At 69.1% G+C, this 56,019-nt stretch carries 51 protein-coding genes and 2 tRNA genes (2 of these 53 cut by a window edge); 22 read left to right on the top strand and 31 right to left on the bottom strand.

All coding sequences use genetic code 11. The annotated features are described in order from the left end of the window. Positions 1 to 1,481: the 5' portion of a type IV secretory system conjugative DNA transfer family protein gene (locus tag H9645_RS13530; RefSeq protein WP_191730209.1), read on the bottom strand. 208 nt of this gene lie to the left of the window's left edge; the window shows 1,481 of its 1,689 coding nt (coding positions 1–1,481); its start codon is at positions 1,479 to 1,481; the stop codon falls past the left edge of the window. Positions 1,482 to 1,671: 190 nt separating this feature from the next. On the opposite strand from H9645_RS13530, the gene H9645_RS13525 reads away from it, so the two are divergent. Continuing rightward, positions 1,672 to 2,091 (top strand): hypothetical protein, encoded by a 420-nt coding sequence (locus H9645_RS13525; protein ID WP_191730208.1) that lies wholly within the window; start codon positions 1,672 to 1,674, stop codon positions 2,089 to 2,091. Positions 2,092 to 2,126: 35 nt separating this feature from the next. Here H9645_RS13525 and H9645_RS13520 read toward each other — a convergent pair whose 3' ends face one another. Beyond that, positions 2,127 to 2,984: a PA4780 family RIO1-like protein kinase gene (locus H9645_RS13520; RefSeq protein ID WP_189498951.1), complete on the bottom strand. Its 858-nt coding sequence runs from the start codon at positions 2,982 to 2,984 to the stop codon at positions 2,127 to 2,129. Between the two features lie 127 nt (positions 2,985 to 3,111). Here H9645_RS13520 and H9645_RS13515 point away from each other — a divergent pair, with 127 nt between their 5' ends. After that, entirely contained in the window at positions 3,112 to 5,178 is a 2,067-nt protein-coding gene (locus H9645_RS13515) for an esterase/lipase family protein (RefSeq protein ID WP_225218264.1), read from the top strand. Next, positions 5,175 to 5,822: a DNA-3-methyladenine glycosylase gene (locus H9645_RS13510; protein ID WP_191730207.1), complete on the top strand. Its 648-nt coding sequence runs from the start codon at positions 5,175 to 5,177 to the stop codon at positions 5,820 to 5,822. Before H9645_RS13515 ends, H9645_RS13510 begins: the two co-directional genes overlap by 4 nt. 47 nt (positions 5,823 to 5,869) lie before the next feature. Here H9645_RS13510 and H9645_RS13505 read toward each other — a convergent pair. Together H9645_RS13505 and uvrB are read right to left on the bottom strand one after the other, a co-directional pair. Further along, a tRNA-Val gene (locus tag H9645_RS13505) sits at positions 5,870 to 5,944 on the bottom strand. 43 nt (positions 5,945 to 5,987) lie between these two features. Next, positions 5,988 to 8,024, bottom strand: coding sequence for an excinuclease ABC subunit UvrB (gene uvrB, locus H9645_RS13500; RefSeq protein WP_191730206.1), 2,037 nt, complete (start codon positions 8,022 to 8,024; stop codon positions 5,988 to 5,990). A gap of 176 nt (positions 8,025 to 8,200) precedes the next feature. On the opposite strand from uvrB, the gene H9645_RS13495 reads away from it, so the two are divergent. From H9645_RS13495 to H9645_RS13475, 5 genes are all read left to right on the top strand, one after another. Further along, on the top strand, positions 8,201 to 8,740 hold the full coding sequence (locus tag H9645_RS13495) for a GspH/FimT family pseudopilin (protein ID WP_191730226.1): 540 nt from the start codon (positions 8,201 to 8,203) through the stop codon (positions 8,738 to 8,740). Positions 8,741 to 8,800: 60 nt separating this feature from the next. Next, positions 8,801 to 8,877: transfer RNA gene (locus H9645_RS13490), tRNA-Asn, on the top strand. 118 nt (positions 8,878 to 8,995) lie between these two features. Further along, positions 8,996 to 10,381: an alpha,alpha-trehalose-phosphate synthase (UDP-forming) gene (locus tag H9645_RS13485; protein WP_191730205.1), complete on the top strand. Its 1,386-nt coding sequence runs from the start codon at positions 8,996 to 8,998 to the stop codon at positions 10,379 to 10,381. A gap of 39 nt (positions 10,382 to 10,420) precedes the next feature. Further along, positions 10,421 to 10,693 carry a hypothetical protein gene (locus H9645_RS13480; protein WP_191730204.1) on the top strand — a complete coding sequence of 91 codons (273 nt, stop codon included), beginning with the start codon at positions 10,421 to 10,423 and terminating at the stop codon, positions 10,691 to 10,693. A 12-nt stretch (positions 10,694 to 10,705) separates the two neighbouring features. Continuing rightward, the gene (locus H9645_RS13475) at positions 10,706 to 10,963 is read left to right on the top strand and encodes a P-loop NTPase family protein (protein WP_191730203.1); all 258 of its coding nucleotides are present in this window, start codon (positions 10,706 to 10,708) and stop codon (positions 10,961 to 10,963) included. Between the two features lie 121 nt (positions 10,964 to 11,084). Here the strand turns inward: H9645_RS13475 and H9645_RS13470 are convergent, their stop codons facing one another. Beyond that, positions 11,085 to 11,648, bottom strand: coding sequence for a COG4315 family predicted lipoprotein (locus tag H9645_RS13470; protein WP_191730202.1), 564 nt, complete (start codon positions 11,646 to 11,648; stop codon positions 11,085 to 11,087). A 130-nt stretch (positions 11,649 to 11,778) separates the two neighbouring features. Between H9645_RS13470 and H9645_RS13465 the strand changes: the two genes are divergently transcribed. Then, positions 11,779 to 13,470 carry an ABC1 kinase family protein gene (locus H9645_RS13465; protein WP_191730201.1) on the top strand — a complete coding sequence of 564 codons (1,692 nt, stop codon included), beginning with the start codon at positions 11,779 to 11,781 and terminating at the stop codon, positions 13,468 to 13,470. A 52-nt stretch (positions 13,471 to 13,522) separates the two neighbouring features. Here H9645_RS13465 and H9645_RS13460 read toward each other — a convergent pair whose 3' ends face one another. The 11 genes from H9645_RS13460 to grxD all read right to left on the bottom strand — a co-directional run bounded on the left by H9645_RS13460 (position 13,523) and on the right by grxD (position 28,768). Then, positions 13,523 to 13,984, bottom strand: a complete 462-nt coding sequence (locus H9645_RS13460) for a type IV pilin protein (protein ID WP_191730200.1) — start codon at positions 13,982 to 13,984, stop codon at positions 13,523 to 13,525. Between the two features lie 20 nt (positions 13,985 to 14,004). Further along, positions 14,005 to 19,254 carry a pilus assembly protein gene (locus H9645_RS13455; RefSeq protein ID WP_191730199.1) on the bottom strand — a complete coding sequence of 1,750 codons (5,250 nt, stop codon included), beginning with the start codon at positions 19,252 to 19,254 and terminating at the stop codon, positions 14,005 to 14,007. Positions 19,255 to 19,274: 20 nt separating this feature from the next. After that, positions 19,275 to 19,733, bottom strand: coding sequence for a pilus assembly PilX family protein (locus H9645_RS13450; RefSeq protein ID WP_225218263.1), 459 nt, complete (start codon positions 19,731 to 19,733; stop codon positions 19,275 to 19,277). Between the two features lie 11 nt (positions 19,734 to 19,744). Further along, positions 19,745 to 20,974 carry a PilW family protein gene (locus H9645_RS13445; protein WP_191730197.1) on the bottom strand — a complete coding sequence of 410 codons (1,230 nt, stop codon included), beginning with the start codon at positions 20,972 to 20,974 and terminating at the stop codon, positions 19,745 to 19,747. Next, positions 20,971 to 21,444: a type IV pilus modification protein PilV gene (gene pilV / locus H9645_RS13440; protein WP_191730196.1), complete on the bottom strand. Its 474-nt coding sequence runs from the start codon at positions 21,442 to 21,444 to the stop codon at positions 20,971 to 20,973. The genes H9645_RS13445 and pilV overlap by 4 nt, the downstream gene beginning before the upstream one ends. Further along, positions 21,441 to 21,995, bottom strand: coding sequence for a GspH/FimT family pseudopilin (locus H9645_RS13435; RefSeq protein ID WP_191730195.1), 555 nt, complete (start codon positions 21,993 to 21,995; stop codon positions 21,441 to 21,443). Before H9645_RS13435 ends, pilV begins: the two co-directional genes overlap by 4 nt. Before the next feature lie 215 nt (positions 21,996 to 22,210). Beyond that, positions 22,211 to 23,599: a nucleotide 5'-monophosphate nucleosidase PpnN gene (ppnN, locus tag H9645_RS13430; RefSeq protein ID WP_191730194.1), complete on the bottom strand. Its 1,389-nt coding sequence runs from the start codon at positions 23,597 to 23,599 to the stop codon at positions 22,211 to 22,213. A gap of 122 nt (positions 23,600 to 23,721) precedes the next feature. Beyond that, positions 23,722 to 26,943 carry a TonB-dependent receptor gene (locus H9645_RS13425; protein WP_191730193.1) on the bottom strand — a complete coding sequence of 1,074 codons (3,222 nt, stop codon included), beginning with the start codon at positions 26,941 to 26,943 and terminating at the stop codon, positions 23,722 to 23,724. A gap of 156 nt (positions 26,944 to 27,099) precedes the next feature. Further along, positions 27,100 to 27,699 carry a YhgN family NAAT transporter gene (locus H9645_RS13420; protein ID WP_191730192.1) on the bottom strand — a complete coding sequence of 200 codons (600 nt, stop codon included), beginning with the start codon at positions 27,697 to 27,699 and terminating at the stop codon, positions 27,100 to 27,102. Continuing rightward, on the bottom strand, positions 27,696 to 28,445 hold the full coding sequence (locus tag H9645_RS13415; protein ID WP_191730191.1) for an SDR family NAD(P)-dependent oxidoreductase: 750 nt from the start codon (positions 28,443 to 28,445) through the stop codon (positions 27,696 to 27,698). Before H9645_RS13415 ends, H9645_RS13420 begins: the two co-directional genes overlap by 4 nt. Next, a complete protein-coding gene (gene grxD, locus H9645_RS13410; protein WP_191730190.1) occupies positions 28,442 to 28,768 on the bottom strand; it encodes a Grx4 family monothiol glutaredoxin in 327 nt (108 codons plus the stop codon). Before grxD ends, H9645_RS13415 begins: the two co-directional genes overlap by 4 nt. Positions 28,769 to 28,844: 76 nt before the next feature. On the opposite strand from grxD, the gene H9645_RS13405 reads away from it, so the two are divergent. Then, entirely contained in the window at positions 28,845 to 29,432 is a 588-nt protein-coding gene (locus H9645_RS13405) for a superoxide dismutase (RefSeq protein WP_191730189.1), read from the top strand. A gap of 66 nt (positions 29,433 to 29,498) precedes the next feature. Here the strand turns inward: H9645_RS13405 and H9645_RS13400 are convergent, their stop codons facing one another. Together H9645_RS13400 and purE are read right to left on the bottom strand one after the other, a co-directional pair. After that, a complete protein-coding gene (locus H9645_RS13400; RefSeq protein ID WP_191730188.1) occupies positions 29,499 to 30,638 on the bottom strand; it encodes a 5-(carboxyamino)imidazole ribonucleotide synthase in 1,140 nt (379 codons plus the stop codon). Then, positions 30,635 to 31,141 (bottom strand): 5-(carboxyamino)imidazole ribonucleotide mutase, encoded by a 507-nt coding sequence (purE, locus tag H9645_RS13395; protein ID WP_191730187.1) that lies wholly within the window; start codon positions 31,139 to 31,141, stop codon positions 30,635 to 30,637. The genes H9645_RS13400 and purE overlap by 4 nt, the downstream gene beginning before the upstream one ends. A 58-nt stretch (positions 31,142 to 31,199) precedes the next feature. Between purE and H9645_RS13390 the strand changes: the two genes are divergently transcribed. Together H9645_RS13390 and nadC are read left to right on the top strand one after the other, a co-directional pair. Beyond that, complete coding sequence (locus H9645_RS13390; RefSeq protein WP_191730186.1) at positions 31,200 to 31,469, top strand: Trm112 family protein; 270 nt, start codon at positions 31,200 to 31,202, stop codon at positions 31,467 to 31,469. Further along, the gene (gene nadC, locus H9645_RS13385; RefSeq protein ID WP_191730185.1) at positions 31,466 to 32,332 is read left to right on the top strand and encodes a carboxylating nicotinate-nucleotide diphosphorylase; all 867 of its coding nucleotides are present in this window, start codon (positions 31,466 to 31,468) and stop codon (positions 32,330 to 32,332) included. The genes H9645_RS13390 and nadC overlap by 4 nt, the downstream gene beginning before the upstream one ends. On the opposite strand, the gene H9645_RS13380 is transcribed toward nadC, so the two are convergent. Continuing rightward, complete coding sequence (locus H9645_RS13380) at positions 32,329 to 32,838, bottom strand: FHA domain-containing protein (RefSeq protein ID WP_191730184.1); 510 nt, start codon at positions 32,836 to 32,838, stop codon at positions 32,329 to 32,331. The two genes, nadC and H9645_RS13380, sit on opposite strands and share 4 nt — an antisense overlap. An 81-nt stretch (positions 32,839 to 32,919) precedes the next feature. Here H9645_RS13380 and H9645_RS13375 point away from each other — a divergent pair, with 81 nt between their 5' ends. After that, a complete protein-coding gene (locus H9645_RS13375; RefSeq protein ID WP_191730183.1) occupies positions 32,920 to 33,252 on the top strand; it encodes a DUF3301 domain-containing protein in 333 nt (110 codons plus the stop codon). Positions 33,253 to 33,258: 6 nt separating this feature from the next. Here the strand turns inward: H9645_RS13375 and H9645_RS13370 are convergent, their stop codons facing one another. The 6 genes from H9645_RS13370 to H9645_RS13345 form a co-directional block, all read right to left on the bottom strand. Continuing rightward, on the bottom strand, positions 33,259 to 33,798 hold the full coding sequence (locus H9645_RS13370) for a ClpXP protease specificity-enhancing factor (RefSeq protein WP_191730182.1): 540 nt from the start codon (positions 33,796 to 33,798) through the stop codon (positions 33,259 to 33,261). A gap of 28 nt (positions 33,799 to 33,826) precedes the next feature. Beyond that, entirely contained in the window at positions 33,827 to 34,462 is a 636-nt protein-coding gene (locus tag H9645_RS13365) for a glutathione S-transferase N-terminal domain-containing protein (protein WP_191730225.1), read from the bottom strand. 91 nt (positions 34,463 to 34,553) lie between these two features. After that, on the bottom strand, positions 34,554 to 35,306 hold the full coding sequence (locus H9645_RS13360; protein ID WP_191730181.1) for a cytochrome c1: 753 nt from the start codon (positions 35,304 to 35,306) through the stop codon (positions 34,554 to 34,556). Further along, positions 35,299 to 36,558 carry a cytochrome b gene (locus tag H9645_RS13355; RefSeq protein ID WP_191730180.1) on the bottom strand — a complete coding sequence of 420 codons (1,260 nt, stop codon included), beginning with the start codon at positions 36,556 to 36,558 and terminating at the stop codon, positions 35,299 to 35,301. Before H9645_RS13355 ends, H9645_RS13360 begins: the two co-directional genes overlap by 8 nt. A 3-nt stretch (positions 36,559 to 36,561) precedes the next feature. After that, the gene (petA, locus tag H9645_RS13350; protein WP_191730179.1) at positions 36,562 to 37,197 is read right to left on the bottom strand and encodes a ubiquinol-cytochrome c reductase iron-sulfur subunit; all 636 of its coding nucleotides are present in this window, start codon (positions 37,195 to 37,197) and stop codon (positions 36,562 to 36,564) included. 142 nt (positions 37,198 to 37,339) lie between these two features. Next, on the bottom strand, positions 37,340 to 38,296 hold the full coding sequence (locus H9645_RS13345; RefSeq protein WP_425490251.1) for a transglycosylase SLT domain-containing protein: 957 nt from the start codon (positions 38,294 to 38,296) through the stop codon (positions 37,340 to 37,342). 181 nt (positions 38,297 to 38,477) lie between these two features. Between H9645_RS13345 and miaB the strand changes: the two genes are divergently transcribed. The 4 genes from miaB (at position 38,478) to ybeY (ending at position 41,748) form a co-directional block, all read left to right on the top strand. Then, positions 38,478 to 39,899: a tRNA (N6-isopentenyl adenosine(37)-C2)-methylthiotransferase MiaB gene (gene miaB / locus H9645_RS13340; protein WP_191730178.1), complete on the top strand. Its 1,422-nt coding sequence runs from the start codon at positions 38,478 to 38,480 to the stop codon at positions 39,897 to 39,899. A gap of 12 nt (positions 39,900 to 39,911) precedes the next feature. Continuing rightward, positions 39,912 to 40,154: a hypothetical protein gene (locus H9645_RS13335; protein WP_191730177.1), complete on the top strand. Its 243-nt coding sequence runs from the start codon at positions 39,912 to 39,914 to the stop codon at positions 40,152 to 40,154. 75 nt (positions 40,155 to 40,229) lie between these two features. Further along, positions 40,230 to 41,255 (top strand): PhoH family protein, encoded by a 1,026-nt coding sequence (locus H9645_RS13330; RefSeq protein WP_191730176.1) that lies wholly within the window; start codon positions 40,230 to 40,232, stop codon positions 41,253 to 41,255. A 10-nt stretch (positions 41,256 to 41,265) separates the two neighbouring features. Further along, positions 41,266 to 41,748, top strand: a complete 483-nt coding sequence (ybeY, locus tag H9645_RS13325; protein WP_191730175.1) for an rRNA maturation RNase YbeY — start codon at positions 41,266 to 41,268, stop codon at positions 41,746 to 41,748. Positions 41,749 to 41,779: 31 nt separating this feature from the next. Here ybeY and H9645_RS13320 read toward each other — a convergent pair whose 3' ends face one another. After that, positions 41,780 to 42,280, bottom strand: coding sequence for a hypothetical protein (locus H9645_RS13320; protein WP_191730174.1), 501 nt, complete (start codon positions 42,278 to 42,280; stop codon positions 41,780 to 41,782). A gap of 263 nt (positions 42,281 to 42,543) precedes the next feature. Between H9645_RS13320 and H9645_RS13315 the strand changes: the two genes are divergently transcribed. The 5 genes from H9645_RS13315 (at position 42,544) to H9645_RS13295 (ending at position 48,065) form a co-directional block, all read left to right on the top strand. Further along, positions 42,544 to 43,410: a CorC family transporter gene (locus H9645_RS13315; protein WP_191730223.1), complete on the top strand. Its 867-nt coding sequence runs from the start codon at positions 42,544 to 42,546 to the stop codon at positions 43,408 to 43,410. 15 nt (positions 43,411 to 43,425) lie between these two features. Further along, on the top strand, positions 43,426 to 44,640 hold the full coding sequence (locus tag H9645_RS13310; RefSeq protein WP_191730173.1) for a lipoprotein N-acyltransferase Lnb domain-containing protein: 1,215 nt from the start codon (positions 43,426 to 43,428) through the stop codon (positions 44,638 to 44,640). A 4-nt stretch (positions 44,641 to 44,644) separates the two neighbouring features. Next, a complete protein-coding gene (locus tag H9645_RS13305) occupies positions 44,645 to 45,646 on the top strand; it encodes a magnesium and cobalt transport protein CorA (RefSeq protein ID WP_191730172.1) in 1,002 nt (333 codons plus the stop codon). 119 nt (positions 45,647 to 45,765) lie between these two features. Then, on the top strand, positions 45,766 to 47,841 hold the full coding sequence (locus H9645_RS13300; protein WP_191730171.1) for a carbon starvation CstA family protein: 2,076 nt from the start codon (positions 45,766 to 45,768) through the stop codon (positions 47,839 to 47,841). Continuing rightward, positions 47,841 to 48,065 (top strand): YbdD/YjiX family protein, encoded by a 225-nt coding sequence (locus H9645_RS13295; protein WP_191730170.1) that lies wholly within the window; start codon positions 47,841 to 47,843, stop codon positions 48,063 to 48,065. The genes H9645_RS13300 and H9645_RS13295 overlap by 1 nt, the downstream gene beginning before the upstream one ends. Before the next feature lie 12 nt (positions 48,066 to 48,077). Here the strand turns inward: H9645_RS13295 and H9645_RS13290 are convergent, their stop codons facing one another. From H9645_RS13290 to rfbD, 5 genes are all read right to left on the bottom strand, one after another. Continuing rightward, positions 48,078 to 49,250, bottom strand: a complete 1,173-nt coding sequence (locus H9645_RS13290) for a DUF819 family protein (protein ID WP_425490252.1) — start codon at positions 49,248 to 49,250, stop codon at positions 48,078 to 48,080. A 241-nt stretch (positions 49,251 to 49,491) separates the two neighbouring features. After that, positions 49,492 to 51,555: a S9 family peptidase gene (locus tag H9645_RS13285; protein ID WP_191730168.1), complete on the bottom strand. Its 2,064-nt coding sequence runs from the start codon at positions 51,553 to 51,555 to the stop codon at positions 49,492 to 49,494. Between the two features lie 94 nt (positions 51,556 to 51,649). Then, positions 51,650 to 53,614: an OPT family oligopeptide transporter gene (locus H9645_RS13280; protein WP_191730167.1), complete on the bottom strand. Its 1,965-nt coding sequence runs from the start codon at positions 53,612 to 53,614 to the stop codon at positions 51,650 to 51,652. A 98-nt stretch (positions 53,615 to 53,712) separates the two neighbouring features. Continuing rightward, the gene (locus tag H9645_RS13275; protein ID WP_191730166.1) at positions 53,713 to 55,680 is read right to left on the bottom strand and encodes an alpha/beta hydrolase family protein; all 1,968 of its coding nucleotides are present in this window, start codon (positions 55,678 to 55,680) and stop codon (positions 53,713 to 53,715) included. Between the two features lie 78 nt (positions 55,681 to 55,758). Beyond that, a protein-coding gene (rfbD, locus tag H9645_RS13270; protein WP_191730165.1) for a dTDP-4-dehydrorhamnose reductase crosses the window boundary here: on the bottom strand, positions 55,759 to 56,019 show its final stretch. 639 nt of this gene lie beyond the right edge of the window; only the last 261 of its 900 coding nucleotides appear in the window; its start codon lies off the right edge, out of view; it ends in the stop codon at positions 55,759 to 55,761.

Raw genomic sequence — 56,019 nt, 5'->3', positions numbered from 1 at the left:
CGGCGGCGCCCCCGCGTCAGGTTGCGCCTGCGCAGCGAGGTATAGCCCAGCATCTCCGAGTAGTCGTTCGCGTCCTGCTGCTCGCGCGGCGCGAACACCACCTGCATCGCGTGGTTGGTGGCGATCGCACGGGCGATGTCCTTGCCGTAGACCGCGTCCAGCTGGGCCATGCTCTGGATCACCGGCAGCAGGCGCAGGTTGTAGCCGGCCATGTAGGCCATGGCGGTGGCGATGATGTCGATGCGGCCGAGCGCCGTGAACTCGTCCATCAGCAGCAGGCATTGCAGCCGCAGCGAGGGATCCTCGCCAGGCAGCACCCGCGTGTTCAGGTTGATCAGCTGGCTGAAGAACAGATTGAGCATCGGCCGCGCTTCCGCCAGCCGGTGCGGGGGCACGCCGACGTAGATGGTCATCGGCCGCCGGCGCACGTCGTCAAGCAGGAAGTCGTTGCCGCTGGTGGCGGCGTCGAGCACGGGGTCGATCCACGGGTTCAGCGGCTCGCGGAAGCTGCCGAGTATCGACGCCAAGGTCTCCTCCGCCTGCGACAGCAGGTTGCCGAACGCACGCCGCGCGTGCTCGCCCAGGAAGGGACGCGACGCCAGGTCCTGCAGGTGCTGCCGCGCCGGGATGCCCTCCGCCGACGACAGCCGGAAGACCCGGCCCAGCGTCGGGAACAGGTGCAGCTCCTCCGGCATCCCGTCGCGGCACTGGGCTTCGTAGTGGTCGTACAGATAGAGCGCGAACGCCAGGAAGGCGTTGCGCGCCTGGCTGGTCCAGAACTTCTGCTCGGCGCCGGCGTCCGGATACAGCAGGTTGGCGATCCCCTGCAGGTCGGACACGCGCTGCAGCGGCTCGGTCGACACGTACGACAGCGGGTTCCAGCGGTGCGTGCGGCGGTCCTCGGCGAAGGGATTGAACAGGTGCACCGCCTGCCCCTGCGCGCGCCGCCAGCCGCTGGTGAGCGCGAAGTTCTCCTGCTTGATGTCGAGCACCACCATCGAGCCGAGGTAGTCGAGCAGGTTGGGCACGACGATGCCCACGCCCTTGCCCGAGCGCGTGGGCGCGGCCAGCAGCACCGACTGCTGGCCGTCGAAGCGCAGCAGGCGGCCGAAGCGGCGCCCGACGACGATGCCGTGGCCGGAGCGCGTGAACAGTCCGCGTCGCGCCAGCTCGAAGACGTTGGCGAAGCGCGCGCGGCCGTGCAGCGAACGCCGCCGCGGCCGCAGCAGCAGGCATGCCGGCACGGCGGCCAAGGCCAGCGGCACTCCCATGCCGACGGCTCCCGCCAGCCGGATGCGGGCCGCATGCGGCGCGACGTCCGGATGCGCGAGGGCGCGCAGGTAGTCGGGATACGTGGTCCATCCCGTGGCCACGCCATCGAGGCCGAGCAGTCGCGGCACGAGCGCGCCCGACAGCCACAGTCCGGCGGCGAGCGCCACCCAGAGGCACGCGAGTGCCAGCGTCATCCTGATCCTGTCCATGTCACCTTCCGTGGTGTGCCGGTACCCGGCCCGGCGGAGCTTAGCGTAAGCTCGGGCGCGAGTCCCCGGGGGAGGTGGCACGGCGATGCGCTGGCCTGGATTCCGAGATGATGACGCCCTGGTCCTGCCGCTGGATCCTGCGCGGTTCCTCCCTCCTGGCTCGCCCCTTCGACTGCGCCTGGATGGCCACGTGCTCGAGCGCAAGCACGAAGTGCACCTGACCCTGCTGGGACGCGACGCCGGGCGTGCGATGCGCGGGCGCCTGGGCGAGGAGCGCATCCGCGGCCTGTTCGAATCGATGGAATGGGCGCCGCAGGGCACCGCGCGCTACGCACTGCTGCACAAGACCAAGCCGCAGTGGGAAGGCACGCTCCAGGCCTGGTCGGTCATCGAACACGTCCAGTCGCCGGCGTTCGCCGCGTTCCGCCATGAGCTGGCACACGCCAGCGGGCTGGCGCTGGACTGCGGCGTGCCGCACGCCACGCTTTACGTCGCCGGCGATCCCTACGGCATCGGCCTGCCGGACCTCGCCGCCTACCGCAGCTGTTTCGTGCGCGAAGTGGCGGCTTCGGAGCTGGCGCCGGGCCAGCGGGTCGCCGACGGACCCTAGCGGTCACTGCGCGACGCCGCTCTGCCGGTGACGCCTCAGTCCTGCTCCTCGGCGGCCTCGCGGCCCTGCTGCCTGATCAGTGCCTCCTCACGCGCATCGTTGATCGCCGCACGCACGCCGTCGAGGTCGGGCACCGAGTCGTCGTGCACGAAGCTGCCGCTGAGCTCGCTGTCCGGACGCAGTTCGCCGGCTTCGAACAGCGCCCACATCTCCTCGCCATACCAGGTGTCGAGCAGCTCCGGCGCCCAGGCGCCCAGGCTGGCGGTGAGGTTGTTGACGTCGCGCAGGAGCATGGTGCGCGCGGCATTGTTACCGGCCGCGCTGACCACCTGGGGGAAGTCGATCACCACCGGCCCGTCCGGCGCCACCAGCACGTTGTAGGCGGACAGGTCGCCGTGGATCAGTCCGGCGCACAGCATCCGCACCACCTGCCGCACGAGGGTGCGATGGAATCCCCCGGCCTGCTCCGGCGACAGCTCGACCTCGGCCAGGCGCGGCGCGGAGTGGCCATCGGCATCGACCACCAGCTCCATCACCAGCACGCCGTGGAAATAGCCGAAGGGCTCCGGCACGCGGACGCCGGCGTCGCGCAGCCGGTACAGCGCTTCCACCTCGGTGTTCTTCCACTCGGCTTCCTGCTGCCTGCGGCCGTACCTGGTGGCCTTGCCGATCGCGCGCGCCTCGCGGCTGCCGCGGACCTTGCGCCCTTCCTGGTACTGCACGCGCTGCTGGAAGCTGCGCTGCGCCATGTCCTTGTAGACCTTGGCGCAGCGGATGTCGCCGCCGGCACGCACCACGTAGACGGCCGCTTCCTTGCCGCTCTTGAGCGGGCGCATCACTTCGTCGATCACGCCGTCGTCGATCAGCGGCTGCAGGCCGCCAGGGGTCTTCATGGGATTCCGGCGCCTGGCCGCGGTGGGGAGCCGGGCAGTCAAGCACGAGGGACGCGCGGGCGCCAGCCAGTGGGGCGCTGATGTACCCTCCCCGGTCGCACCGTACGCACTCGCCCCGGGACTTCCGATGCACATTTGCCTGCCGCAGTCCGGATGCATCGCCCGCGACGTCCATGACCGGGACGCCGTGGCGTGGCTGCGGCCCATGCTGCGCGCACTGGCACTGGCGGCGGGCCTGCTGGCGCTCGGCGGCTGCGCGGTCCTGAAGGAATTCGCGCCGCGCGTGGAAGCCGAGCCGCTGGGCCCGGGTGAGTACATCGCCCTCAAGCGCAGCGACATCCTCACCACCGACGAGCTCAGCCCCGCGACCCAGGCGACCCTGCGCGTGGCCGGACTCGACGAGGGCGCCTGCCTGGCGCCGCCGACGCCCGACTGCGTGGCCGCGCTGGCCGCGGCGCAGGGCTTCGGCGACGAGCGCCGGCTGGCGGCGCTGGCCGAGCTGTGGACGCAGCAGGCGATCGCGCTGACGCCTGAGGGTTCGGTGCCCGCCGCCGACGCCCAGATCGACGCCTGGCTGGAAGCCGCGCGCCACGCCTACGCCTATCTGTTCTTCAGCGAGCGCGCGCCCGGCGAACGCGCGTTCGAGGACCGGCAGACCCAGGTACGCGACTACTACAACTACGCCGTGCAGCAGGCGGCTTCGGGCCTGTTCCAGCGCTGGCAGGACCAGGCCGGGCACGGTGCCGGAACCACGACCGGGCCCGGCGACGCCCTGTCGATCGCCGGCTGGACCATCACCAGCGACATGTCCGGCGTGCGCATGCCCGAAGGCGTGGTGCTGCCGCGGGAACTGGTGCCGGCCTCCTCGATCTCCTTCGCGGGCCTGCGCAGCATCTACCGGCGCGACGGCTTCGGCGCGGAGGTGGTCGCGGTGATGGGCGACGATCCGGTGACCACCGCGGCGGCGGCGCCATCACGGGCAGTGGAAGACCGGGACGATGACCGCGACGACCGGCAGGACCGCCGGCGTGCCGGTCGTTCCCGTCCCTTCAGCGAGATGCCCTCGCCGACGCTGACGCTGCTGATCCGCTTCCCCGGCGAGGACCTCGCCGGCGTGCTGGCGACGCGGGAACTGCTGATCAGCGCGCACGATCCCTACGTCGACGACGCCATCGAGCTGCATGGCTTGCACGTGCCGCTGTCGGCCAACTACAGCGCCGGGTACGGCCTGTGGCTGGCGCGCTCGGGCTTCAACCGGCAGTCGCTGCAGACTCTGTTCGGCCGGGAAGAGGGCATCACCCGGCCGCACCTGTACATGATGCAGCCCTACGATCCCGACCGCCGCATCCTGCTGATGATCCACGGCCTGGCCAGCAGTCCCGAGGCCTGGGTGAACGTCGCCAACGAAGTGCTGGGCGACGAGGTACTGCGCCGCGAGTTCCAGATCTGGCAGGTCTACTACCCGACCAACATGCCGCTGGTCCTGAACCAGTCCGCGATCCGCCGCATCATCGTCGCCGCGATGGAGAACTTCGATCCCGACGGCCGCGCGCGCGCGTCGCGGGAGACGGTGCTGATCGGCCACAGCATGGGCGGCGTGCTGTCGCGGCTGCTGGTCTCGTCCGCCGATGACCAGCTGTGGACCTGGATGCGGGAGAACTACGAGCTCGACGATGGCCGCCTGGAGCGCGCCGGCCCGAGGCTGGACCGGATGCTGCGCTTCGAGCCGCTGCCCGGCGTGGACCGCGCGGTGTTCATCGCATCGCCGCATCGCGGCACGGCGGTGGCGGGGAACGGGCTCGGTCGCTTCCTCGGCAGGCTGGTGCGCCTGCCGCTGACGGTGCTGGAGGAGGTCGGCGAGCTGTTCGTGGGTGACGACGACGGCAGCGAGCCGGTCGCGCTCCCCAACAGCATCGACAACCTGGGCCAGGACGATCCCTTCGTGCGCGCCGCGGCCGACCTGCCGATCTCGCCGCGCGTGCGCTACCACAGCATCATCGCGCGCACCGATCCGGACGTGCCGCTCGAGCAGTCCGACGACGGGCTGGTGCCCTACTCCAGCGCACACCTGCCGGGCGCGCTGTCGGAGAAGGTCATCACCGGCGGACACAGCGTGCAGGAGACCCCGCAGGCGATCCTCGAGATCCGGCGGATCCTGCATCGCGACATCGGCGAGCGGCCACCGCGGCCATGAGCGCGCCCGCGACCACCGCCGCCTGGCCTGCGCTGCCCCGGGACTTCTACCTGCGCCACCCGGTGGAGGTGGCCCCGGACCTGCTGAACAAGCTGCTGGTGCGCGCGGACGGGCGCATCGGCCGCATCGTCGAGGTCGAGGCCTACGCCGGCCGCGAGGATCCCGCCGCGCACTCCCACCGCGGCCGCACCGCGCGCAATGCCACCATGTTCGGCCCCGGCGGGCACCTGTATGTCTACTTCACCTATGGCATGCACTGGTGCGGCAACGCCGTCTGCGGCCCCGAGGGCGAGGGCTGGGGCGTGCTGCTGCGTGCGATGGAGCCGGTCGACGGCTTGGACACGATGCGCCAGGCGCGCGGGCTGCCGGCGAAGAAGGACCGTGACCTCGCCTCCGGGCCCGGCCGCCTGGGCCAGGCCATGGACCTGACGCGGGAGCTGGACGGCGCCGACCTGGTCCGGCCGGACCGCGGCATCTGGATCGCCTCGGACGGCATGCCGCCTCCGGACGCGCCGGCCGTCGGTCCGCGGGTGGGCATCCGCCACGCCGTCGAACTGCCCTGGCGCTGGCATGTGCCGGGGCACGCGCACGTCTCGCGGACGCGCGCGGGCGTACCGCCGCCCCGGAAAACGAAAAACCCCTGACCGGGGCCAGGGGTTCACGGGGTCCTTCGGGTCCACGCCTGCCGGCGTGGTGGGCGGTACAGGGTTCGAACCTGTGACCCCTACCATGTCAAGGTAGTGCTCTACCGCTGAGCTAACCGCCCCGAGGGACGCGAATTCTAGCCGGTGGCTCGGCGCGCGGCAAGCCTAGCGGACGGCCAGCATCGCCTCCTTGAGCGCGTGGATGCGGTCGCGGACGGCCGCGGCCTCCTCGAACTCGAGGTCGCGGGCGTGCTGGTACATCTGCTGCTCCAGCTCCTTCAGCGTGGCCGCGGCGCGGGCCGGGTCCATGCGGGCATAGTCCTCGCCCTGCTCCGCCACCTTGCGCGCGCCACGGCCGCGGCCGGCCCTGGCCTCGGCGCCGTCGCTGCGCGCGCCCTCCATGATGTCCATGATCGGGCGCGCCACCGAGCGCGGAGTGATGCCGTGCTCGAGGTTGTGCTCGATCTGCTTCTGGCGGCGGCGGTCGGTCTCCTCCAGCGCGCGCTTCATCGAATCGGTGACCTTGTCCGCGTACAGGATCGCCTTGCCGCGCAGGTTGCGCGCGGCGCGGCCGATGGTCTGGATCAGCGAACCGGTGGAACGCAGGAAGCCCTCCTTGTCGGCGTCGAGGATCGCCACCAGCGACACCTCGGGCATGTCCAGTCCCTCGCGCAGCAGGTTGATGCCGACCAGCACGTCGAACTTGCCCAGGCGCAGGTCGCGGATGATCTCCACGCGCTCCACGGTGTCGATGTCGGAGTGCAGGTAGCGCACGCGCACGTCGTGCTCGCCGAGGTATTCGGTGAGGTTCTCGGCCATGCGCTTGGTCAGCGTGGTGATCAGCACGCGATCGCCCATGGCGACGCGCTGGTTGATCTCGCCCAGCACGTCGTCGACCTGGGTCGCGACCGGGCGGATCTCGACTTCGGGGTCGATCAGGCCGGTGGGGCGCACGACCAGCTCGACCACCTCGTCGCCGGAGTGGTCGAATTCGTACTTGCCGGGCGTGGCCGAGACGTAGATCTTGCGCGGCGCGCGCTCCTCCCACTCCTCGAAGCGGAGCGGGCGGTTGTCCAGCGCCGATGGCAGCCGGAAGCCGAACTCCACCAGCGTCTCCTTGCGCGCGCGGTCGCCGCGGTACATGCCGCCGATCTGCGGCACGGTCACGTGCGACTCGTCCACCACCAGCAGCGCGTCGGGCGGCAGGTAGTCGAACAGCGTCGGCGGCGGCTCGCCCGGCGCGCGGCGCGTCATGTGCCGCGAGTAGTTCTCGATGCCGTTGCAGAAGCCGACCTCGGCCATCATCTCGATGTCGAACTGGGTGCGCTGCTGCAGCCGCTGCGCTTCCACCAGCCTGTTGTTCGCGTACAGGTACTCCAGCCGGTCCTTCAGTTCCGCCTTGATGGTGTCGATCGCGTTGAGCACGCTGTCGCGGGTGCTGGCGTAATGCGTCTTCGGGTACACGGTGAAGCGCGGCACCCTGCGCTGCACCTCGCCGGTGAGCGGGTCGAACAGCGCCAGGTTCTCGACCTCGCCGTCGAACAGTTCGATGCGCAGCGCCTCGGCCTCCGACTCCGCGGGATGCACGTCGATCACCTCGCCGCGCACGCGGTAGGTGCCGCGGCGCAGTTCGGTGTCGTTGCGGGTGTACTGCAGCTCGGTGAGGTGGCGGATCAGCTGGCGCTGCTCGATCGGCTCGCCGCGCGCCAGGATCAGGCGCAGCTTCAGGTAGTCCTCGGGATCGCCCAGGCCGTAGATCGCCGACACCGTGGCCACGATCAGCGCATCGGGACGCGACAGCAGCGCCTTGGTCGCCGACAGCCGCATCTGCTCGATGTGCTCGTTCATCGAGCTGTCCTTCTCGATGAAGGTGTCCGACGAAGGCACGTAGGCCTCGGGCTGGTAGTAGTCGTAGTAGCTGACGAAGTACTCGACCGCGTTGTGCGGGAAGAAGGACTTGAACTCGCCGTAGAGCTGCGCGGCGAGCGTCTTGTTCGGCGCCATGACGATGGTCGGCTTCTGCACCGCCTGCACCACGTTGGCGATGGTGTAGGTCTTGCCGGAGCCGGTGACGCCGAGCAGGGTCTGGTGGGCCAGGCCGGCCTCGAAGCCTTCGACCAGGCGCTCGATCGCCTGCGGCTGGTCGCCGGCGGGCTGGTAGGGGGAGACGAGCTGGAAGCGCGGGTGGCCCGGATCATTCATCGCGACATTGTAGGCGGGCCCGTGGCAACGCCCGGCGAACGCCGACGCAGGCACGGGTCGATGGCCGGCGCACCCGCGGGGCCGACTCCCAGGTGGCGGCGGCAGGTGCACCGATGGCGGGCCCCATGCGGGGTTCGCAACATGGTCGTCCCACCCGTTCCACGAAGGAGGCTGGCATGGACGCCCGCACCGCCCCTGCACTGCAGCGCGGCTTCACCCTGATCGAAACCCTGGTGGTCGTGGCCATCTTCGCGACCGGCCTCGGGCTGGGCCTTCCCGCCCTCGGGGTGGTGGTGGAACAGCACCGGCTCACCACCAGCATGCATCTGGTCTCCGCCGACATGGCCATGGCCCGCAGCGCGGCGATCGCGCGGCGGGAGGCCGTCGTGGTCTGTCCCGGCCTGCCGGAGACCGGCTGCAGCGGCGGGCGCGACTGGAGCCGGGGCTGGCTGGTCTTCCGCGATCCCGACGGCAACCGCCAGCTCGACGCGGAGGCCGAGCTCCTGCGCGCCAGCGAGGCGCCGGCCGCCGGCAGCGCGGAGATCCGCCTCACCTCGACCCGGCCGCTGCTGCGCTACCAGCCCAGCGGACTGGCGGCCCACAGCAACCTGACCGTGAACGCCTGTGCCCGCGGCCAGCTGCGCGGGAAGGTCGTGGTGAACCGCCTGGGCCGGGTGCGCACGGAGCGGCCGACCGCGGACACGGCCTGCCCCTGAACCGCCAGGACGGTCGCACATCTTGACCACGGCGGCACAGGCACTAGAATGTGCGTCCCCGCCCGAATAGCTCAGCCGGTTAGAGCACTTGACTGTTAATCAGGGGGTCGTTGGTTCGAGTCCAACTTCGGGCGCCAGACACCAGGAAGGCCGCGAGCGATCGCGGCCTTTCTTTTTTGGCGGGACGGGCCATCACGCCCTGTAACAGCCCCGGCGCTACGGTTCAGGCCCCTTTCACTCAGGCCTCCAGTCCCGATGTCGCGCCTGGTCATCGTCTCCAACCGCGTCGCCGCGCCGCAGCAGTCGCGCGCCGGCGGCCTCGTGGTCGCGCTCGACGCGGCCCTGCGCGACACCGGCGGCGTCTGGTTCGGCTGGAGCGGCAAGGCCACCCGCGATGGCACGCATCCGGTGCAGCACGCGCGCGAGGGAAACGTCGAATACGTCACCATGGACCTCACCGAGGCCGACGTGGCGGGCTATTACGACGGCTTCTCCAACCGCACCCTGTGGCCGGCGCTGCACTACCGCCTCGACCTGGTCGAATACAGCCGGGAAACCCACGTCGTCTACCGCCAGGTCAACGCGCGCTTCGCCGAGCGCCTGGCCGCGCTGCTCAGGCCCGGCGACCGCGTCTGGATCCAGGACTACCACCTGCTGCCGCTCGCCGGCGAGCTGCGCGCGCGCGGCGTGGACAACCCGCTGGCGCTGTTCCTGCACGTGCCATTTCCGCCGTCCGACCTGGCGCGCGCGCTGCCCAACCACGCCAGCGTCTTCGGCGCGATGGCCGCCTACGACCTGGTCGGCTTCCAGACCCGCCGCGACTGCGAGAACTTCGACGCCTACCTGCGCGACGCCACCGACAGCGGCGAGATCACGCCGCGCGCCGACCGCGCGCCGCCGTTGACGCGCGCGTTCCCGATCAGCATCGACGCCGACGAGTTCGCGCAGGCGGCACGGCGCGCGCGCGGCTCGGCCGGCGTGCGCGGGCTGCGCGAGAGCCTGGGCGGCAGCGCGCTCGCCATCGGCGTCGACCGCCTGGACTATTCCAAGGGGCTGGTGGAGAAGTTCCAGGCTTTCGGCGAGTTCCTGCGCCGCCACTCCGGCAATACGGGCGGACTGACCCTGCTGCAGGTCGCGCCGGTCTCGCGCGGCGGCGTGCGCAGCTACCGCGAGCTGCGCCACGAGCTCGAGCGCATCGCCGGCCATATCAACGGCCGGCACGCCGACCCCCAGTGGACGCCGATCCGCTACGTCAACCGCAACCTTGGCCGGCAGACGCTCGCGGGCTACTACGGCGCCGCGCGCCTGGGCCTGGTCACGCCGCTGCGCGACGGCATGAACCTGGTGGCGAAGGAATACGTGGCCGCGCAGGACCCCGACGATCCCGGCGTGCTGCTGCTGTCGCGCTTCGCTGGCGCGGCCGACCAGCTCGGCGGCGCGATGCTGGTCAATCCCTACGATATCGGCGGCGTCGCCGACGCGATCGACGCCGCGCTGCGGCTCGGCGCCGACGAGCGCCGCGAGCGGCATGCCGAGTCGCTGCGTTCGCTCCGGGAACAGGACATCCACTGGTGGACCGCCGCGTTCCTGCACGCGCTCGACGCGCGAGGGACATCACGCTCCCGCGCGACCACCGCTTAACCATCCGCGGACTATCGTTTGCACGAACAGGAGCACGACATGCGACCACGCGACGAAGAAGAACTTGCGCGCACGCGCGAACGCTCCGGCGGCGATCCAGGATCGGGCAGTGCTGCATCCGACCATGGCGGCTACGCCGAGCGCGGGCCGGGCCGGGGCGACCACCCGGGACGCGGCCGTGGCGAGAGCCGCGACCCGCAGGCCTCCGACGAAGGTGAACACGCCGAACGCGCGCGCTGGCGCGAGGACGATCCGGACGAAAAGAGCGACCGCTGGGAGGACGACGACGGCGATGCTCCTCCGGCCGCCTGACCCGCCATCCCCATGCACGCCATCGAACTCATGAACCGACTGCACGCACTTGACGCGGCGCTGGCGACATGCCAGCGCCATGCGATCACGGTCGACGAGCTGCGCGGCGTGTGGGAACTGCACTCCGCGGGACTCGAGCGTCCCGGCGGGCACGATGGCGAATGGGTGGACGTCCTGCTGCGCCGCATGGCTGCGCGCCATGGCATCGCAGGACTCGTGACGTTCCTGCCCGAGCCCGTGGATCCGGAGGACGGCTCGCCCCGGGGCTGAGCGCAGGGGACCAGTTCATCCGCCCGGCTTGCGTGCGACCCGCCGAAGCGCGGGCGAAGCGCACGCGGTGCGCTGACGGCTTCCCGCCGCCATTACCCCGCGCAGTACGATCGCCCGCGGTTCAGCGCGGATCCGGCAGCGGCTGGCCGTCCAGCCCCACCAGCGACCACTTGCCCCACTGGTCCTCCACTCCCGCGCCCGCGGTGCGGTTGGCACCGGCATCACCCGCATAGCGGTAAAGCGGCTGGCCGCCATAGGTGACGTGGATGCGGCCGTCGCGCTCGAGCGTGCCGATCCTGGAGGCCTCGACACCCGCCCCCGCGGTGGGCTGCGAGTCGTGCGCCAGGACCGGCGGCCAAGCGTCCTGGCAGGCCGCGTCGCACTTGCTGCCATCGTCGTTCCCGGCCAGCACGTAGACGGAACTGCCCGCCCCGTCCACCAGGTGCGACGACGGCGTGCCCGACATCGCCAGCGACGCGTTCGCGCTGCCACCGCCCTGCGGGATGACCGCCGGGTCCGCCGGCGTCTGCTGCGATGGCAGCGTCGCCGACTGCGCCTCGTCGCGGCCGGCATCGGCTTGGCTGCGCGCCTCGCCGGCGTCGGTGCGACGGTCGCTGTGGTCGCAGGCGGCCAGCACGAGCACCGCCGAACAGGCGAGCGCGATCGTCGGGATCGGAAGCTTCATGGCCGTGGCTCCGTGGGGTGATCGTCGGACCGTACGGCGGGGATCGTAGGAGGTGCGTGACGGCGGAGATGCGCTTCCCTCAGGCCGCCTTGACGCCAGCCCCGATACCTTGGCCTGAACAGGAGGGCCCATGGCCGGAAACAGCAGCATGGCGCGCAGCGCCCAGATTCTCCGGTTCGTGCTCAGGCACCGGGCCGTCGGCGTGTTCGCCGATCCTTCGACCGACGTGGCGGCGCTGGAAGACGAGGTCGGCGCGCAGGCGCCCGCGGACGGGCACGGGCCCGAGGCCTTCGTGCGCGACCTCGAAGCACTCGGTCCGACCTTCATCAAGCTGGGCCAGTCGCTGTCCACGCGCGCGGACATGGTGCCCGCGCCCTACCTCGTCGCGCTGGAACGGATGCAGGACGACGTGCTGCCCGTGCCCGCGGACGACATCCGCGGCATCGTCGAAGCCGAACTGGGCGTGCGACTGGGCAAGCTCTTCCGCGAATTCGACGACGTGCCGCTGGGCTCCGCCTCGCTGGCCCAGGTCCATCGCGCTGTGCTCAACGACGGTCGCGAAGTCGCAGTGAAGGTGCAGCGCCCTGGCATCGACGCCGAAGTGGTGACCGACCTCGACACCCTGGCCGGCATCGCCCGGCGCGCGGACAGCGCCACGGGCATCGGACGACGGCTGCGCTTCTCCGACTGGGTGCACGAATTCCGCAAATCACTGATGGCGGAGCTCGACTACCGGCTGGAGGCCGACAACCTCGAACGCTTCCGCGAACGGCTGGCCGGCTATCCGGAGCTCCTGGTACCCGTCCCCCTGCGCGACCTCTGCACCCGCCGCGTGCTGACCATGGAGCTGGTGCGCGGCACCAAGGTCACCGCGCTGGGCGGCCTGCGCAGGACCGAACACGACTACCAGCCGCTGGCGTCCGCGCTCATGCGCGGCTACCTTGACCAGGTGTTCGTGCACGGCGAGATCCACGCCGACCCGCACCCCGGCAACATGCTCGTGACCGACGACGAACGCTTGGCGATCTTCGACCTGGGCATGGTCGCGCACGTGCCGCCGCGCCAGCGCGAGCACCTGCTGAAGCTGCTGCTTGCCGCAGTCGACGCACGCGGCGAGGAGGTCGCCGGCGAAACCATCGCCATGTCGGTGCAACTCGAGGACTTCGACGAAGTGCGTTACGTGCGCGAAGTCGGCCACCTCGTGGCCCGCTACGCCGCTCACGGCGGCTCCCAGGCCCTGTCCGAAGGCCACCTGATGATGGAACTGGCCCGCATGGGCGTCGCCTGCGGCCTGCGCTCGCCGCCCGAGATGCAGATGCTGGGCAAGACCCTGCTCAACCTCGAAGGCGTGAGCCGCGCGCTGGAACCGGAACTCGACGTGAAGCGCGTCGTCGACGGCCACCTGCAGTCGCTGATGCGGCAGCGCATGCGCCAGGCGTTCTCGCCGTCCCGCCTGGCCGGCGACGCGATGGAGCTGCAGGCGCTGCTGCAGGAGGCGCCGCGCAAGGTGTCCACGATCCTGTCGCTGCTCTCGGAAAACAGGCTGAAGGTGAACGTCGGCGGGTTGCAGGAGTCGCGGCTGACCGAGAACCTGCAGAAGATCGCGAACCGCGTAGCCGCGGGCGTGATCGTGGCGGCGTTGATCCTGGCCAGCGCGATGCTGATGCGCGGGGACGTGGCGGGGCCGAAGCTGTTCGGCTATCCGGCGGTGGCGATGGTGATGTTCCTGCTGGCGTCTGCGCTGGGGTTCGGGATCGTGCTCAGCGTGCTGGTGAGTGATCGGCGGCCGCGGGTGAGGGAGGAGAGAAGCCCGCGCGCCTGAAACACCCGGGCGCCGTGCCCGGCACCGGCGCATTCGGCCACGCCTCTCCGCCCTACTCCGGTCCGACCGTGCCGAAGCCGCACTCGGTGTCGTTGCCCTCTTCGTGCCATCGCGTACCGGCCTGGTTGATGGTCAGCACACCACAACGATCATCCTCCTGGGCAGTCCCGGCCAGCGGCGTGGCCGTGGCTTCGAATGAACTGCCGTCCTCTTCGACATCGATGGCAAGCGTGTAGAACGCCGTTCCAGTGGAAGGAGAACTGGTGTTGGTCAAGGCAAACCCGCCGTACGTGTTGTTGACCGTCCTGTACCGTTCGGCCAGCTGCGCCACCTCGACCAGATCCGCCTTCGCCTGCCCCCGCCTGCCTTTGCGTACCGCCTCCTGGTACGAGGGCACCGCGATCGCCGCAAGAACGGCGACCACAGCCACGACGATCATCAGTTCGATCAGGGTAAAGCCTCGCTCATCGCGAACTCCAACCGGCGTGCCATGTGTTTGCTGCCTGGAATGCATCGTACGTTCCCCCTGCTTCTCTACTTCAACTGCCGCCAGGACTGCCGACCGCAGGGCCGGGGCAGGACGAAGGCACCAGGATAGATCACTACCTCGCACTGCTCGAAGGTCGCGCAACTTCCGCCCGCACAGGTGGGATCGACCTGCCGGATCGGGTTGATCGCCACGACACCCGTACCGGTGACGGGCGGCTGGGCGGAAATCTCGCCATCACTGCCTTCCGTACCAATCGCAACCGCACCACAGCTGCCACCGGTACACGCAGGCGTCTCATTCCCGGACACCCGGATATCGGACAGCGCGCCGGCACCCGACAACAGATCCAGTCCGTAGGCGAAGTTCAGGCCGCCCGGGCTGCAGCTGTCCTCAAGCGGCGTGTAGGTCGTGAAGAACACCCGTCCGCTCTGGATCCTGGGGGTCGCGATGAAGCGCTCGCCCACGGCCTGAAGATCGCTGTCAGCCTCCGCGCCGCCGCCTGCGTCGACCGCAAGATCCAGGTACCAGCCGCGCTTTGCCCCGGAGCCGTAGTACGCCACCACGTTCCGCGACAGGTCCCGCACCACCTGCCCGTCCTCGTTCGAAACCTGTCCCGTGATGGACTGGCCTCCCAGGGCCGATCGGCCGCCAGACCCGCTTGTGTACGGAACAGCACTGGACCAGTTGTCATAGATGCCATACAGGGACTGCATCTGCGGCGACTCCGGAACGGTGTTGTCGGTCGAATACATGTAGCGACCCGTGCCGAAATACACCATCACGCCCGCGCCGGGACCCGCTGCGACCCGGATGCCACCGGTAATGGACTGTCGTTCGCCGTCGACCTCCGCGGTGAACAGCGGCTCGCCGGAGTAGGCCACGCCCCACGCGGCGCGATTGTTGCCCGACAGGTCGAACTTCCACAGGTTGCCCTGCAGGTCGGCACCATAGACGGTATCCACCCTGCCATCACCGTTCTTGTCGATGGCGGTGATCTGACCCAGGCCGTTGAACGGATCCAGGCGGAGCGCACAGGTCAGGCCGGTCGTTTCACAGATCCAGTCGGAGATGCTGGTGACAGTACTGGCCGGATTGCCATCGTCCGCCGTGATCTTCTTCAGGACTTCGCCGGTAAATGCATCCAGGATGTAGAGCGAGGGGTCGCTCCTGTTCCCGCCATAGCCGTTCCCGAACAGCACACCCCAGCTCCCATCCTCCAGCGGGACGATGAGCGGCTTGCCCTGCAGGTATCCGATGTCGCGATCGACCGTGTCGTTGCGCTCCCACAGCACATCGGTCGCACTGAACCCTTCGGGATCGGTCACGTCCAACGCGAAGATCGAACGCCCACCGGCACCGGTGGTCGCGGCGAGGACCGTCTTCCAGGTGGTGCCATCCTTCGCATCCGACACCGCGATCTGTCCGTCCACGTAGTAGCGGTGGTCGTACAGGTCGTCGGGCAGCGCGATCTGGCCGAGCCTGCTGCTGGCATTCTCCCCCAGCACCACGTTCGGAATAAAGGCGAAGACCTCGCTGCCCGCCCCGGTCGCGGCACAGGTCCTGCCAGCCTGGCTCGGGCAAGGCTGGGTGTTCGCGTTGATCGCATGCAGCATGCCGTCGTTGGCACCGACGTAAACGAAGTTGTCGCCGGCCTCGCGCTTCTCGGTGAGGTACTCGCCGTACCCGGCGAACATCGAATCCGAGTACATCGCGTATCCGAAGTTGGAGCGGGACGATGCGATGACCGGCTCGGAGTTCACGATGCTGCCGAGCACCGAGGTGCGTGCCCGGAGCGTACCGCCATTGCCGGCCTCATTGCCCCGCGCACCGGCCAGGTACTCGATGAAATCGCCGGACGTGTAGGTCCCGCCGTACTGGGAAGCCACCTGCGCAGGATTGATGCCAAGCAGCCTGAGCTGCGCATCGTTGTCGCCCGGAAGCGCGGCGGCGGTGAACGCGGACGCTCCGATCGTGGCCTTGGTTCCCGCATTGACGGTGTGGATCGTGAACACGTCGCGCGTGGCGGCAGAGGGAATGCCGGCCGCGGCATTCCAGAGCGCCTCGCCCAGCGAGCCGTCGGACAGGACTTCGATGGCCGTCAGGTTGCCGTACCAGTCCTTGCCGTTCCGCTCGCGCCAGAAGCGGGGTTGCAGCGTGAAGGACGCGCCGCCGGCACCGACACGAGCGCCGCTGATGCTCTGGCTGCCGAGCTCGAGGTCGAGCGCAGCCGCGCTGTCGAAGGCCTTCGCCAGCTGCGTCCGCATCGTCAGCGGGTTCGTCACGAGGAAGTAGTTGTCCGGCTCGCCATCGCCGTTCTCGTCCGCGTTGATCGTCGACGGCGTGCCGTATTTCGCGGCATACCACAGGGGATCACGGAGTTTCTCCCCCACGCCTGCATTGCCTGGCGTGAAACTCCTGGTTGAGGAGAGAGTCAGGCCCTGATTACAGGGCGAGGAACCTGTACGACCGATGCAGCCGCCAGCCCAGACACCCGCAGGGGTGTTGAGCTCGTAGACGGAGTTCCCCTGCGCGCTGTCCGAATCACGCACCTCGAGATAGACGCCGTCCTGGGTCGTTCCTGAAATCACGTAGCCGATGTTCTGGTTTGCCGAACCAGCCGCGTACTCGGAATCCAGCCGGACCGTCACGGTTTCATCGGCATTTGCCGTAATCGTGTAGCGCACGATCGCATCCATGTCGTGATCGTTGCCCTGCTCGACGTCCTCGTAGTTGATGCGGAACACGGCCCTTGGGCGCCCTCCGTTGACACCGGCATCGGTTTCACCACCCGGGAAGTTGACGAGCTCCTCGACGAAGAAGTCGACGATCGTGTTGACCGGCTTCAGGGGATTGCCACCGAACGTACCGCTGACGGTCTTCGCGAACGGAAGCAGCTCAACCGTGGCACTGCCCACGGGAATTTCCATCCGCGGAAGCGGAGAGGCGAGCGCGACCGAGTACGTGGTCAGGTAGGGAAAGTCCGCACGGCTATTGATGCGGTTGAGCGCACCATAACGGGCCACGGAGGCCGCGTAATAGGTCCCTCCCTTAGTCGGCTCTTCCGGGGCCAAGCCGCGAATATTGCCGAAGCTGCTGGCCGCCTTCGCAGTCGGCGCCCCGTCATTGTTCGCGGGGGTCTGGCCAATGAAGACGTTGCGTGTGCCACTGCCCTCGGCATTCCAGATCGCCTGCCCCTGGTCTGCTGCATGGAAACCGGGGAGCGCGCCATCCGCGGCGACACTGCTCCAGGGATTTCCCGGCAGATCACCGTCATAGCTCGGATTGATGTCGCTGATGACCGTCATGACCGGCCTGGAGCAGGCGGGATACCCGCCACCGGTGCTGGACGCCGGCATGTAAGGATCCTTCCAGCCAGGAGTTGCCTGCCCAAGCCGCGTGTCCTCTGCCTGCCCCTCCGAGCTGCCTCCGCTGGAGAAGGCGCCTGTTGGCGCCCCGGCACCGGCAAAGTAGCGCACCGCCTCGAACATCATCTCGGCAATCGGGTTGCCCCACATGCGGCACTCACCGTTCCTCAGCATCCGGCCGCCCTGGGATTCACAGTTGCCTCCAAGCCCGCCCTCGGACCCGGCCCAGCTCCAGTTCTTCTGCTGGCCAATGTTGTCACCGCCGCCGCTGTATGCGCCGCCGATCATCCGCAGGCGGTCGATATTCCGGACAATGCCATTGGTGGAAGTGAACACGCCCGTGCTGGCATCGACCTCGTCGGCGAAGTTTTCGATGTTCCTGCGCAGCACACCGCCCTGCAGGTTGTTCGCCTGGCTGCCGGTGATCAGGCCAAAGTACATCCGCTGCCCTTCACCGTAGTCGTGCAGGATGCCGGTCGGCTTGTGGGAACCGCTTGGATACGTCTTGCACGTCGCATCACGATGCGCAGCGTTGGTCGGGCAGGTTTCCACCCGGACGTAGCGGTCAGCATCGAAGGTCGCGCCGCCAACGGACAGGTTGTAGACCCGGCGGGTCAGGTTCTGAAGTCCGGGATCATCACCCGATACTGCCGGCGCCACTCCCCAACTCCGCCAGTTGTTGCCGTTGTTCGTCCTCCGCATTCGGAGTTCGTAATTGTCTCCGCCCGCAGCTTCTTCGTGACGGAAGCGGATGCGATACGTGCCAGCGGCCAGCCGGACCTCTTCGCTAGAATAATTATCGCAACCACCGCAGTTGCCATGTCCGCCGTACCAGCCAGCTGAGGCCAAGACAGTGCCGCTGCTGTTCAGGAGCTGAAAATCGACGGCATCATCACCATCGACCGCGAACTGGAAACGGCGCTCTTCAAAAACCCTGAACTCACCTTCTATGATCGTGAGGTAGTTGTCGTGCTGTCCGTTCGCCCCGCAGTTGGAGTCGCAATCAATACGCGACGGAGTCGTGGTTCCAAGGAGGTTTCCTGGCTGCGCCCAGGACGTCTCCATGGTGCTGAACTCGGCCCGACTGTTCGGGTGCCCGGGATGCGCGCCTCCACCGGCACACAGCGTGCCCTGCTGGAAACAGTGGTCGCCCGCGACCGGGCCCTCGATTGCAACCCAGTTCCATACCCGGGCCGTCGTGTTCCGCAGGACGCGGAACATCGGCGCCTGGTAGTTCGGATACGTCGCCTGGTTGCCGGAACGCGTAGTCACCGCGAACAGGTGATAACGACCCGAGGCGGGAAGCGAAAGCGGCGTGTAATCGCTGATGTGGTAACCATCGCGCTCGACGCTCTGGTACTCCTTGCCCCAGCTGTGCGCATCCTGGGGAAAGAACGCCCCCTGCAGGACGGTCTTGCTCGTGCTGTCGGTCGAACGGAAGCCGCCGTACAACACCCGGCGCAAGGCGTCCATGCGCGACATCGTGGCGTAGTTCAGGAAATCGCCGCTCCAGTTGCCGGAGCAGCGCTTGTCCGTGGTGCGAGCTCCCGTGGGCGCGAACTCGTTGCCGTTCCACGTGTAGCAGAGATACGAATCGAAATAACCGTAGTAATCGATCTTGTAGGCGGAGCTGCCGTCCGTCGGAGCCGGGTTCTTCAGCTCCCAGCCGCGATAGCCCACGTCGACGATACCGTCGCCGTCAAGGTCGGACGCATCGTTGTAGGCCTCGTAGTAGATCTTGTGGTCCTTGCCCATGACCAGCATGTTCAGCGGCGGAACCGAGTCCCGCATGTACAACGGGACTTGCGCCGGTACCGGCTGGTCGCCAGCGAAAAAGGTCGTGTCGGATTTCACGGCCAGGCTGACGGAAACCGCCACTACGGCCAGTGCTCCCACGGCGCCAAGCCGGATGATGTTGTTCCGCTTCATGCGCGTCTTCCTCACGTCGCTCACGGGATGAACACGGTGTCCACCACCGCCTCTGATGACGACAGCAACGGACGGTCCTTCGCGAACGCCGTTACCTGGTAGATCTGATCAGTCCGCTCGGACTCGTCGCTGGGGTAGTCCATACCCCCCCAGGAGAAGCAGAGGTCGAGCCGGCGCACATAAGCAGTCGTGTTGGTCCAGCCCGCGGCGTCATGCACGGTGGTGCAATCCGTCGGTGGAAGCGAGGTGGCCGGAAGCCGCAGCGCCAGCACCTCGTCCTTCAGGCTGGTTTCCTGCGCCCGGGCAGTGCCCTCAGCTCTCTGGAAAGCCAGTTGCGAAGCCTGGTAGTTCGCCGACATGCGTTCCTGCTGACCCGCGACCTGCATGGCCACGATTCCGATCAGTGCAAGCAGGATCAGCATGATGAGCGCGACGTACAGGACCGCGCCCGACTCCGCTCTTCTGGTCTTGTTGATCATGTCCACGTTCATCAGTTTCCGAACAGCCGATTGCGAAGCGCGATGGAGTCTTCGTAAACAGCACGATAGAAGGTGTCCGCCGGAGCATTGACCGTGAGGCCGAGCGTCGAAAGCGGCGGCGCTTCGTCGGCGTTGCGCTGGCCAGCCGCGGCCGCCTCGGCACTGCGCGCAACCAGGCCGATCTGGACCAGGCCAACCCGCCGCCACGCTTCCGGATGACTGGGTCCTGCGAGGGCGTTCGCCATCGTCGCCGACCCGATGTTCCCGGACGGACGGTTGCCTGCGCCGGTGAAGCTGTCCTGGCCGAAACGGAGCTGCATCATCTCGATGCCTTCCACAAGCTCTTCGTTGAAGCTCGTGACGGCACCGGCATCATCGATCGCATGCCTGAGGCGGAACAGCGCCGGAACGCCCTGCCCGTTGAGGCCTACGTAATAGACCAGGCTGTCCGCGCGATAGAGCATGGCCTGGCCAGGAGCAATCGGCAGCGTACCCAGCGGCGTCACGTTCCCGTTCCCGGTCACCACGTCCAGGCGGCCGGAGGCGATGTCGGTGTAGTCGCCCTTGAAGACCGCCGCGCCCATGCAGTCCGCGATTCCGAAGAGTCGTGGTTCAGACACGCCTTCGGTCAGGCGCTGCGCGTGTGAAGGCTCGTACTGCACCACAGCAGGGTCGCCTGCGGTAAAGCTGGTGATCTGCGCGCCAGTGGGCGTGAAGTTGCGCAACACGATGATGTCGCTTCCGACCAGCGGACGCTGCAGGGCCGCGAACAGTGCCGCCGGCATCGCCGGTGCCCATGATCCCGCCGTGGTGGCGACAGTCGGAGTTGCCGGCAGCGTGTAAGTCGCACCCGAACCGGTGCCGGTGGCCTCGTAGGCCTCGATCGGCATGTCAAAGCGAAGGGCATAGCTCAGTCCGGTCGGAGCATAGTTCCCGGCCGCCTGGTCGGCAGCGGAAAGAAACGTCGAGACGAGCGCAGGCCTTGATGGCGTGATGTTCTCGGGCAGGAAACGCGCCTGGTCGTTGACGCATCCCGCGTGACCGGCCATCCGCACGTCGCGCTGAAGCACGTCGAGCGCGAAACGGCCGTTCTCCTGGGTCCTGGCCAGGCCCGTCGAGAGCTGGTACGCAGTCCGGGATGCCGAGAACACCTCGACCAGCCCGAGGATCAGGAGCGCGCCGATCCCGAGCGCGACCAGCAACTCGATCAGGGTGACACCGGTCTCCGCACGCCGCCTCACAGTACCGACTCCAGCACGACATTCGCGCCGCCTGCCAGGGACGGAAGATTGTCCTCCGACCAGTTGATCTGCACGCGAACGCTCGAGCCCGCGATCGTGATCGAGCCATCCGCTTCAGGCCCGAGCGCCTCCTTGACCTCGCACATCCACTGCTCCAGGTTTCTCGCCGCATTGAGCGCACCGCTTCTTTCGCAGCCGGCACTCGGGTCGACGTCCTCGAACTGGCTTTCTTCCACCGCATACGCGACCAGCTCGCTGCGATTGGTTCGCATGGTGTCGATGATGGAGCTGGCGAGATTGATGGCCTTGGTCCTCTGCTCCGCGCTCTTCGTGTAGCGAAGATTCATCGTCTGCAGCAAAGCAAGCCCAAGCAGCCCGACCGCGAGCACCACGAGCGCGATCAACACTTCGATCATCGAGAAGCCACCCTGCCCCCGGCCGCCGCGCCTGATCCTGCCGAAACGGTTCATGGACAATTCCTCCTCAGGCTCTTGGCCTGTCCGACAAGCGTCATTTCAATGACGCGAACGAACTCCTGGCCAGCCGGGCAGTTGTCCGGCACCAGCGTCCAGGCAAGGGGCATATCGGAAGCGATAGGACGGCCACGCGAGTCGAAGCCCAGCGTATCCACCCTGGTCCCGCTCGTATTGGTGAGCGTCAGCGACAGGTTCGCTGGACCATTGACATGGCGGACGATGACGTCAACATCCTCGTCGAATTCGCCATAGCTGTTGCCCGCACTCTCGACGTCCTGCCAGACGAGCCAGCCGTCCGTCCATCTGCCGGAGCAGGTCGCTCCGTCGGTGCTGCCGCAGATCCCTCCACCACGAGTACTGCGCACAGCTTCGGAGCGCGCCAGCGAGAGGCTGGCGATCATCTCGTTGTTCGTTGCCGCCATGCGATTGGATCGCATGGACGACTGGAAGCTGGGAAACCCGATGGCGACCAGGATCGCCAGTATGGCAATCGTCACCAGAAGCTCGACCAGCGTAACTCCGTCGCAGCGCTTGGCCACTTTCATCCTCCCCTAGGCCGTTACAGCCTCGCCCCTCCCCCGCTCGCCGGCAAGCCACGCCGGACGAGCGGTCGAATCATGACCTTGAGCGTCACCATTGGCGAGCATCCGCCGCGCGGTATGTGACTGTGTTCGCGCTGGGGAGGGGGCGACGGCACATTCTGAAAACGCGCAGGACGCAACAAGGCTCGGCGCGTCCAACCCCGACCGGGTCGGTCAGATCAGGTCACCACCTCATAACAGGGCCGGTACTCGCCCGAAATCTTCATCCTCCGCTGCTCCACGAACGCCCGCAGCAGCGCATCCAGCGACTCCATCATGTCCTGGTCGCCCCGGATCCGGAACGGCCCGAACGCCTCGATCCGGCGCATCCCGTCCTCCTTCACGTTCCCCGCCACGATCCCCGAGAACGCCCGCCGCAGGTCCGCGGCCAGCTCATGCGGCTTCCGCCCGTGGTGCAGGTCCAGCCCCGCCATCGCCTCGTGCGTCGGCACGAACGGCTGCTGGAACGGCAGCGGGATGTCCAGGCCCCAGTTGAAGTAGAACGAGTCCTTGTTCTGGATCCTCGCCTCGCGCACGCGCTTGACGCCCGCGGCCATGGCGCGCGCAACGGCCTGCGGGTCGCCGACGATGATCTCGTAGCGCGAGGCGGCGGCGTCGCCCAGGGTCAGGCGGATGAAGCGGTCGATCTGCTCGAAGTACGGCGCCGAGGAGACGGGACCGGTCAGGATCAGCGGGAACGGCAGCGCTGCGTTTTCCTCGCGCAGCAGCAGGCCGAGGAGGTACAGGATCTCCTCGGCGGTGCCGACGCCGCCCGGGAACACGATGATGCCGTGGCCGATGCGGACGAAGGCCTCGAGGCGCTTCTCGATGTCCGGCATGATCACCAGCTGGTTGACGATCGGGTTCGGGCTTTCGGCGGCGATGATGCCGGGCTCGGTGATGCCGATGTAGCGCGGGCGGCGCTGGCGCTGCTTGGCGTGCGCGATGTTGGCGCCCTTCATCGGGCCCTTCATGGCACCCGGGCCGCAGCCGGTGCAGATGTCGAGGCCGCGCAGGCCGAGCTCGTAGCCCACCAGCTTGGTGTACTCGTATTCGACGCGGCTGATGGAATGGCCGCCCCAGCACACCACGAGGTTGGGATCGGACGGGTGCAGCAGGCGCGCGTTGCGCAGCAGGCCGAACACGGCGTTGGTGATGCCGGCCGAGGATTCCAGGTCGGCGGCGTATTCGGGGCCGAGCTCAATGGCCATGTAGGCCAGGTCGCGCACGGTGGCGAACAGCAGCTCGGCCACGCCGCGGATGATCTCGCCGTCGACGAAGGCCATCGCCGGCGCAGCCTTGAGCTCGATGCGCAGGCCGCGGTCCTGCTGCAGCACCTGGATGTCGAAGTCGGGGTACATCTCCTGGGCAGCGCGCGGGTCGTCGTTGGCGCTGCCGCTGGTCAGCACCGCCAGCGCGCAGCGGCGCAGCAGGTCGTGCAGACCGCCGGAGGAGGCGTCCTTCAGGCGCGCCACCTCCTCGCGGGACAGGATGTCGAGGCCGCCGCGCGGGTAGATGCGGGCGTCGACGGTCGGGAGGGTGGCCTCGGGCCGGGTGGCGATGGTCATCTGCGGTCTCTTCTTCTTGTTCTTGTCGTGTTTTCGGGCCAGCGACTCTAGCGCAACGGGGCCCCGGAACGGAAACGGCCGGGGCAAGCCCGGCCGTTCCGTTTGACGCGTGTGGTACTGGATCAGAACTTGTACTTCAGGCTCAGCATGACCGACCAGCGCGAGACGGCGGTGTTGATGCCGTCACCGTTGTTCTCCTGGATACCGGAGTTGTCGGTCGAACCGGTGAAGTTGTAGACGTACTTGCCGGTCTCCGGGTCGATACCCGCGTAGTTGGCCACGCGGCGGGTGGAGTAGAACCCGTAGTCGTCGATCAGGCCCCAGTCCTTATTGATCAGGTTGCCCACGTTCATGATGTCCAAGGCGATTTCCGCCTTGTGGCCGTCGAAGAACATCGGGATTTCCTGGCTCACGCGGACGTCGAAGCTGTTGGTCCAGCCGGCGCGGAAGGCGTTGGCCGGGGCCACCTGGCCGCGGAAGGCATTCAGCTCGGGAGCATTGGTTTCCATCCACTCGAAGAAGGCCTGCTCCATCGCGGCGCCACCGGTCCACAGCACGTCACCCGGACCATTCGGAACGTAGAACAGGTCGTTCGTGGTGGCGCTGTCACCGTTGATGTCGTTGTAGTAGATGTAGCTGAACGGACGACCCGAGCGACCTTCGTAGAACAGGCCGGCGGTGGTCATGTTGTCGCCGAAGAACGCCTTCTGCCAGGTCAGGGCCGCGGTGAAGCGGTCCTTGATGGCATAACGCGAGTTGTGCCCGATCGGCTCATTGGTATTGAAGACGAGCGTGTTGTTCCAGTTCGACGAGTTCTGCGAGCTCGTCGCCGGGCTGAACTCCGTGGCGTCGGTGTAGGTGTAGCCCACGGTCCAGGCCCACTGGTCGACCATCGGCTTGGACAGCGCCAGAGTCAGCTGGCGGGCCGAGCCCTTGTCGGTGTTGCGGATCACGATGGCCTGATCGACATCGGGATGCTTGTTGGCACGGTTCGCTGCGCCGCCGCTGCCGTTGGTCATGCCGAAGCGGCCGGAGTTGGCGGGATCCAGGCCAGCCTCGTTCCAGTACAGCATGCGTCCATCCTGACCCTGGAAGGTCGGGGAACCGACGTCGATACGGTCGAACCACAGCGCGTTCTTGTTCTTGGTCACCAGCAGCTCGGCCGAAGCCACGATGCCGTACCACGGCAGCTCATGGTCGAACGCCAGGTTGGCCTTCCAGATCGAAGGCAGGGCCAGACCCGGCTCCATGATGTCGGCAATGATCCGGGCCGGGGCCGCATCACCGGTCGGAACCGCCGGCGGCACCGTGACGTTGAACTCCGGGATTTCATCACCGCGGGAACGGTTGAGGCTGTAGCTGTCGAAGTTCAGGCCGGTGTTCTGGAACGGGCCGGCCAGCCAGACGTTCGGGTTGCCACCCTGGAACAGGCCGACGCCGCCGCGCAGCTGGGTCGGGCGCTCGCTGTCGAAGGTGTAGTTGAAGCCGAAGCGCGGCTGCCACAGCTTCTTGTCGAGGGTCACGCTGTTGTCGAGGCCGTAGATTTCCTCGATGCGCGGGTTGTAGATCGGCGAGTCGCCGAACTCGGGCATGTCGACGCGGACGCCGAACATCAGGCTCAGGTTGTAGTTCACCGCCCAGGTGTCCTGCACGAACAGGCCCAGGTTCTCGAACTGGTACGCGGCCGGGATGTCCGAACGGCTGCCACCCGGACGCGGGGCGCGTAGGTCGTAGCGCAGCGCGTTGCCTGCCTCGAAGTCTTCCAGGCTGTCGAACGTCCACACGCCGTTGAGGTCACGGCCGTAGAAGTTGAGGATGTCGTTGTCCTCGTAGTCGAAGCCGAACTTCAGGGTGTGGTCGCCCACGTACCAGGTGCCGGCGCCGAAGAACGTGGTCTGCTTGGTGTCGACGACGTTGACGTGGCGGTTGCGCTCGGTGCCGAGGTTGATGCTGTCCTGGCCGGCGCCGACGTTGTTGATGAAGATCGTCGGCAGGTCGGCGTAGGTCGAGGCGACCGAGGAGTAGTCGCGCTGCGAGACCTTGAACTCGGTCGAGAAGTTGTCGCTCCAGTCGCTGAACAGCTCGGCGACGGTGCTCTCGAAGGTCTTGTTCTGGTCGTACCAGTAGCTCGACAGCGAGATGCTGCTGCTGCCGAAGCCGACCAGCTTCGGCACCACTTCCTCGGTCTTGCTGTAGCGCAGGGCCGCACGGTGGTTGTCGTTGATGTTCCAGTCGAGCTTGACCGCGTACTCCTCGATGTCGGTCTCGGAGATGCTGGGCGGGTTCAGGCTGCCCGGATCGAAGCCGAAGCGGTTGGCGGCCGCGATCACGCGCTGCACGTCGGCATCGGTGATGTCACCGTCGCCGTACGGGGTGCCGGACAGGCTGGTGCCCGGACGCTCGCGCTTGAACTGCTCGTAGTTGGCGAAGAAGAACAGGCGGTCCTTGATGATCGGGCCACCCAGGGTGAAGCCGTAGGTCTCTTCCTTGTTGAAGCCGGCGAAGTCGACGCCGCGCAGCTCGTCGCGCACCCAGTCACCGTCGCGGACGGTGTAGTAGGCGCTGCCGTGGAATTCGTTGGTACCCGACTTGGTCACGGCGTTGACCACCGCGCCGGTGCCACCGGAGATGGTGGTGTCGTAGTTGGCCAGGTCGATCTGGATTTCCTCGATCGCGTCCATGGAGACCGGCTGGCGCTCGGTCGGCATGTTGTTGGCCTCGAGGCCGAACGGGTCGGAGTTGCTGACGCCGTCGATGCGGATCACGTTGAAGCGCGAGTTCTGGCCACCGGCCGAGATCGAGCCGTCGGCCTTGCTGACCTGCGAGATGCGCGGGTCGAGGCGGATGTAGTCCTGGATGTTGCGCGACGCCGAAGGCAGGGCCTCGATGGTGTCGTTGTTGAGGTTGGTGCCGGTGCCCATCTTGGTGGCACTGAAGATCTCGGAGCCGCCGGCCACGCCGACCGCGGTCACGGTGGCGAGCGTGGTGACGTCGCCGGTGAGCTGGGCGTTGACGGTGTTGGCGGCGTTCAGGCCGAGGAACACGTTGTCCTCGGTCTTGGTGCCGGCGCCGGCCTTGGTGATGGTGATCTCGTACGGACCGCCCACGCGCAGGCCGCGGGCGCTGTAGCGGCCGCTGGCGTCGGTGGTCACGCGGCTGGTGGTACCCGACTCGACGTGGACGATGGTGACTTCTGCATTGGTGACCGGCTGCCCGTCGCTTCCGATGACGACACCGCCCACGCCTGCGGACGTGGCGCTCTGGGCGAAGACGGGTGCGGCGGCAAGCGCGGCGATCAGGCCGAGCGAAAGTTTCGACACACGGAATGCGTTGCGACGGGTCATGGCTGGACTCTTGGCAAGGAAAAACGGAAACCGCGCCGACAGGCACGGACGGACGATGTCGTTTGGTGGTTCCCACTCACGCCGCGACCGCCTGGCGGCAGCGGTTAACAACAGATTAACACATTAGCCGCCGCATATGACAGCCGCATGACGGTTTCACGCCGGGGTCAGGGAGCCCAGGTAGCCGGCCACCCCGTCCATCAGCATCTGCACGGAAATGGCGACCAGCAGCATGCCCATCAGGCGCTCGACGGCGGTCAGGGCGCGGGCCCCGAGGAGGCGGTAGAGGTAGGGGGCGCAGAACAGGATGGCCGCGGTGGCGCCCCAGGCCACGCCCAGGGCCAGGCTCCATTCCCAGAGCCGCTCGGGCTCCCGGCTGCCCATCAGCATCACCGCGGCCATGCCGGACGGGCCGGCGACCAGCGGGACGGCCAGCGGCACGATGAAGGGCTCGCCCCCTGGCAGCTCGCCCATCAGGCCCTCGGGGGGCGGGAAGATCATGCGGATGCCGATCAGGAACAGCACGATACCGCCGGCGATCGACACCGACTCCTGGCGCAGGTGCATGACCTCGAGGGCGTACTTGCCCACCCACAGGAAGACCATCAGCACGCCGAGCGCGATCAGCAGCTCGCGCGCCAGCACGACCCGCTGCCGCTTCGGCGGCAGGTGGCGCAGGATGCTGAGGAACACCGGGATGTTGCCCAGCGGGTCCAGGATCAGGAACAGCAGCAGGGCGGCGGAGACGACGGTCATGGCGAGGGCGCCCAGGCCTGGCCGCGATGCGCGGCGCCGGCGGATGACAGGAGCGTGACGCAGGCCCCGGCCGCCGCCGCCGGATCGCGGGCGCGGCGGTCATCGTCCGAGACGTGCGAGCGCGCGCGCAGCGGCGTGCGCATCGGCCCCGGACGGAGACCGTGGAAGCGGACGGGCCCGGTGCCGTGCTCGGCGTGCAGGGTGTCGAGCAGGGCGCGCTGGCCGTGCTGGGCGATGCCGTAGGCGCCGCGGTAGGCGGGCGCGCCCTCGTCGTCGAGGACGAACACGACCGGGGCATCCGGCGCCTGACGCAGCAGCGGCAGGCAGGCCCGGGTCAGCCACCAGCGCGCGGTGAGGTCGACGTGCAGCGCGCGCGCGAACTGGCCGGGATCGGTGTGCTCGAGCGGCGTCAGCCCGGGGAACTCGGCGGCGCAGTGCAGCAGGCCGTCCAGGCGCCCCAGCTGGGCGCCGATGCGGTCGGCCAGCTCGACGTGGTCGCCGTAGTCCGCCCCGGACAGGTCGAAGGGGTAGTTGACCGGCTCCGGCAACCCGGCCGGGTCGCGCGCGATCGCGTCGTAGACCCGGTTGAGCTTCGGGACCTTGCGGCCCAGCAGCACCACGGTGGCACCCGCCCGCGCGCAGGCGTGCGCGGCGGCGGCGCCCAGGCCTCCGTGGGCCCCGGTCACCAGGACCACGCGCCCGGCCAGTACGGCCGGCGCGCCTGCGGCGGCCGCGGTCGCGCTCACGCCTGCTGCGTCTCCGCGACCATGCGCGCGAGCTCGCCCGACTCGAACAGCTCCATGGTGATGTCGCAGCCGCCGATCAGCTCGCCGTTGATGAAGAGCTGGGGGAAGGTCGGCCAGTTCGAGACGCGCGGAAGGTTGGCGCGGACCTCGGGATCTTCCAGCACGTTGACGCTGTGCAGGGTCGCCATGTCGGCGCCGGCCTCGCGCAGCGCGCCCACGGTGCGGCTGGAGAAGCCGCACATCGGGAACTGCGGCGTCCCCTTCATGAAAAGGACGATGGGATGGCCGGAAATCTCGGCCTGGATGCGTTCAATGATGGCCATGCTGGCTCCGGCGTGTCTGGCGGCGTGGCATGGGGGCCACGCGGCGCGCGAGGGGGATCGCGCTATTGTAGCGTCCATGGCCATTGAACTTGCCGCCCTGCCCTGGGACCGCACCGCGCTCGAGCCGCACGTGTCCGGCGACACCCTCGACCTCCACCACGGCCGCCACCACCGCGCCCACGTCGACGCGGTCAACGCGCTGGCGCCCGCGGCCGGCATGGGCTCGGCCACGCTGGAAGAGCTGGTGCGCGGCGCCCAGGGTGCCCTGCAGGCGCACGCGGCCCAGGCCTGGAACCTGGAGTTCCAGTGGCGCTGCCTGAAACCCGCGGCCGCGGGCGGCGGTGGCGAGCCGCAGGGCGCCCTGGCCGAGGCCATCGTGCGCCGCTTCGGTGACATCGCGCGCTTCCGCAAGCGCTTCGCGGCCATGGCCACGGGATTGCAGGGTTCGGGCTGGATCTGGCTGCTGCAGCGGCCCGATGCGTCGGTGTCGCTGGCGGTGACCGCCAATACGTCCTCGCCGATCACCGGCGACGACCGCCCGCTGCTCGGCCTCAGCCTCTGGGAGCACGCCTACCTGCTCGACTACCGCGAAGCCCGCGGGCGCTACGTCGAAGCCGTCTGGAACGTGGTCGACTGGGGATTCGTCGCGTCGAACCACCGCTGAGCCGCCCACGTATCGGAACCGTCCCGCGACGCCCTGCGGAGAGACGGACTCTGCGGTTGCACCGGATCAGCCCAGCCGGGCGATGACCGGCGCGACCTGCGCCTCGCGGCCCAGCGCGGCACCCACGCGGCCCAGGGCATCGGCCAGGGCCTCGTCGCTGTCCGCGCGCAGGGTCGCATGGCCCACCTTGCGGCCTTCCCGCGAGGTCTTGCCGTAGTCGTGCCAGTGGCCGCCGGGCTCGGCGAGCACGGCGGCCGCGTCCGGCATCCGTCCGATCCAGTTGAGCATGCAGCTGCGCCCGAGCGGGCGCGTGTCGCCCAGCGGCAACCCCAGCACGGCACGCAGGTGGTTGGCGAACTGGGACGTCTCGGCCCCTTCGATCGTCCAGTGGCCGGAGTTGTGCACGCGAGGCGCCAGCTCGTTGGCCAGCAGCCCGCCGTCGCGGCAGAACAGCTCCAGCGCGAACACGCCGACGTAGTCCAGGGCCTCTGCCAGGGCGCGGGCGTATCCCACCGCCTGCGCCTCGAGCGCGGGATCCACGCGTGCCGGCGCGAGGCTGGCCGAAAGCACGCCGTCGACGTGCCAGTTCTCGGTCAGCGGCCAGGTGCGGAATTCGCCATCGCGGCCGCGCACGGCCACCACGCTCAGCTCGCGCTCGAAGGGCACGAAGGCCTCGAGGATCAGCCCTCCGCTGGCGGCCTGTCCGCCCAGCGCCTCCCAGGCCGCACCGGCGTCGCCGGCCGCGCGGATCCGGAACTGGCCCTTGCCGTCGTAGCCGAGGCGGCGGGTCTTGAGGATGCAGGGCACGCCCAGCTTCGCGATCGCCGCCTCCAGGTCCTCCGGCGTGTCCACCGCCACGTAGCCAGGCACCGGGATGCCGAGCTCGCCGAACAGCGTCTTCTCCGCCAGCCGGTCCTGGCTGGTGCCCAGCGCGCGCGGATCGGGAAACATCGGCACCCGCTCGCTCAGCCACTGCGCGGACCCGGCCGGCACGTTCTCGAAGTCGAAGGTGGCGATGTCGATGGCGGAGGCGAACTCCGCCAGGGCCGCGTGATCGCGATAGTCGCCCACCACCAGCGGCGCGAACTGGCCGGCGCAGGCCTCGGCGCTGGTGTCCATCACCGAGAAGCGCAGGCCCAGCGGCGCGCCCGCGAGGGCCATCATGCGCGCCAGCTGGCCGCCGCCGAGGATGCCGACGGTGGTCACAGGCGCGGGTCGTCGTTGACGGCGACGTCCTCGGTCTGGCGCCTGCGGAAGGCATCAAGCGCGGCGGCGACTTTCGCGTCGCCCGCGGCCGCGAGCTGCGCGGCGGCGAACAGCGCCGCGTTGGCCGCACCGGCGTTGCCGATCGCGAAGGTCGCCACCGGTACGCCGGCCGGCATCTGCACGATCGACAGCAGCGAGTCCAGGCCGTTGAGCGCCTTCGACTGCACCGGCACGCCCAGCACCGGCAGCGCGGTCTTCGAGGCGAGCATGCCCGGCAGGTGCGCGGCGCCGCCGGCGCCGGCGATGATCGCCTTCAGGCCGCGGCCGCGCGCGGTGGCGGCGTACTCGAACAGGACGTCCGGCGTGCGGTGCGCCGACACGACGCGGACCTCGTGCGCGACGCCGAGCTCATCGAGCTTCTGCGCCGCGTGCTGCATGGTGTCCCAGTCGGAGCGCGAGCCCATCACGATGCCGACGACGGGCGGGCTGGTGGTGGCGGTCATGGCCGTCCCCTGTGGCAAAGACGTATTCTAGCGATCCCTCGCGCCGACCGTACCCGCCATGGACCGCAAGCTGCTCGACATCCTCGTCTGCCCCACCAGCCGCCAGCCGCTGGCCCTGCTGGAGCCTGCCGGGCTGGAGGCGCTGAACCGGGCCATCGCCGCCGGCGGCGTGACGCGCGGCGACGACGCGCCACAGGCCGAGCCGCTGCGCGAAGCCCTGGTCACCCGCGACCGCCGCACCGTGTACCGCGTGGACGACGGCATCCCGGTCCTGCTCGCCGAGGAGGCGATCGCGACCGCGCAGGTCGAAGGCTTCACCGGCGCATGAGCGCGGGCGAGGCCGGATTCGCCCCGCCACCCGCCGACCAGGTCGACGCGGACATCAGGCGCGCGCTGGCCGAGGACCTGGGCGCTGGCGACGTCACCGCCGCCCTGCTCCCCGACGCCCCCGAGTCCGCGTACCTGCTCTGCAAGGAAGACGCGGTGGCCTGTGGCCGGCCCTGGTTCGACGCCTGCCACCGCGCCCTCGACCCCGGGGTGCGGATCGATTGGCGCGTGGCCGAAGGCGATCGCGTCCGCGCAGGCACCGTGCTGGCCATCCTCGAGGGCCGTACCCGCGCCCTGGTCAGCGCCGAACGCAGCTCGCTGAACTTCATGCAGACCCTCTCCGGCACCGCCACCGCGACCGCCGCCCATGTCGAGGCCGTGCGCGGGACCCGCGCGCGCATCCTCGACACGCGCAAGACCCTGCCTGGACTGCGCGTGGCGCAGAAGTACGCCGTGCGCGTCGGCGGCGGCGACAACCACCGCATGGGCCTTTACGACGCGGTGATGCTGAAGGAGAACCATGTCCGCGCCGCCGGTTCGATCGGCGCCGCGATCGCCGCCGCGCGCGCCAGCCAGCCGCACCTGCCGCTGATCGTGGAGGTCGAGACCCTGGACGAACTGCGCGCGGCGCTCGACGCGGGTTGCGACCGCATCCTGGTCGACGATTTCGACGCCGCGACGCGTCGCGAAGCGGTGCGCATCGCGGCCGGGCGCATCCCGCTGGAAGTGTCCGGTGGCGTCGACCTCGCCTCGCTGCGCGCGATCGCCGAGGACGGCGTCGACTGCATCTCGATCGGCGGGCTGACCAAGCACGTCCGCGCGGTGGACCTCTCGCTGAAGCTGGGTCCGGCTCCGGCCGCCTAGCGCAGCAGCAGGACCGCCGCCGTGCCCAGCACGCCCAGCGCGGTGAACCACCACCCGCGCGACACGCCGCGCTTCCGGGCCGGCGCGCTCCGCGCCGTTGGCGCATCCGATGCCGTCGCCACGCCTGGTGCCACCACCCGGAACCTCAGCACGTCGATGCCGAGCTCGTCGCCATGGCGTGCCCACGCGCGCTGCTGCGGCACCTCGTTGAGCAGCCAGCCGTTGGTCGAGCCCAGGTCTTCCACCAGCAGGCCCTCCGCCGTCGGCGTCAGCCGCAGGTGTTCCCGCGACACGCCCGGGTGGTCGAGATGGATGCCGCAGTCGGCCGCACGTCCCAGCATCGTCGGCCCGACCAGGGGAAAGGTGCGCCCGAAGCCCGCGCCGCTCACGCCGCGCAGCACGAATCGCGGCAGCGCGGGCCTGACCACCGTCGCGGCGACGTGGCCGCGCCCATCCTGCGGCTCGGGTGAAGCGGTGGCCGGCTCGGCACGGAGTTGGGTGTTCATGCGGATAGAAACTGCGACGTCCTGCGTGAAGCCCACGCAAAGGCTTGCCCAAACCACGGGTTGGCCCCAGATTGCCGGACCATGCCCAGTCTGATCCTGCTCATGATAGCCGGCGCCCTCGCTTATGCGTGGTGGAATGCCGCGCGTGCCGCCAGCGAACACGCGATCCAGGTCGGCCACTCCGCCTGCCGCGCCGCGGGCGTGCAGCTGCTCGACCAGACCGTGCACGCCGTGGGCCTGCGACTGCGACGCCGCGACGACGGCCGCCTCGGCCTGGAGCGCAGCTTCCGATTCGAGTATTCGCACGACGGCATGGACCGGCAGCGCGGGCGCATGGTGTTCCATGGCACGCGCCTGGTGTCGTTCACCGGCCCTGCGCCGGCGGTGGCGTCCGGCCTGCTCGGCGAGGACTGAGCGGGCCTACTTCACGACGCGAAGATGCGCACCGCGCCTGGGGGCCGGCCCGCCGTCGTCGTCGTCGCCGCCGTCCCCGTCACTGTCTCCGTCCGCGCCCTGGTCGTCGCTGATGCCGCCGGGCACCACGCCGAGCACGACCTCGCCCGTCGACTCCGCGCCGCTGCCGCCTTCCGAATCGGCCACTTCGTCACCCTCGCCGGTGTCGGCCGCCAGCCCCTGGTCTTCGGGCAGCGCCATGCCCTGTCCGGTCTCGCGCGCGTAGATGGCGAGCACGGCGGCAATGGGCACCTGCACCGGGTGGCTGACCCCGCCGAAGCGCGCGGTGAAGCTCACCGCTTCGTTGTCCATGGCCAGGCGCGCGACCGCACGCTCGGCCACGTTGAGGACCACGCGGCCCTCCTTGACGGTGTGCGCGGGCACGCGCACGCCCGGACGGGTCGCGTCCACCAGAAGGTGGGGCGTCATCCCGTTGTCCACGATCCATTCGTACAGCGCCCGCAGGAGATAGGGGCGATGGCTGGTCATCCGGGAAGCATCGTTCATGCCCGGATTCTAGCGCGGGACGGCGACTTCAGGCCGGAAGCTCCCGCAGGTTGCGCTCCTGCGGAGTGAGGCTGCGCGTGAATCCCGGGTTGCGGAAGATGCGGTTGCCGTAGTCCTCGATCGCCTTGCCGTCCTTGGGCAGCGGCACGCCCAGGGCCTCGAGGCGCCAGATGATCGGCGCCATGGCGCAGTCGGCCAGGCTCATCTCGGAATTGAGGAAGAACTTGTAGGCCTTGAACAAAGGCACCGAGGTGGCGACGAGCTCCTTCAGGCGCTTGCGCGCGGCATCGGCGTTGGCCTTGGTGCCGGTCTGGATGGCGCGGACTTCCGGCACCCAGTCGTGTTCCAGTCGCAGCATCGCCAGCCGCAGCCGGGCGCGCGAAAGCGGGTCGACGGGCATCAGCGGCGGATGCGGGTAGCGCTCGTCCAGGTATTCGGTGACGACGCTCGCGGCGTACAGCACCAGGTCGCGCTCGACCAGGGTCGGCACCGAGTGGTACGGGTTGAGGTCGATCAGGTCTTCCGGCGGGTCCTTGGGGTCGACCGTAATCAGGTCGTAGGTGACGCCCTTGGCCGCGAGCACCAGCCGCACCCGGTGGCAGAGGACGTCGTCGGCCGAGGAAAAGAGCGTGAGTGCATTACGCATGCGCGGACTCGCTGCCATCATCGAACAACTCTCCCGCGGCCGGAATCCGCCAGCCGCATTGGCGCCGCCCGCCCCTCGCGGACGGCTGCCCGGTTCCCTGCAGTCGCCGTCAGTGGACGTCCTTCCAGTATTCCTTCTTCAGCAGCCATGCCAGGAAGGTGAAGAACGCCAGGAACAGCATCACCCACACGCCCAGCGCCTCGCGCTTGGTCGCGATCGGCTCGCCCGCGTACTCGAGGAACGCGGTGATGTCACGCGCGGCCTGGTCGAACTGCGGACCGTCCATGCTGCCCGGCTGGGCGACTTCGAGGCGGTCGATGGTCGGCTCGCCGGTGGCGGCGTCGGTGCTGCCGTAGACCGGGCGCTGCACGCCCTGCATCTCCCACAGCACGTTCGGCATCGAGGCGTTCGGGAACACCGTGTTGTTCCAGCCCAGCGGGCGCTCCTCGTCGATGTAGAACGACTTGAGGTAGCTGTAGATCCAGTCGCCGCCACGCACGCGCGAGGTCAGGCTGAGGTCCGGCGGCACGGTGCCGAACCACTCCGCCGCGCCTTCGGCCGGCATGGCGGTGAGGATCTGCTCGCCGAACTTGGCGCCGGTGAAGTTGAGGTTCTCCATGACCTCCTCCTCGGTCAGCCCCAGGTCCTCGGCCATGCGCGAATAGCGCAGGTACTTGAGGGAGTGGCAGGACGAGCAGTAGTTCATGAACAGCTGGGCGCCACGCTGCAGCGAGGCCTTGTCGCCCAGGTCGGTACCGGCGTGCTGCAGCGGGCCGCCCGAGGCGGCCAGGGCGGAGAACGAGAGCAGCATGGAGGCCGCGAAGGCCGCGACGCGGGTGATCAGGGTCATGGGCTTAGTCATGCGTCGTCACCCGCTCCGGAACCGGCTTGGTCTTGTCGATCGCCGTCCACAACGGCATGGTCAGGAAGAACAGGAAGTAGAACGCGGTCAGGAAGCGGCCGACGATGGTCTCGACCGGATCCGTGCCCGGGCCGGCACCGATCTTGCCCAGCCAGATGAAGGTGATCGCGAACAGGCCCAGCAGCACCTTGGACATCAGGCCGCGGTAGCGATAGGACTTGACCTTCGCGCGGTCCAGCCACGGCACCAGGAACAGGATCGCGATCGCGCCGAACATGACCAGGACGCCGCCGAGCTTGTTCGGGACCACGCGCAGCATCGCGTAATAGGGCGTGTAGTACCACACCGGCTTGATGTGCTGGGGCGTCACCAGGCGGTTGGCCTCGGTGAAGTTGTCATGCTCCAGGAACCAGCCGCCGAAGGCCGGTGCGAAGAAGATGATGAAGGCCGCGATCATCAGGAAGAAGCCGACGTAGAAAGTGTCCTTCACCGTGTAGTACGGGTGGAAGGGGACGCCATCGGCAGGCGCGGTCGGCGACCAGCGATTGCCCTTCGGGCCCTTCTTGATCTCGACGCCGTCGGGGTTGTTCGAACCGACCTCGTGCAGCGCGAAGATATGCAGCACCACCAGCAGCAGCAGCACCAGCGGCAGCGCGATCACGTGCAGGGCGAAGAAGCGGTTCAGCGTGGCGTCGCTGGGCAGGTAGTCGCCCATGATCCACTCGACCAGGCCGTTGCCGATCACCGGGATGGCGCCGAACAGCGAGATGATCACCTTCGCGCCCCAGAACGACATCTGGCCCCAGGGCAGCACGTAGCCCAGGAAGGCCTCGGCCATCAGCACCAGGTAGATCAGCATGCCGAGGATCCACACAAGCTCGCGCGGCTTCTGGTAGCTGCCGTACATGAGCCCGCGGAACATGTGGATGTAGACCACGATGAAGAACAGCGAGGCGCCGGTGGAATGCATGTACCGGATCAGCCAGCCCCACTCCACGTCGCGCATGATGTACTCGACCGAGGCGAAGGCCTCGGCGGCGGACGGCTTGTAGTGCATCGTCAGGAAGATGCCGGTGACGATCTGGTTGGCCAGCACCACGATCGACAGCACGCCGAAGATGTACCAGATGTTGAAGTTCTTCGGCGCGTAGTACTCGGACATGTGCTTCCGGTACACGGGCATCATGCCCGGTGCGCGCTCGTTGACCCAGTCCGCCACCGTGTTGGCGGTACGCACGATCAGGTTCGACATGGCTTACGCGGCCCCCTGCGGATCGACGCCGACGACGATGGTGGTGTCGTCGGCGAAATGGTGCGGCGGCACCACGAGGTTGGTCGGTGCCGGCACGCCCTGGTAGACGCGGCCGGCCATGTCGAACTTCGACTTGTGGCAGGGGCAGAAGTAGCCGCCCTTCCATTCCGGATCGAACGGCGCCGGGCCGATCTTGGCGACCATCTCCGGCGAGCAGCCGAGGTGGGTGCAGAGGCCGACGAGCACCGAGATCTCCGGCTTCAGCGAGCGCAGCTCGGGGTTGGCGTCGCGGACGTAGTCCGGCTGCTGCTCGACGTTCTCCGACTTCGGATCGCGCAGCTGGTCGTCCAGCGTCGGCAGCGCCTGCAGGACGGCCTGCGAGCGCTTGACGATCCAGATCGGCTGGCCGCGCCACTCGAGGATCATGCGCTCGCCCTCGGCCAGCGCGCTGATGTCCGCGGTCACCGGCGCACCGGCCAGCTGCGCGCGCTGGCTCGGGAACCAGGTCTTGATGAACGGAACTGCGGCAACGCCGACGCCTGCCGCGCCGACCACCGCCGTCGTGGCTGTGAGGAACCGGCGGCGGCCGTTGTCGACCGTGCCCTCCCCGACAGGATCCATAACCCCTTCGTTGCCCATCGCCACTCCGGAAAACCTACGGTCGCTTGTGTGTGTACTGGCTGCCGCGCGCGCAGCCTCCGTAACCGGAGACGCGCCGCAAAGACGATGAAGTGTAGCGGAACGCCGATTCGAGGGACAACGTCGGCGGTCCAGGACCCGCTCAGTTCGCGGCCAGCTGGGCCCGGTAGCGGTCGGCCAGGACGCCGACGCGCTCGACATAGCGCCGCGTCTCGCTGTACGGCGGCACGCCCTTGTGGCGGTCCACGGCGCCCTCGCCGGCGTTGTAGCCGGCCGCGGCCAGCGTCAGGTCGCCGTTGAACCGCTTGAGCAGCCACGCCAGGTATTTGACCCCGCCGCGGATGTTCTGCGACGGATCGAAGGCGTTGACCACGCCGAACCGGTCGGCGGTGGCGGGCATCAGCTGCATCAGCCCCTGCGCGCCGACGCGGGACAGGGCATTGGGATTGAACGCCGACTCGGCGTGCATGACCGCGCGGATGATCGCCTCCTCGACGCCGAACTCCTGCGCGGCCGCCCTGACCTCCGCGTTGTAGGCGGCGGTGTTGAGCCGCACGTTGGAGAAGTTGAGGCCCGGCGAGCCGCAGGCGTAACAGGATTCGAAGAAGCTGTAGCGAATGGTGCGCACCGCGCTGGCGTCGCCGCCACGCGCGGGCCTGCGGCTGGTGTAGTGGCGCACGCCATCCTTCACGTAGGAGTACACCTGGCCCTGCACCAGACGCCGCGAGCCGGCGCTGGCCGAGGGCGCCGACGGCACCTGGATCGACGGGGAGCCCGCCGTCGTGCCGCCCATGAAGGTCGAGGGCGCATTCGCGTTGATTGACGCCGGCGAGCCTGCCACCGCGGTGGACGCGGTCGCGGCCCCGACGGCTCCGGGCGTGGTCGATGGCTGGCTCGGCCGCGACGGCCGGCCGGGGCGGTAGGTGGTGGCAACCGAGCATTTCGCGCCGCTGATGCGGCGGCTGACATAGCTGGTGACGCCGTCGCCGGCCTCGCAGCGGTAGATGGTGCCGGCCACGGCGGGACCGGCCGCGTCCACGCAGGCCAGGCCGATCATCGCCGCCCAGGCGAACCCCAGGATTGTCCCGTAGCGATTCATCCCCACCCCTCCATTCGCGCGCAGTCTCCTATCTTGGAGGGGCCTTGCCAAGGCCCCGAACCGTGACCATGCCCAAGGAAACGCCCCCCGCCCCCCGCCGCGGCCAGCCCGGCGGCCCGCGGTTTACACTGCGCGACCACCCCCCATCCGGCCCGGACTCACCGCCGCGCCCCGGAACGCCATGACCCACGACCAGACCCTGCCGGACGACGCGTCCGTCGTTCCCGCGCCGCCCGCCCGCGGCAAGCTCTTCATCCAGACCCACGGCTGCCAGATGAACGAATACGACTCGGCACGGATGGCCGACGTGCTGGCGGCCTCCGACGGGCTTGAACTCACCACGAACGTCGAAGAAGCCGACGTGATCCTGGTCAATACCTGCTCGATTCGCGAAAAAGCGCAGGAAAAGGTGTTCAGCCAGCTGGGCCGCTGGAAGGCCCTGAAGCAGGGCGGGCGCCCGGTCCTGATCGGCGTGGGCGGCTGCGTGGCCAGCCAGGAGGGCGAGGCGATCGTGAAGCGCGCGCCCCACGTCGACCTGGTGTTCGGCCCGCAGACCCTGCACCGGCTGCCGGAGCTGCTGCGCGGCCGGCGCGAATCGGGCCGCCCCCAGGTCGACATCAGCTTCCCCGAGATCGAGAAGTTCGACCGCCTGCCCGAGCCGCGGGCGGAGGGCCCCAGCGCCTTCGTCTCGATCATGGAGGGCTGCAGCAAGTACTGCTCGTTCTGCGTGGTGCCCTACACCCGCGGCGAGGAGGTCAGCCGGCCTTTCGAGGACGTGCTGGTGGAAGTGATGCAGCTCGCGGCCCAGGGCGTGCGCGAGGTCAACCTGCTGGGGCAGAACGTCAACGCCTACCGCGGGCCCATCGCTTCCGAAGGGAATGGGGGCGACGGCGGGGAGACGGCCGACCTCGGCCTGCTGATCCGCACCATCGCCGAGATCGAGGGCATCGACCGCATCCGCTTCACCACCTCGCACCCGCTGGAGTTCTCGGACTCGCTGGTCGAGGCCTACCGCGACGTGCCGCAGCTGGCCAACTACCTGCACCTGCCGGTGCAGTCGGGTTCGGACCGCATCCTGTCGGCGATGAAGCGCGGCTACACCGCGCTCGAGTTCAAGCAGAAAATCAGGAAGCTGCGCGCGGTGCGCCCGGACATCTCCATCTCCTCGGACTTCATCGTCGGCTTCCCGGGCGAGACCGATGCCGACTTCGAGAAGACCATGAAGCTGATCGAGGACGTGGGCTTCGACCAGTCGTTCTCCTTCATCTACTCGCGCCGCCCGGGTACGCCCGCCGCGGACCTCGAGGACAGCGTGTCCAGCGAGGTGAAGCACGCGCGCCTGTCGCGGCTGCAGGCGCACATCAACGAATATTCGGCCGGCATCTCGCGGGCGATGGTCGGCAGCGTGCAGAAGGTGCTGGTGACCGGGCCCTCGCGCAGGAACCCGGAGGAACTCACCGGCAAGACCGAGAACATGCGCCCGGTGAACTTCGCCGGGCATCCGCGCCTGGTGGGGCAGTTCGTCGACGTGGTGATCACCGGGGCGCTGAGCAATTCGCTGCGCGGCCGCATGGCCACGGCCGAATCGCCGGCCACGGACTGAGGTCCGCGCGACGTGGCGCCGGACCAGCACCCGACACCATCCACCGGCAGGCGCCGCGTCGATCCGCTGGGTCTCTGGCTCTGCTGCCTGGCCGCGCTCGGCCTGGCCCGTGCCTGGCTGTACCTCGTGCGTGACGCCGGCGCCGCGGGCGCCGTCGGCTGGATCTGGTTCGGCGGCTCGGTGCTCCTGGGCGCTGCCGGACTGGTCCTGGTCCTGCGCGGCCTGCGCCGCGTCCGGCCGGACCGAGGGGCCTGACCCGCACGCGTGCCGCCCGCAACGTGGAGGCCGCGTGCACGCAGCACGCGCCGGCCGCGCTACCCTTGCCCGCCTATGTCCAGTTCCCACCAGCGTGACTTCAGCCTCGAGCCCGCCGACACCGAGCGGCTGGCCAACCTCGGCGGCCCCTTCGATGCCCACCTGCGCCAGATCGAACTGGCGCTCGGCGTCGAGATCGCCAACCGCGGCAACGTTTTCCGCGTGCGCGGCGACGATGCCGGGCGCGTCGACGAAGCCGAGCGCCTGCTGCGCGACCTGTACGAGGAATCCGCCAGCGAAACCTTCGACGCACACGCGATCAACCTGCGCGTGAACGCCTCGCGCGCGGTGCAGGCGGATGCCGCGGCACCGGCCACGCCCGGCCCCGGGCGCGGCGGTGATCCCGACTTCGTGCCGCAGACGGTCGCCATCCGCGTCAAGCGCGGCACCATCCGCGGCCGCGGCCCGAACCAGCAGAAGTACCTGCACGCGATCGCGACCCACGACATCAACTTCGGCATCGGCCCGGCGGGCACCGGCAAGACCTTCCTGGCCGTGGCCAGCGCGGTCGAGGCGCTCAACGAGTCCCGCGTGCAGCGCCTGGTGCTGGTGCGTCCGGCGGTGGAGGCTGGCGAGAAGCTCGGCTTCCTGCCCGGCGACCTGTCGCAGAAGGTCGATCCCTACCTGCGCCCGCTGTACGACGCGCTGTACGAGATGCTGGGCGTGGAGAAGGTGCTGAAGCTGCTGGAGAAGAACGTCATCGAGATCGCGCCGCTGGCCTACATGCGCGGGCGCACCCTCAACGACGCCTACGTGATCCTGGACGAGGCGCAGAACACCACCATCGAGCAGATGAAGATGTTCCTGACCCGGCTGGGCTTCGGCAGCACGGCCGTGGTCACCGGCGACCTCACCCAGATCGACCTGCCGAAATCCACGAAGTCCGGCCTGCGCGACGCGCTGGAGGTGCTGCGCGACGTCGACGGCGTCAGCTTCACCTTCTTCGAGTCGCGCGACGTCGTGCGCCATCCGCTGGTGGCGAAGATCGTCAACGCCTACGACCGCCGCGACGCGAAGGACGCCCCGACCGGTCCGGCGTAGACTGGCGGGCATGACCCAGGGTCCCGTCCGCCTCGACGTCTCCGTCGGCTACGCCCTCCCCCGCGCCGGCGTCCCGGCGGCGGTGAGCTTCCGCAAATGGGTGGCCGCGGCGCTGGCCGGGCGCATCCGTGAAGCCGACCTCGCCATCCGCCTGGTCGACGCGAAGGAGGGCCGCGCCCTCAACCGCCACTACCGCGGCCGGGACTACGCCACCAACGTCCTGAGCTTCCCCGCCGACCTGCCCGAGGGCCTGCCGGAGGGCGTGCGCCTGCCGCTGCTCGGCGACCTGGTGCTGTGCGCGCCGGTGGTCGCCCGCGAGGCGCGCGAGCAGGGCAAGCCGCTGGCCGCCCACTACGCCCACCTGACCGTCCACGGCACCCTGCACCTGCTGGGCTGGGACCACGGCAACGACGTGGAGGCGGACGCCATGGAGCAGCTGGAGCGCGAGATCCTGGCCGGACTCGGGATCGACGATCCCTACCGCGAAGGCTGAGCCGCTGCCGGCCGGCCCGACCGCCGGTGCCTCACAGGCAGTCGACCAGGCCATCGAACAGCGTCCGCCCGCTCCCAGGCAGCGTCGCATACAGCGGCTCTTCGCCCTGCAGCGCATCCAGCAGTGCCTCGATGGTCGTGCGGGGCTCCAGGGGCGACGCGCACAGCCAGGCGGGTGCGTCCGAGGTGATGTGGCCGCGGCGTGGATCCACGGACTCCTCGCTGGCCGCGAAGCTCCAGGCGCACTGGCCGATCCGGCCTGTCACGCGCTGCACCGAACACACGTAGCGCAGCGCCTGGATGTTGGTGTACTCGCCTTCGCAGAAGGTATCCCCGCAGATGTCGTCGAAATTCCGCGCCAGCTGGCGGCGGAGCATGAACCAGGCTTCGATGTCCGCCTCGGCCCGGAGATAGGCGGAAGCGTCGACGAAGACGGGTCCGCGCTCGGCCGGTTCCCCGGAGTGCGCAGGCGCGACGCACGACAGCAGGGCGAGCGTCGCGGGCAGGATGGAGCGGATGCGGGTGGCAGGCATGGTCTGGTCCTCCGGTGGCGTGTCCGCGCCGCGGCGCGGGGGCCGCATCCTGCGGGCCCGGTGCCATCCTCGCGAGCCGGACGCGACCGCGCATCCGGCCGGCACCCCACCATGGCAACGGGAACCCGCCAGGCGCGGCGTGGGCCGAGTCCGGCGCCGCCGTCGGCCCCCGCCACGCGGTCGTCCCGCGTCGTGCCAGCGGGCGCGGCGGCGCCGCTGTAAACTGCCCGGGTCGCCCCGCCCGGGGCGCTGACATGACCGCAATGCCCGAAGACGACAGTAGTCACAGCGCCGCGCCGGACGGTCCGGAACGGCGGCGCAGCTGGTTCGAGCGCCTGAGCTCGGCGATCACCGGCGAGCCCGGCACCCGCGACGACCTGGTGGAGCTGCTGCGCGACGCCCAGGCCGATGACCTGATCGGGGCCGACACCCTGCGCATGATGGAGGGCGCGATCGCGGTCTCCGACATGACCGTGGGCGACGTGATGGTCCCGCGCTCGCAGATGGTCTCGCTGCCCGTGGAGGCGCGTTTCATCGACCTGATGAAGCAGGTGGTCGAGTCCGGCCACTCGCGCTTCCCGGTGCACGGCGAGGACAAGGACGAGATCCTCGGCATCCTGCTGGCCAAGGACCTGCTGCGCGGCGTGGTCGCCGACAACGGCCCGGGCACGGTGCGCGAGCTGCTGCGCCCGGCGGTGCTGATTCCCGAGTCGAAGAAGCTCAACGTGCTGCTGCGCGAGTTCCGCCAGTCGCGCAACCACATGGCGATCGTGATCGACGAATACGGCGGGGTCGCCGGCGTGATCACCATCGAGGACGTGCTCGAGGAGATCGTCGGCGAGATCGACGACGAGCACGACGAAGCGGAGGACCCCGCGGCGCTGATCGCCGCCCAGGCCGACGGCCAGTACGTGGTCGACGCCCTGACCCCGATCGACGACTTCAACGAGCGCTTCGGCGCCGATTTCGACGACGACGAGTACGACACCATCGGGGGCCTGGTCACGGCCGCCATCGGCCACCTGCCCGAAGCCGGCGAGGAGCTGACGCTCGGACGCTTCAGCTTCCGCGTCGCCAGCGCCGACGCGCGCCGGCTGCATGCGCTGCACCTGTCGATCCATGGCGACTGAAGCCGCCGCGCGCCGATGGCCCTGACCCCGGGACGCGGCCCGCGCCCGGTGCTCCGGCACCCCCTCGCCGCGCTGGCCCTGCTGGCCCTGCTGGTCTCCTGCCTGCCGGCGCTGGCCGCCCCGCGCATCGGCGTGGCCACGATGCAGCCGGGCGAGATCTTCTTCGAACGCTTCGGCCACAACGCGATCGTCGTCGACGACCCGGCCGCCGGCCCGCCGCTGTCCTACAACTTCGGCTTCTTCGACCCGTCCGAGCCCGACTTCCACCTGCGCTTCCTGCGCGGCGAGATGCGCTACCGCCTGGCTGTGCTGCCCTTCGCGGAGGACCTGGCCTACTACGAGAGCGTGGGCCGCGGCGTCTCGATCCAGTGGCTCGACCTCGACGACGGGGCCGCCACCGCACTCGCCGCCCGGCTGGCATGGAACGCGCTGCCGGAAAACGCGGCCTACACCTACGACTACTTCACCGACAACTGCTCGACGCGCGTGCGCGACGCCATCGACGCCGCCCTGGACGGCGCGCTGGCGCGCCGGCTGCAGGGCCGCTCGCAGGGCAATACCTTCCGCAGCGAGGCGGTGCGCCTGGCGCGTCCGGACCCGCTGATGGCGCTGGGCTTCGACGTCGGCCTCGGACCGGCATCGGACCACCCCAACGCACTCTGGGACGACGCCTTCGTGCCGATGCGGCTGGCCCAGTCGCTGCGCGAGATGCAGCTGGCCGACGGCCGGCCGCTGGTGGCCAGCGAAGAAGTGCTGCTGCCGCATCGCCTCGGGCCCGAGCCGGAGCCGCGACCCGTCGCATGGTGGCCCTGGCTGCTTGCCGGCCTGGCCCTGGCGGCCGCCGCGTGGACACAGCGCCGGCGACCGCGCGCCGTCGCCGCGATGGCGCTGCCCGCGTGGGCGCTGTGCGCGCTGGCCGGTGCGCTGCTGCTCTACATCTGGTTCGGCACCGCGCACCGCTTCGGCTGGGCCAACCACAACCTGCTGCTGCTGAATCCCCTGTGCCTGCTGCTGCTGCCCGGCGCCTGGCGGATCGCCCGCGGACGCGCCGGCGGCCGGCTGTTCGGGGCGGTACTCGTGGTCGTGGCGGCGATGGCGGTGGTCGCGCCGTTCCTGCTGTGGATGCCGCTGCAGTCGCAGCGCAACGGCCACTGGGTGGCGCTGCTGCTGCCGCTGCAGCTGGCCCTGGCGGCCGCCCTCCACCCGCGCGTCCGGCGCGCGACGGAGTGATGGCATGAGCGACGAGCGCGCGCCCCGCCTGCCTCCCAGCGTGATCAACTGCGCGGCCTACGACCGCGCGGGTCGGCGCCGCGACATCGACCTCGAGGCGATCAGCGACGTCCTCGCCGTCGACGACGGCAGCTTCGTCTGGATCGGCCTGTACGAGCCCGATGAAGGCGTGCTGGAGAAGCTGCAGGAGGAGTTCGGCCTGCACGACCTCGCGATCGAGGACGCGCACAAGGCGCACCAGCGGCCCAAGCTCGAGGCCTATGGCGACTCGCTGTTCCTGGTCGCGCACACGGTGCAGGTGGTCGGCGAACGCATCCGCCACGGCGAGACCCACGCCTTCCTGGGTCCGCGCTACCTGGTCACGGTGCGCCACGGACACTCGCTGTCCTATGCCCCGGCCCGCACCCGGCTCGAACGCGATCCGACGCTGATGGCGCTGGGTCCGGCATCCGGGCTGTATGCGGTGCTCGACGCCATCGTCGACAACTACCTGCCGATCGTGGACGAGTTCAGCGCCACCCTGCAGGCGCTGGAACAGGACGTCTTCAGCGAGACCTACCGCCGCGGCACCATCCGCCGCCTGTACGACCTGAAGCGCGAGCTCACCCACATGCGCGTGGCGGTGACGTCGATGCAGGACGTCCTGTCGCAGCTGGTGCGCACCGGCGGCGCGCTGGTATCCGGCGACGTGCGCCTGTACCTGCGCGACGTGCTCGACCATTCCGTCCGCGCCGCCGATGCCGTCGACCTGCTGCGCGACATGCTGGGCACCGCGCTGGGCGTCAACCAGGCGCTGGTGACCCTGGCCCAGGGCGAGGTGGTCAAGCGCCTGGCGGGCTGGGCCGCGCTGCTCGCGGCGCCGACGCTCATCGCCAGCTGGTACGGCATGAACTTCGTCCACATGCCCGAACTGCATGGCCGCTGGAGCTATCCGGTGCTGGTGGGCGCGGTGGTGCTGGTGGTAGCACTGCTGTACAGCTACCTGCGCAAGGTCCGCTGGCTCTGACCGCCGTTCCACGCCTACGACCAAAGTCTTAGCCGGAGTCTCGCCGCAGCGCAGCATTGGCGATTGACCGTGATCGGAGTAGAAGCGACCCTGATCCCAACTACCGGACGGGGCGTGTCATGAAGGGTGGAATCGGCAAGGTCGCATGGGCGGCGCTGGCAGTGCTGGGCGCGTTCTGCCTCGGCACCATCGCGCTCAGGCGCGGGGAATCGATCAACGCGCTGTGGATCGTGGTGGCCGCGGTCTCGATCTACCTGGTCGCCTACCGCTTCTATGCGCGCTTCATCGCCGACCGGGTGTTCAACCTCGACGCCAGCCGCGCCACGCCGGCGATGGTCCACAACGACGGCCTCGACTACGTCCCCACCAACAAGCACGTGCTGTTCGGCCACCACTTCGCGGCGATCGCCGGCGCAGGCCCGCTGGTCGGCCCGGTGCTGGCGGCGCAGATGGGCTACCTGCCCGGGACCCTGTGGCTGATCGTCGGCGTGGTGCTGGCCGGCGCGGTGCAGGACTTCATGGTGCTGGTGGTCTCCAGCCGCCGCGACGCACGCTCGCTCGGCGACCTCGTGCGCGAGGAGATGGGCCGGATCCCGGGCACCATCGCGCTGTTCGGCGCCTTCCTGATCATGATCATCATCCTCGCGGTGCTGGCGATGATCGTGGTGAAGGCGCTCGCCGAGAGTCCCTGGGGCATGTTCACCGTGATCGCGACCATGCCGATCGCGATCTTCATGGGCATCTACATGCGCTACCTCCGGCCCGGGAAGATCGGCGAGATCTCGGTGATCGGCCTGGTGCTGCTGATGGCGGCGATCTGGTTCGGCGGCAGCGTCGCCGAACACCCGACCTGGGGCCCGGCGTTCACCTTCACCGGCACCCAGATCACCTGGATGCTGATCGGCTACGGCTTCGTGGCCGCGGTGCTGCCGGTGTGGCTGCTGCTGGCGCCGCGCGACTACCTCTCCACCTTCCTCAAGATCGGCGTGATCATCGGCCTGGCCATCGGCATCCTGATCACGATGCCGCTGCTGCAGATGCCGGCGCTGACCCAGTTCACCGACGGCACCGGCCCGGTGTGGAAGGGCTCGATGTTCCCGTTCCTGTTCATCACGATCGCCTGTGGCGCGGTCTCGGGCTTCCACGCGCTGATCGCCTCGGGCACCACGCCGAAGCTGATGGCCAACGAGCGCCACGCACCCTATCTGGGCTACGGCGGCATGCTGATGGAATCGTTCGTGGCGATCATGGCCATGGTCGCGGCCTCGATCATCGACCCGGGCGTGTACTTCGCCATGAACAGCCCGGCCGCGATCATCGGTACCGACCCGGCCGCCGTGGCCCAGGTGGTGTCCAGCTGGGGCTTCACCGTCACACCGGACGTGCTGCTGAAGACCGCCGAGGACGTCGGCGAGGCCTCGATCATCTCGCGCGCCGGCGGCGCGCCGACGCTGGCGGTGGGCATCGCCCAGATCTTCCACGCCGTGATCCCCGGCGAAGGCATGATGGCCTTCTGGTACCACTTCGCGATCCTGTTCGAGGCGCTGTTCATCCTCACCGCGGTCGACGCCGGCACCCGCGCCGGGCGCTTCATGCTGCAGGACCTGCTCGGCAACTTCGTGCCGGCGATGCGCAGGACCGAGTCCTGGGGCCCGAACCTCATCGCCACCGGCGGCTGCGTCGCGCTGTGGGGCTACTTCCTCTACCAGGGCGTCACCGATCCGCTGGGCGGCATCAACATGCTGTGGCCGCTGTTCGGCATCGCCAACCAGATGCTCGCCGGCATCGCGCTGATGCTGTGCACCGTGGTGCTGTTCAAGATGAAGAAGGACCGCTACGCCTGGGTGCCGATCGTGCCGACGGTGTGGCTGCTGGCCTGCACGCTGAGCGCGGGCTGGATCAAGATCTTCGACAGCAATCCGGGCGTCGGCTTCCTGGCCCAGGCGAACAAGTACCGCGCGGCGATCAACGCCGGCGAACTGATCGCACCCTCGAAGGACTTCGGCGGCATGCAGCAGATCATGTTCAACAACTACGTCAACGCCGGGCTCACCGCGCTCTTCATGTTCGTGGTGCTGGCAGTGCTGTTCTATTCGGTCAGCGCGGTGCGCAAGGCGCGCGCGAACCCGGCGCGCAGCGATCGCGAGACGGCCTACGTGGCGCTGACCGACGAACAGCAGAAGGTCTGGCTCTGATGGCCGGCGCGCTGGTCCCGCTGGACCATTTCGCCACCCACAAACGTGTGTGGCGGAGGGTCCTCCAGACCGCGCGCCTCTGCTGCGGGATCCCCGACTACGACAACTACGTGCGCCACGTGCTGGAGAAGCACCCGGACCGGGAGCCGATGGACTACCCGACCTTCTTCCGGGAGCGGCAGGAGGCCCGCTACGGCGGGCGCGGCGGGTTCCGCTGCTGCTGATCCGGTAGCAGGCTAAGCCCCCGCCATGATCCTCAGCACCTGGCCCAGGCCATAGGCGAGTACTGTGCCGGTGGCGTAGCCCACGGTCCCGAGCAGCACACCGACCGGGGCGAGATTGGGATGGAACGCCGCCGCGACCACCGGTGCCGAGGCCGCGGCGCCGACGTTGCCCTGCGAGCCCACGCCGAAGTAGAACAGCGGTGCCTTGACCAGACGAGCGGCATACCAGATCACCGCGACGTGGATCGACATCCACATCAATCCGATCACCACCAGCTCCGGCCGGTTGGCAAGCTTCATGAAGTCCATCTGCATGCCGATGCACGCGATCAGGAAGTAGAGGAACACCGTCCCGACGCGCGACGCGCCCGCATCCTCGAGCCGCCGCACGCGCGTGAAACTCAGCAGCAGGCCACCCAGGGTCGACAGCACGACGACCCACACGAAGGGCGCGTCGAGGCTGAACTGCGAGGACCATGGCGCATTGGCCTTGAACCAGGCCGATGCCGGCTCCGCGATGGCATGGGAAAGGCCCACGATGCCGAAGGCCCAGCCGATGATCACCATCAGGTCCGACAGCGTGGGAATGCGGGCGTTCGCGGCCTCGTAGGCCGCCATCCGGTGCTTCATCTCGTCGAGCGCGCTCGTATCGGCCCCGCTGCGCGCATCGATGGCGTCTGCACGGTTGGCGAGGAAGAGAAGCGTTGCCATCAGCAGGCTGGCGATGGCCACGTCGACCACGGCGAACTGCCCGAACAGGGTGGCGTCGACCTCGTAGATCTCACGGATCGCAACCATGTTGGCACCGCCGCCCATCCAGCTTCCGGACAGCGCGGCCATGCCTTTCCAGGTATCTCCCGCGACCGCGGCCGGCCAGACCCACTCCAGCACCTGGAAGGTGACGACTGCTCCGAGCAGGATGCCGAACGTGCCCGCGCAGAACACGAACAGCAGCTTGGGCCCGAGCTTGAGGATGCCCTTCAGGTCGATCGACAGCGTCAGCAGCACCAGCGCCGCCGGCAGCAGCACGCGGCTGGCCAGGTGGTAGAGCGCGCTGCCCTCGCCGTCGATCAGTCCCGCGGTGTTGTAGAACGCCGGCACGAAGTAGCACAGCAGGAGTGCCGGTACCCAGGCGAAGAACTTCTTCCAGAACGGCGTCGGGCCCGAGGCGAGCCAGAAGATCATGCCCAGGGTGGCGGCGATCAGGCCGAAGACCACGATGTCGTTGGCGAGCAGCGGGGCGGCCGTCTCGACCGCGGCGGCGGCGCCGACGGGGTCGAGGGCGTCGATGGCCGCGGCTTCGGCAGGGGCTTCGGGCGCGGCGGGTGCGTAGGCCATCGATGGTGTTCCTGTGTGCGGGGCGGGAAAGGGGACGTGCGGAAACGACAGCGCGGCCGGCATGCTCGCCGGCCGCGCGCCGGGACACTTACTGGCCGATGTGCCGCTTCAACCAGGCGTTGACGGTGTCGTGCCAGAAGACGCTGTTCTGCGGCTTCAGCACCCAGTGGTTCTCGTCGGGGAAGTACATCAACTTCGACTCGATCCCCTGGCGCTGCAGCGCGGTGAAGGTCGACAGGCTCTGGTCGATCGGCACGCGGAAGTCGTTCTGGCCGGCCACCACCAGCATCGGCACGCGCCACTTGTCGATGTGGCGCGCCGGGTTGTGGCGCTCGTAGGCTTCCGGATTGTCGAAGACGGTGCCGCCGTTCTCCCACTCGGTGAACCACAGCTCCTCGGTCACCAGGCCCATCGACCGGGTGTCGAACACGCCGTTGTGGTTGACCAGGCACTTCCACGGCCCGTTCCAGTTGCCGGCGATCCAGTTGACCATGTAGCCGCCGTAGCTCGCGCCCAGCGCGCAGGCCTTTTCGCCGTCGAGGAAGGGGTATTGCTGCTGCGCCGCGGCCCAGCCCTTCTGCAGGTCCTCCAGCGGCGCACCGCCCCAGTCGCCGCTGATCGCGTCGGTGAAGGCCTGGCCGTAGCCGGTGGAGCCGTGGAAATCGATCATCACCACGGCATAGCCCTGGCCGGCGTAGGTCTGCGGGTTCCAGCGGTAGCTCCAGCCGTTGCCGAAGCTGCCCTGGGGGCCGCCGTGGATCAGGAAGGCGACCGGGTACTGGCGGCCCTCCTCGAAGTTCCAGGGCTTGACCACGTAGCCGTGCACCGTGTCGCCCTTGGCACCCTTGAAGCTGAACTGTTCGAAGGCGCCGAAGTCCACGTCCGGCAGGCGCTCGGCCGCGGTCGGGGTGATCGCGCGCACGCCCTGCCCGTCCGGCGAGGCGACGTGGATGACGTCGCCGGTGTCGATCGCGTTGCGGCTGAACACGAGGGTTTCGCCCGCGACCTCGAACGAGGACACGCTGCCGCCGTCGACCAGCTTGGTGACCTCGCCGGTGGCGACGTCGACGCGGAACAGCGGGTACTCGCCGGTGTCCTGCGCGGCCACGTACAGCGCGCGGCCGTCGGCCGAGGGCTGCAGGCTGCTCGGCGAGCGGTCCCAGTCCGGGGCGATTTCGCGGCGCTCGCCAGTGGCCAGGTCCAGCGCCATCAGCGCGTAGCGGTCGGCCTCGAAGCCCGGGCGCTTCATGGCGCGATAGAACAGCGTGCCACCGTCGGCGCTGAACACCGGACCCGCGTCCCAGGCCTGGTTGTCGGCGGTGAGGTTCACCGGTGCGGTGCCGCCGGCGGCGTCGAGGCGATAGAGGTCGAAATTGGTCGACCACGGCTCCTCGCGCCCCGCGACCTTGACGCTGGCGACGAGGCTGCGGCCGTCGGGCGCCCAGGTGTAGTCCTCGGCGCCGCCGAACGGCCGGCCGGGCACGTCGCCGTCGAGCGCGCCGCTGACCGCGGTTGCCTCCGCGACCGGCTTCGCGCCCTTCCCCGGAAGCGTGGCCACGAACAGCCGGTTGCGGGTGCCATCGGCCCAGGTGTCCCAATGGCGCACGAACAGCTGGTCGTAGACCACGCCGGACACCTTGGACTCCTTGCGGGCGTCCATGCGCTGCTTCGTGCAGGCGAAGTCCGCGCCGCAGTCGCCGAAGACGCCGGCGCTGAACGCGATGCGGCTGCCGTCGGGCGAGACGTGGTAGGTCCCGACGTCGGTCGCGAAGCCGGTCAGCTGCCGCGGTTCGCCGCCGGCCAGCGGGATCGCGTAGAGCTGCTGCGAGCCGTGCTTCGCGCTGAGGAAGTAGACCGTGGCGCCATCCGGCGAGAACGCCGGCGAATTGACGCTCCAGCCCTCGGGCGTCAGCCGCTTCGGCGGCGCGAGGTCGCGCGTCACCAGGTTGCGCACGTACAGCGCCGAGGTGCCGGAATTCGCCTCGAGGTCGATGCTGCGCTGGGCGAAGACCAGGTGCCGGCCGTCGGGCGAGAGGGTCGGCGAGCTCACCCGCTCCATCGCGGCCAGGTCGCGGCCCTCGAGGCCGCGGGCGTCGGCGACCGCGGGCAGCGCGGCGAGCAGGCACAGGGTCAACAGGGCGGTGCGCGGCATGGATCGGGACTCCGGACGGAAAGGCCCGATGGTAGGCGGCGGGGGCCGCCCGCGCAAAGGCGGGAAGTCCCGCCCCGCGCGAGGTCCGCGCGTGTCAGCGCGGACCCGGTTCCACCGGCGCGGCCGTGTCCTGCCTGGCCGAACTGCGGTAGAGCATCCACGCCACCACCGCGAGCACCGCCAGGCCCACCCACTGGTTGAAGTGCAGCGACTCGGCCACCGCCAGCACGTCGGAGCGTTCGGTGACGACGATCGGCACCGCGATCGCGATGCCCATCAGCGCCTCGCCGGTGATCAGGCCGGCGGCGAACAGCGTGCCCGGGCGGTGCACGCGGTCGCGCGCGGCCTCGTCGCGGCCGTCGATGCCGTGGCGGCGCTCGACCATCCACGCCAGCACCCCGCCGAGGAAGATCGGCACCATCAGCTCGATCGGCAGGTAGATGCCGATCGCCGCCGCCAGCACCGGCACGCGGAAGGTCGAGGCGCGCGACTTGAGCCATTCGTCGAGGGCGATGATCGCAGCGCCGACGCCGGCGCCGATCGCAATCATGTCCCAGGGCAGCTTGCCGCCGAACATGCCCTGGGCCACCGAGGCCATCAGCGTCGCCTGCGGCGCGGCCAGCGACTGCGGCTGTTCCGGCGTGGGCGCGCCGATGCCGTAGGCCTGGGCCAGCAGGTTGAGCACCGGCGCCATGATCAGCGCGCAGGAGAACGCGCCGATGGCGAGCATCAGCTGCTGCTTCCACGGCGTCGCGCCGACAATGTAGCCGGCCTTGAGGTCCTGCAGGTTGTCGCCGCCGACCGCCGCCGCGCAGCACACCACCGCGCCGATCATGATCGCGGCCACCGCGCCCACCGGCGAATCACGGCCCAGCAGCAGCACCAGCACCGCGGCCGCGAACAGGATGGTGGCAATGGTGATGCCCGAGACCGGGTTGTTCGACGAGCCCACCAGGCCCGCCAGGTAGGCCGACACCGACACGAACAGGAAGCCCGCCACGATCATGATGACCGTCATCGGCACGCTCACGAACCAGTTGCCGACGATGGCCTGGTACAGCACCAGCAGCGGGATCACGAACAGCAGCAGCGCGATCAGCATCCACTTCATCGGCAGGTCGCGATCGGTCTCGGCGACCACGTCGCCGCTGCCCTTGCGCGCGGCCGCGATGCCGCTCCTGACGCCCGACAGCAGCGACTTGCGCAGGGAAAACAGGGTCCAGATGCCGCCGATCAGCATCGCGCCGACGCCGAGGTAGCGGATCTTCGCCGACCAGATCGCGCCGGCCGCGTCCGCGGCGGAGGCGCCGGCCAGCTGCGCCGACAGCACCGGATCGCTGCCCAGGAACAGCGCATGGTAGATCGGGATGGCGATGTTCCAGGACAGGATCGCGCCCGACAGCACCACGATGCCGATGTTCAGCCCGACGATGTAGCCCACGCCCAGCAGCGCCGGTGACAGGTTGGTGCCCATGTAGCCCAGGTACTTGCCCATGAAGCCCGACACCACGGCGTTGTCCGGGATCATGCGCATGCCGCTCTCGGCGGCGACCTTCACCAGCGCGCCCACGCCGGCGGCCAGGCCCAGGATCTTCAGGCCGGGACCGGGGTTCTCGCCGGCCTTGAGCACTTCGGCCGCGGCCTTGCCCTCCGGGAACGGCAACGGGTCCTCGACGATCATCGTGCGCCGCAGCGGCACCGAGAACAGCACGCCCAGCAGGCCGCCCAGGCCCGCGATCGCCAGCACCCACGAGTACCGGAAATCGTCCCAGTAGCCGAGGATCACCAGCGCCGGGATCGTGAAGATCACGCCCGCCGCGATCGAGGAGCCGGCCGAGGCGCCGGTCTGCACGATGTTGTTCTCGAGGATGGTGCCGCCGCCGAGCAGACGCAGCACGCCCATCGACACCACCGCCGCGGGGATCGCGGTGGCGATGGTCAGGCCGGCGAACAGGCCGAGGTAGGCATTGGCCGCGGACAGCACCACCGCCAGCACGATGGCCAGCAGCACTGCGCGGAAGGTCAGCTGCGGTACGGCACCGCGCACATGGTCTGTCATCGCGTCACATCCCCCGGAGGAAGCGGCAACGCTATCGCTCCGGGGCCTGTGCGTCCAGCACCCGCGCGCCGCCGGTGGCGGGCGCGGGCGCTTCCGGCTCAGGGCGTGGCCGCGGTCCTGCCGCCCAGGTGCTTGCCCAGGAACGCCAGCAGGCGGGTGTAGTACTCGCGGCGGTTGGCGTCGTCGTAGTAGCCATGGCCTTCGGTCGGGAACCAGGCCGTTTCCACCGGGACGCCGGCTGCGACCAGGGCGCGCTCCATCATCCTGCTGTGCTCGATCGGCGCGCGCTCGTCCTTGCCGCCGGCGGCGAGGAACACCGGCACCTTGATGCGGTCGGCCATGCGGTTGGGCGACACGGCGGCAAGCCCGTCGCGCTCGCCGATCCACTCACGCAGGTAGGTCTGCCCCGAGCCGCGCTGCTGGATGTCGCCATGCGTATGCATGGTCGGCAGGTCGTAGACGCCGACGTTGCCCGCCGCGCAGCGGTACAGCGAAGGCTCCCTGGCCGCACCCATCATCGCCGCGTAGCCACCGTAGCTGCTGCCGTAGATGCAGATCCGGCTGGCGTCGGCGATGCCCTCGGCGATGGCCCAGCGGGTGGCGTCGGTGACGTCGTCCTGCATCCTGCCGCCCCATTCGCGCGCGCCCGCCTGCTCGAACGCCCGGCCGCGGCTGCCCGAACCGCGGAAGTTCACCTGCATCACCGCGTAGCCGGCGGCCGCCAGCATCTGCGCCTCGGTCTCGAAGCCCCAGGTGTCGAAGACGCCGTAGGGCCCGCCGTGCGGCAGCACCACCATCGGCAGGTTGCGACCATCGGAGCCGGCGGGGATGGTGACGAACCCGTGCAGCTCCAGGCCGTCGCGCGCCGCGAAGCTCACCGGCCGCCGCTCGGCCATGTCGGCGGGATCGAACCACTGTCGCCTGGCGACGACGTGCGCCGCCTTCTTTTCCACAGTGTCGTAGATGTAGAAGTCACCCGGATTCCGGTCGCTCCAGGTCTGCAGCAGCACCTTGCGTCCGTCGGCGGTGCTGGAGGTGATGTACACCGCATGGCCCTCGAAGGCGGCCTCGAGGCTGCGGTACAGGCGCGCGTGCTCGGACTGCGGGTCGAAGAACGCGGTCCTCGGCTTCCCGTCGAGGAACAGCGCACCAACGGGCACCCGCGTGCCGGGTGCGTGCAGCACCGTCGGATCACCGGTCCCGTCGGCCAGCACCTTCGTCCTCTCGCCGGTGGCGACGTCGTAGGCGACGATGTGGTTGGGACCCTCCGGCTGCTCGACCGTCAGGTAGGCGATGCGGTTGTCGGCCGAGAACCCCACCGGCCATTCGGAGTGCCCGCTCACGGACTCGTCGTTGACCAGCACCCAGTCGGCGCCTTCGCCAGCGCGGTAGTACAGCTTGTTGACGATGTCGTGGCCCGCGCCATGCGCGAAGCGCACCGTGCCGGCGTTGTCGGTCGTGAACCTGGCGTTGCGGATCGGCCCGATCGCCACCAGGGTGCGACGGCCGGTGTAGATGTCCAGGCGTTCGGCGCGCGTGTAGGGATCCAGGGCGAAACGCTCGGTCGACACGAGCGAATGGCGCGGATCTTCCAGCAGCGGATCGATCAGGAACGCGGCCACGCGGTCGGGGCGCTGCGTCTGGATGCGCGTCCCGGTGCCGGATCCGGTGACGCGCCAGCCGATCAGCAGCTGCTTGTCGCTGCCGTCGGCATCCAGCGCGTACAGCTCGCCGGTCAGCTGCGGCGCGTCCAGCATGCCGAACTTCTCCGCCAAGCTGAGTATCACGCGCTCGTCGGTGATCCAGTCGAAATCGGCGAAGTGGGTGTTCTTCCCCATCCTCAGCGCGGTCGAGATCTGGTTGTCCGACGTCCGGATGATGACCAGTCCCATCTGGTCTTCGAGCGGCACCGTCGCCGCGTAGTACTCCCCGGTCGGCGAGAGCTTGATGTCGACGAAGCTGTCCTTCCTGACGTACGCGTCGAGGTCGATGCCCGGCGCCGCGCGCGCAGGCCCCAGCCCGAACGCCAGCACCGCCGCCAGCGCGAGTCCATGTCCCCACTTCATCCTGTTGTTCCCCTGACTCCAGCCAGCCCCTCGCTGGCGCCGTCATTATGGCGGCCACGCGCCGATGGCGATACGCCGTCAGCGCGCTGCGAGGTCGTCGAGCACGCGGTCCAGGTCGTCCCGCCACGGCGGGAGCGCGATTGGCCACTGCGCCTGCAGCGCCGACGTATCAAGCCGCGAGTACGCAGGGCGTCGGGCCGGCGTCGGATACTCGCTGCCGGGCACCGGCGCCACCCGCGGCCTCGGCGACAGCAGGCCGCGCGCATGCGCGCCTTCGATGATCGCGCTGGCAAAGCCATGCCACGTCGTGCCACCGGACGCAGTGAGGTGCCAGAGGCC

The sequence above is a fragment of the Luteimonas colneyensis genome (genome assembly GCF_014836665.1).
Classification (GTDB): Bacteria; Pseudomonadota; Gammaproteobacteria; order Xanthomonadales; family Xanthomonadaceae; genus Luteimonas; species Luteimonas colneyensis.
Note: the sequence above shows the minus strand (reverse complement) of the source record. Positions and strands in the feature narration are given on the sequence as shown.

Bases quoted from the DNA above. Each gene is read 5' to 3' on its own strand.
- H9645_RS13470 (WP_191730202.1), bottom strand. From the start codon at position 11,648: ATGAAGCTTCCGATCCCGACGATCGCGCTCGCCTGTTCGGCGGTGCTC.
- H9645_RS13450 (WP_225218263.1), bottom strand. From the start codon at position 19,733: ATGATCAACAAGACCAGAAGAGCGGAGTCGGGCGCGGTCCTGTACGTC.
- H9645_RS13295 (WP_191730170.1), top strand. From the start codon at position 47,841: ATGGCCGGCGCGCTGGTCCCGCTGGACCATTTCGCCACCCACAAACGT.
- H9645_RS13420 (WP_191730192.1), bottom strand. From the start codon at position 27,699: ATGACCGTCGTCTCCGCCGCCCTGCTGCTGTTCCTGATCCTGGACCCG.
- H9645_RS13460 (WP_191730200.1), bottom strand. From the start codon at position 13,984: ATGCATTCCAGGCAGCAAACACATGGCACGCCGGTTGGAGTTCGCGAT.
- miaB (WP_191730178.1), top strand. From the start codon at position 38,478: ATGACCCACGACCAGACCCTGCCGGACGACGCGTCCGTCGTTCCCGCG.
- H9645_RS13475 (WP_191730203.1), top strand. From the start codon at position 10,706: ATGCACGCCATCGAACTCATGAACCGACTGCACGCACTTGACGCGGCG.
- H9645_RS13345 (WP_425490251.1), bottom strand. From the start codon at position 38,296: ATGAATCGCTACGGGACAATCCTGGGGTTCGCCTGGGCGGCGATGATC.
- H9645_RS13315 (WP_191730223.1), top strand. From the start codon at position 42,544: ATGCCCGAAGACGACAGTAGTCACAGCGCCGCGCCGGACGGTCCGGAA.
- petA (WP_191730179.1), bottom strand. From the start codon at position 37,197: ATGGGCAACGAAGGGGTTATGGATCCTGTCGGGGAGGGCACGGTCGAC.
- H9645_RS13275 (WP_191730166.1), bottom strand. From the start codon at position 55,680: ATGAAGTGGGGACATGGACTCGCGCTGGCGGCGGTGCTGGCGTTCGGG.
- H9645_RS13390 (WP_191730186.1), top strand. From the start codon at position 31,200: ATGGACCGCAAGCTGCTCGACATCCTCGTCTGCCCCACCAGCCGCCAG.
- H9645_RS13425 (WP_191730193.1), bottom strand. From the start codon at position 26,943: ATGACCCGTCGCAACGCATTCCGTGTGTCGAAACTTTCGCTCGGCCTG.
- pilV (WP_191730196.1), bottom strand. From the start codon at position 21,444: ATGAACCGTTTCGGCAGGATCAGGCGCGGCGGCCGGGGGCAGGGTGGC.
- H9645_RS13510 (WP_191730207.1), top strand. From the start codon at position 5,175: ATGAGCGCGCCCGCGACCACCGCCGCCTGGCCTGCGCTGCCCCGGGAC.
- H9645_RS13435 (WP_191730195.1), bottom strand. From the start codon at position 21,995: ATGAAAGTGGCCAAGCGCTGCGACGGAGTTACGCTGGTCGAGCTTCTG.
- H9645_RS13310 (WP_191730173.1), top strand. From the start codon at position 43,426: ATGGCCCTGACCCCGGGACGCGGCCCGCGCCCGGTGCTCCGGCACCCC.
- H9645_RS13405 (WP_191730189.1), top strand. From the start codon at position 28,845: ATGGCCATTGAACTTGCCGCCCTGCCCTGGGACCGCACCGCGCTCGAG.
- H9645_RS13455 (WP_191730199.1), bottom strand. From the start codon at position 19,254: ATGAAGCGGAACAACATCATCCGGCTTGGCGCCGTGGGAGCACTGGCC.
- uvrB (WP_191730206.1), bottom strand. From the start codon at position 8,024: ATGAATGATCCGGGCCACCCGCGCTTCCAGCTCGTCTCCCCCTACCAG.
- H9645_RS13330 (WP_191730176.1), top strand. From the start codon at position 40,230: ATGTCCAGTTCCCACCAGCGTGACTTCAGCCTCGAGCCCGCCGACACC.
- H9645_RS13480 (WP_191730204.1), top strand. From the start codon at position 10,421: ATGCGACCACGCGACGAAGAAGAACTTGCGCGCACGCGCGAACGCTCC.
- H9645_RS13495 (WP_191730226.1), top strand. From the start codon at position 8,201: ATGGACGCCCGCACCGCCCCTGCACTGCAGCGCGGCTTCACCCTGATC.
- H9645_RS13520 (WP_189498951.1), bottom strand. From the start codon at position 2,984: ATGAAGACCCCTGGCGGCCTGCAGCCGCTGATCGACGACGGCGTGATC.
- H9645_RS13280 (WP_191730167.1), bottom strand. From the start codon at position 53,614: ATGACAGACCATGTGCGCGGTGCCGTACCGCAGCTGACCTTCCGCGCA.
- H9645_RS13515 (WP_225218264.1), top strand. From the start codon at position 3,112: ATGCACATTTGCCTGCCGCAGTCCGGATGCATCGCCCGCGACGTCCAT.
- H9645_RS13320 (WP_191730174.1), bottom strand. From the start codon at position 42,280: ATGCCTGCCACCCGCATCCGCTCCATCCTGCCCGCGACGCTCGCCCTG.
- H9645_RS13300 (WP_191730171.1), top strand. From the start codon at position 45,766: ATGAAGGGTGGAATCGGCAAGGTCGCATGGGCGGCGCTGGCAGTGCTG.
- ppnN (WP_191730194.1), bottom strand. From the start codon at position 23,599: ATGACCATCGCCACCCGGCCCGAGGCCACCCTCCCGACCGTCGACGCC.
- H9645_RS13355 (WP_191730180.1), bottom strand. From the start codon at position 36,558: ATGTCGAACCTGATCGTGCGTACCGCCAACACGGTGGCGGACTGGGTC.
- H9645_RS13465 (WP_191730201.1), top strand. From the start codon at position 11,779: ATGGCCGGAAACAGCAGCATGGCGCGCAGCGCCCAGATTCTCCGGTTC.
- nadC (WP_191730185.1), top strand. From the start codon at position 31,466: ATGAGCGCGGGCGAGGCCGGATTCGCCCCGCCACCCGCCGACCAGGTC.
- H9645_RS13380 (WP_191730184.1), bottom strand. From the start codon at position 32,838: ATGAACACCCAACTCCGTGCCGAGCCGGCCACCGCTTCACCCGAGCCG.
- H9645_RS13360 (WP_191730181.1), bottom strand. From the start codon at position 35,306: ATGACTAAGCCCATGACCCTGATCACCCGCGTCGCGGCCTTCGCGGCC.
- H9645_RS13365 (WP_191730225.1), bottom strand. From the start codon at position 34,462: ATGGCAGCGAGTCCGCGCATGCGTAATGCACTCACGCTCTTTTCCTCG.
- purE (WP_191730187.1), bottom strand. From the start codon at position 31,141: ATGACCGCCACCACCAGCCCGCCCGTCGTCGGCATCGTGATGGGCTCG.
- H9645_RS13305 (WP_191730172.1), top strand. From the start codon at position 44,645: ATGAGCGACGAGCGCGCGCCCCGCCTGCCTCCCAGCGTGATCAACTGC.
- grxD (WP_191730190.1), bottom strand. From the start codon at position 28,768: ATGGCCATCATTGAACGCATCCAGGCCGAGATTTCCGGCCATCCCATC.
- H9645_RS13290 (WP_425490252.1), bottom strand. From the start codon at position 49,250: ATGATCTTCTGGCTCGCCTCGGGCCCGACGCCGTTCTGGAAGAAGTTC.
- H9645_RS13485 (WP_191730205.1), top strand. From the start codon at position 8,996: ATGTCGCGCCTGGTCATCGTCTCCAACCGCGTCGCCGCGCCGCAGCAG.
- H9645_RS13375 (WP_191730183.1), top strand. From the start codon at position 32,920: ATGCCCAGTCTGATCCTGCTCATGATAGCCGGCGCCCTCGCTTATGCG.
- H9645_RS13285 (WP_191730168.1), bottom strand. From the start codon at position 51,555: ATGCCGCGCACCGCCCTGTTGACCCTGTGCCTGCTCGCCGCGCTGCCC.
- ybeY (WP_191730175.1), top strand. From the start codon at position 41,266: ATGACCCAGGGTCCCGTCCGCCTCGACGTCTCCGTCGGCTACGCCCTC.
- H9645_RS13370 (WP_191730182.1), bottom strand. From the start codon at position 33,798: ATGAACGATGCTTCCCGGATGACCAGCCATCGCCCCTATCTCCTGCGG.